The organism is Variovorax sp. GW821-FHT09B01 (assembly GCF_059418345.1).
Window position 1 is genome coordinate 1 of sequence record NZ_JBWKPQ010000035.1, and the last position, 55681, is coordinate 55681.

At 70.4% G+C, this 55681-nt stretch carries 52 protein-coding genes (1 of these 52 cut by a window edge); 25 read left to right on the top strand and 27 right to left on the bottom strand.

The window, feature by feature from the left end:
• The 11 genes from AC07RV_RS42830 to AC07RV_RS42880 all read left to right on the top strand — a co-directional run.
• A partial coding sequence (locus tag AC07RV_RS42830) for an oligopeptide/dipeptide ABC transporter ATP-binding protein (RefSeq protein WP_492716266.1) occupies window positions 1-354 on the top strand: 354 nt, incomplete at its 5' end.
• Window positions 351-1157 carry an ATP-binding cassette domain-containing protein gene (locus tag AC07RV_RS42835; protein WP_444852718.1) on the top strand — a complete coding sequence of 269 codons (807 nt, stop codon included), beginning with the start codon at window positions 351-353 and terminating at the stop codon, window positions 1155-1157. The genes AC07RV_RS42830 and AC07RV_RS42835, both read left to right, overlap by 4 nt.
• 36 nt (window positions 1158-1193) lie before the next feature.
• On the top strand, window positions 1194-2687 hold the full coding sequence (locus AC07RV_RS42840) for an ABC transporter substrate-binding protein (RefSeq protein ID WP_296781345.1): 1494 nt from the start codon (window positions 1194-1196) through the stop codon (window positions 2685-2687).
• 4 nt (window positions 2688-2691) lie between these two features.
• Window positions 2692-4095 carry an amidase gene (locus tag AC07RV_RS42845; RefSeq protein ID WP_296781346.1) on the top strand — a complete coding sequence of 468 codons (1404 nt, stop codon included), beginning with the start codon at window positions 2692-2694 and terminating at the stop codon, window positions 4093-4095.
• Between the two features lie 97 nt (window positions 4096-4192).
• Window positions 4193-5641, top strand: coding sequence for an aldehyde dehydrogenase family protein (locus AC07RV_RS42850; protein ID WP_296781347.1), 1449 nt, complete (start codon window positions 4193-4195; stop codon window positions 5639-5641).
• 18 nt (window positions 5642-5659) lie between these two features.
• Window positions 5660-6565 (top strand): NAD(P)-dependent oxidoreductase, encoded by a 906-nt coding sequence (locus AC07RV_RS42855; RefSeq protein WP_296781348.1) that lies wholly within the window; start codon window positions 5660-5662, stop codon window positions 6563-6565.
• A gap of 248 nt (window positions 6566-6813) precedes the next feature.
• Entirely contained in the window at window positions 6814-7680 is an 867-nt protein-coding gene (locus AC07RV_RS42860; RefSeq protein WP_093353666.1) for a branched-chain amino acid ABC transporter permease, read from the top strand.
• A complete protein-coding gene (locus AC07RV_RS42865; protein ID WP_296728416.1) occupies window positions 7680-8681 on the top strand; it encodes a branched-chain amino acid ABC transporter permease in 1002 nt (333 codons plus the stop codon). The genes AC07RV_RS42860 and AC07RV_RS42865 overlap by 1 nt, the downstream gene beginning before the upstream one ends.
• Window positions 8674-9438: an ABC transporter ATP-binding protein gene (locus AC07RV_RS42870; RefSeq protein ID WP_057594605.1), complete on the top strand. Its 765-nt coding sequence runs from the start codon at window positions 8674-8676 to the stop codon at window positions 9436-9438. The genes AC07RV_RS42865 and AC07RV_RS42870 overlap by 8 nt, the downstream gene beginning before the upstream one ends.
• Entirely contained in the window at window positions 9425-10132 is a 708-nt protein-coding gene (locus AC07RV_RS42875; RefSeq protein WP_057594604.1) for an ABC transporter ATP-binding protein, read from the top strand. Before AC07RV_RS42870 ends, AC07RV_RS42875 begins: the two co-directional genes overlap by 14 nt.
• A 57-nt stretch (window positions 10133-10189) precedes the next feature.
• Window positions 10190-11380, top strand: coding sequence for an ABC transporter substrate-binding protein (locus AC07RV_RS42880; RefSeq protein WP_296781349.1), 1191 nt, complete (start codon window positions 10190-10192; stop codon window positions 11378-11380).
• Here the strand turns inward: AC07RV_RS42880 and AC07RV_RS42885 are convergent.
• Complete coding sequence (locus tag AC07RV_RS42885) at window positions 11361-12269, bottom strand: LysR family transcriptional regulator (protein ID WP_057594602.1); 909 nt, start codon at window positions 12267-12269, stop codon at window positions 11361-11363. The genes AC07RV_RS42880 and AC07RV_RS42885 overlap by 20 nt on opposite strands.
• An 86-nt stretch (window positions 12270-12355) precedes the next feature.
• Between AC07RV_RS42885 and AC07RV_RS42890 the strand changes: the two genes are divergently transcribed.
• Entirely contained in the window at window positions 12356-12604 is a 249-nt protein-coding gene (locus tag AC07RV_RS42890) for a DUF3297 family protein (RefSeq protein WP_057594601.1), read from the top strand.
• Window positions 12605-12617: 13 nt separating this feature from the next.
• Here the strand turns inward: AC07RV_RS42890 and AC07RV_RS42895 are convergent, their stop codons facing one another.
• The 10 genes from AC07RV_RS42895 to AC07RV_RS42940 form a co-directional block, all read right to left on the bottom strand.
• Window positions 12618-13535: a dihydrodipicolinate synthase family protein gene (locus tag AC07RV_RS42895; protein ID WP_261216628.1), complete on the bottom strand. Its 918-nt coding sequence runs from the start codon at window positions 13533-13535 to the stop codon at window positions 12618-12620.
• A 16-nt stretch (window positions 13536-13551) separates the two neighbouring features.
• Window positions 13552-15291 carry an IlvD/Edd family dehydratase gene (locus AC07RV_RS42900; protein ID WP_296781350.1) on the bottom strand — a complete coding sequence of 580 codons (1740 nt, stop codon included), beginning with the start codon at window positions 15289-15291 and terminating at the stop codon, window positions 13552-13554.
• 11 nt (window positions 15292-15302) lie between these two features.
• Complete coding sequence (gene yjfF, locus AC07RV_RS42905) at window positions 15303-16328, bottom strand: galactofuranose ABC transporter, permease protein YjfF (protein ID WP_296781351.1); 1026 nt, start codon at window positions 16326-16328, stop codon at window positions 15303-15305.
• Window positions 16325-17338: an ABC transporter permease gene (locus tag AC07RV_RS42910; RefSeq protein ID WP_366929003.1), complete on the bottom strand. Its 1014-nt coding sequence runs from the start codon at window positions 17336-17338 to the stop codon at window positions 16325-16327. Before AC07RV_RS42910 ends, yjfF begins: the two co-directional genes overlap by 4 nt.
• 325 nt (window positions 17339-17663) lie before the next feature.
• Window positions 17664-19193: a sugar ABC transporter ATP-binding protein gene (locus AC07RV_RS42915; protein ID WP_296741971.1), complete on the bottom strand. Its 1530-nt coding sequence runs from the start codon at window positions 19191-19193 to the stop codon at window positions 17664-17666.
• Between the two features lie 4 nt (window positions 19194-19197).
• Window positions 19198-20406, bottom strand: coding sequence for a multiple monosaccharide ABC transporter permease (gene mmsB / locus AC07RV_RS42920; RefSeq protein WP_296781353.1), 1209 nt, complete (start codon window positions 20404-20406; stop codon window positions 19198-19200).
• Window positions 20393-21919, bottom strand: a complete 1527-nt coding sequence (mmsA, locus tag AC07RV_RS42925; RefSeq protein ID WP_296781371.1) for a multiple monosaccharide ABC transporter ATP-binding protein — start codon at window positions 21917-21919, stop codon at window positions 20393-20395. Before mmsA ends, mmsB begins: the two co-directional genes overlap by 14 nt.
• A gap of 38 nt (window positions 21920-21957) precedes the next feature.
• Window positions 21958-23031 carry a multiple monosaccharide ABC transporter substrate-binding protein gene (gene chvE, locus AC07RV_RS42930; protein ID WP_203204487.1) on the bottom strand — a complete coding sequence of 358 codons (1074 nt, stop codon included), beginning with the start codon at window positions 23029-23031 and terminating at the stop codon, window positions 21958-21960.
• Window positions 23032-23040: 9 nt separating this feature from the next.
• Entirely contained in the window at window positions 23041-24006 is a 966-nt protein-coding gene (locus AC07RV_RS42935; protein ID WP_203204486.1) for an ABC transporter substrate-binding protein, read from the bottom strand.
• Between the two features lie 63 nt (window positions 24007-24069).
• Window positions 24070-25536 (bottom strand): aldehyde dehydrogenase family protein, encoded by a 1467-nt coding sequence (locus AC07RV_RS42940; protein WP_296781354.1) that lies wholly within the window; start codon window positions 25534-25536, stop codon window positions 24070-24072.
• A 150-nt stretch (window positions 25537-25686) separates the two neighbouring features.
• Between AC07RV_RS42940 and AC07RV_RS42945 the strand changes: the two genes are divergently transcribed.
• Window positions 25687-26646, top strand: coding sequence for a LysR family transcriptional regulator (locus AC07RV_RS42945; RefSeq protein WP_093353629.1), 960 nt, complete (start codon window positions 25687-25689; stop codon window positions 26644-26646).
• Window positions 26647-26664: 18 nt separating this feature from the next.
• On the opposite strand, the gene AC07RV_RS42950 is transcribed toward AC07RV_RS42945, so the two are convergent.
• Window positions 26665-27441, bottom strand: a complete 777-nt coding sequence (locus tag AC07RV_RS42950; RefSeq protein ID WP_296781355.1) for an SDR family NAD(P)-dependent oxidoreductase — start codon at window positions 27439-27441, stop codon at window positions 26665-26667.
• A gap of 151 nt (window positions 27442-27592) precedes the next feature.
• On the opposite strand from AC07RV_RS42950, the gene AC07RV_RS42955 reads away from it, so the two are divergent.
• The 3 genes from AC07RV_RS42955 to AC07RV_RS42965 all read left to right on the top strand — a co-directional run bounded on the left by AC07RV_RS42955 (window position 27593) and on the right by AC07RV_RS42965 (window position 30344).
• A complete protein-coding gene (locus AC07RV_RS42955) occupies window positions 27593-28531 on the top strand; it encodes an SMP-30/gluconolactonase/LRE family protein (protein WP_296781356.1) in 939 nt (312 codons plus the stop codon).
• An 88-nt stretch (window positions 28532-28619) separates the two neighbouring features.
• A complete protein-coding gene (locus AC07RV_RS42960; RefSeq protein WP_208514071.1) occupies window positions 28620-29588 on the top strand; it encodes a helix-turn-helix transcriptional regulator in 969 nt (322 codons plus the stop codon).
• Window positions 29589-29657: 69 nt separating this feature from the next.
• Window positions 29658-30344: a Crp/Fnr family transcriptional regulator gene (locus tag AC07RV_RS42965; RefSeq protein ID WP_296781357.1), complete on the top strand. Its 687-nt coding sequence runs from the start codon at window positions 29658-29660 to the stop codon at window positions 30342-30344.
• 18 nt (window positions 30345-30362) lie between these two features.
• On the opposite strand, the gene AC07RV_RS42970 is transcribed toward AC07RV_RS42965, so the two are convergent.
• The 4 genes from AC07RV_RS42970 to AC07RV_RS42985 form a co-directional block, all read right to left on the bottom strand.
• Window positions 30363-31433 carry an aldose epimerase family protein gene (locus AC07RV_RS42970; protein WP_296781358.1) on the bottom strand — a complete coding sequence of 357 codons (1071 nt, stop codon included), beginning with the start codon at window positions 31431-31433 and terminating at the stop codon, window positions 30363-30365.
• A gap of 37 nt (window positions 31434-31470) precedes the next feature.
• Window positions 31471-32424, bottom strand: coding sequence for an alpha/beta hydrolase family protein (locus AC07RV_RS42975; protein ID WP_296781359.1), 954 nt, complete (start codon window positions 32422-32424; stop codon window positions 31471-31473).
• On the bottom strand, window positions 32421-37274 hold the full coding sequence (locus AC07RV_RS42980; protein WP_296781360.1) for a CapA family protein: 4854 nt from the start codon (window positions 37272-37274) through the stop codon (window positions 32421-32423). Before AC07RV_RS42980 ends, AC07RV_RS42975 begins: the two co-directional genes overlap by 4 nt.
• A 115-nt stretch (window positions 37275-37389) precedes the next feature.
• Window positions 37390-38271, bottom strand: coding sequence for a LysR family transcriptional regulator (locus AC07RV_RS42985; protein ID WP_296781361.1), 882 nt, complete (start codon window positions 38269-38271; stop codon window positions 37390-37392).
• A 139-nt stretch (window positions 38272-38410) separates the two neighbouring features.
• Between AC07RV_RS42985 and AC07RV_RS42990 the strand changes: the two genes are divergently transcribed.
• Together AC07RV_RS42990 and AC07RV_RS42995 are read left to right on the top strand one after the other, a co-directional pair.
• Window positions 38411-39403: a DMT family transporter gene (locus tag AC07RV_RS42990; protein WP_296781362.1), complete on the top strand. Its 993-nt coding sequence runs from the start codon at window positions 38411-38413 to the stop codon at window positions 39401-39403.
• A 29-nt stretch (window positions 39404-39432) separates the two neighbouring features.
• Window positions 39433-40527 carry an NADH:flavin oxidoreductase/NADH oxidase gene (locus tag AC07RV_RS42995; RefSeq protein ID WP_296781372.1) on the top strand — a complete coding sequence of 365 codons (1095 nt, stop codon included), beginning with the start codon at window positions 39433-39435 and terminating at the stop codon, window positions 40525-40527.
• A 6-nt stretch (window positions 40528-40533) separates the two neighbouring features.
• On the opposite strand, the gene AC07RV_RS43000 is transcribed toward AC07RV_RS42995, so the two are convergent.
• The 6 genes from AC07RV_RS43000 to glmS form a co-directional block, all read right to left on the bottom strand.
• Complete coding sequence (locus AC07RV_RS43000) at window positions 40534-41319, bottom strand: class I SAM-dependent methyltransferase (protein ID WP_296781363.1); 786 nt, start codon at window positions 41317-41319, stop codon at window positions 40534-40536.
• A 25-nt stretch (window positions 41320-41344) separates the two neighbouring features.
• Window positions 41345-41875, bottom strand: coding sequence for a GNAT family N-acetyltransferase (locus AC07RV_RS43005; protein ID WP_296781364.1), 531 nt, complete (start codon window positions 41873-41875; stop codon window positions 41345-41347).
• Between the two features lie 11 nt (window positions 41876-41886).
• Window positions 41887-42480, bottom strand: a complete 594-nt coding sequence (locus AC07RV_RS43010) for a helix-turn-helix domain-containing protein (protein ID WP_296781365.1) — start codon at window positions 42478-42480, stop codon at window positions 41887-41889.
• A gap of 34 nt (window positions 42481-42514) precedes the next feature.
• Entirely contained in the window at window positions 42515-43030 is a 516-nt protein-coding gene (gene mug, locus AC07RV_RS43015) for a G/U mismatch-specific DNA glycosylase (protein ID WP_296781366.1), read from the bottom strand.
• Window positions 43031-43088: 58 nt separating this feature from the next.
• A complete protein-coding gene (locus tag AC07RV_RS43020) occupies window positions 43089-43454 on the bottom strand; it encodes a hypothetical protein (protein ID WP_296781367.1) in 366 nt (121 codons plus the stop codon).
• 189 nt (window positions 43455-43643) lie between these two features.
• Entirely contained in the window at window positions 43644-45527 is a 1884-nt protein-coding gene (gene glmS / locus AC07RV_RS43025; RefSeq protein ID WP_296781368.1) for a glutamine--fructose-6-phosphate transaminase (isomerizing), read from the bottom strand.
• 158 nt (window positions 45528-45685) lie between these two features.
• On the opposite strand from glmS, the gene AC07RV_RS43030 reads away from it, so the two are divergent.
• Complete coding sequence (locus tag AC07RV_RS43030; protein ID WP_296781369.1) at window positions 45686-46177, top strand: Lrp/AsnC family transcriptional regulator; 492 nt, start codon at window positions 45686-45688, stop codon at window positions 46175-46177.
• A gap of 6 nt (window positions 46178-46183) precedes the next feature.
• Here AC07RV_RS43030 and glmU read toward each other — a convergent pair whose 3' ends face one another.
• Entirely contained in the window at window positions 46184-47611 is a 1428-nt protein-coding gene (gene glmU / locus AC07RV_RS43035) for a bifunctional UDP-N-acetylglucosamine diphosphorylase/glucosamine-1-phosphate N-acetyltransferase GlmU (RefSeq protein ID WP_444814032.1), read from the bottom strand.
• Here glmU and AC07RV_RS43040 point away from each other — a divergent pair.
• On the top strand, window positions 47610-48497 hold the full coding sequence (locus AC07RV_RS43040) for a DUF6279 family lipoprotein (RefSeq protein WP_281077050.1): 888 nt from the start codon (window positions 47610-47612) through the stop codon (window positions 48495-48497). The genes glmU and AC07RV_RS43040 overlap by 2 nt on opposite strands.
• Before the next feature lie 18 nt (window positions 48498-48515).
• Here the strand turns inward: AC07RV_RS43040 and AC07RV_RS43045 are convergent, their stop codons facing one another.
• Window positions 48516-49217 carry a Crp/Fnr family transcriptional regulator gene (locus AC07RV_RS43045; protein ID WP_057596567.1) on the bottom strand — a complete coding sequence of 234 codons (702 nt, stop codon included), beginning with the start codon at window positions 49215-49217 and terminating at the stop codon, window positions 48516-48518.
• A gap of 168 nt (window positions 49218-49385) precedes the next feature.
• Here AC07RV_RS43045 and AC07RV_RS43050 point away from each other — a divergent pair, with 168 nt between their 5' ends.
• Window positions 49386-49817 carry a BLUF domain-containing protein gene (locus tag AC07RV_RS43050; RefSeq protein WP_208507773.1) on the top strand — a complete coding sequence of 144 codons (432 nt, stop codon included), beginning with the start codon at window positions 49386-49388 and terminating at the stop codon, window positions 49815-49817.
• A gap of 122 nt (window positions 49818-49939) precedes the next feature.
• Here AC07RV_RS43050 and AC07RV_RS43055 read toward each other — a convergent pair whose 3' ends face one another.
• Window positions 49940-50263 (bottom strand): DUF2917 domain-containing protein, encoded by a 324-nt coding sequence (locus AC07RV_RS43055; protein ID WP_093353579.1) that lies wholly within the window; start codon window positions 50261-50263, stop codon window positions 49940-49942.
• A gap of 178 nt (window positions 50264-50441) precedes the next feature.
• On the opposite strand from AC07RV_RS43055, the gene AC07RV_RS43060 reads away from it, so the two are divergent.
• Complete coding sequence (locus AC07RV_RS43060) at window positions 50442-51425, top strand: LysR substrate-binding domain-containing protein (RefSeq protein WP_208507774.1); 984 nt, start codon at window positions 50442-50444, stop codon at window positions 51423-51425.
• Window positions 51426-51483: 58 nt separating this feature from the next.
• Here the strand turns inward: AC07RV_RS43060 and AC07RV_RS43065 are convergent, their stop codons facing one another.
• Entirely contained in the window at window positions 51484-52101 is a 618-nt protein-coding gene (locus tag AC07RV_RS43065) for a 5-formyltetrahydrofolate cyclo-ligase (protein WP_057596551.1), read from the bottom strand.
• A gap of 36 nt (window positions 52102-52137) precedes the next feature.
• Between AC07RV_RS43065 and AC07RV_RS43070 the strand changes: the two genes are divergently transcribed.
• From AC07RV_RS43070 to AC07RV_RS43080, 3 genes are all read left to right on the top strand, one after another.
• Window positions 52138-54144, top strand: coding sequence for a lytic transglycosylase domain-containing protein (locus AC07RV_RS43070; RefSeq protein WP_256222983.1), 2007 nt, complete (start codon window positions 52138-52140; stop codon window positions 54142-54144).
• Window position 54145: 1 nt separating this feature from the next.
• Window positions 54146-54733 carry an MgtC/SapB family protein gene (locus tag AC07RV_RS43075; RefSeq protein WP_296775561.1) on the top strand — a complete coding sequence of 196 codons (588 nt, stop codon included), beginning with the start codon at window positions 54146-54148 and terminating at the stop codon, window positions 54731-54733.
• Between the two features lie 114 nt (window positions 54734-54847).
• On the top strand, window positions 54848-55531 hold the full coding sequence (locus AC07RV_RS43080; protein ID WP_296775558.1) for a glutathione S-transferase family protein: 684 nt from the start codon (window positions 54848-54850) through the stop codon (window positions 55529-55531).
• Between the two features lie 54 nt (window positions 55532-55585).
• On the opposite strand, the gene AC07RV_RS43085 is transcribed toward AC07RV_RS43080, so the two are convergent.
• A protein-coding gene (locus tag AC07RV_RS43085; RefSeq protein ID WP_093353568.1) for an OmpW/AlkL family protein crosses the window boundary here: on the bottom strand, window positions 55586-55681 show its 3' end. The gene runs 630 nt beyond the window's last position; 96 of the gene's 726 nt are visible here — the last part of the coding sequence; its start codon lies beyond the right edge, outside the window; its stop codon occupies window positions 55586-55588.

Genomic DNA, 55681 nt, shown 5'->3' on the forward strand with positions numbered 1-55681 from the left:
CACGACCTGGGCGTGATCGCCAACAGCGTGCAGCGCATGCTCGTGATGTATGGCGGCAGCGTGGTGGAGAGCGGGCCCACGCGCGCGCTCTTCGCGAACCGCGCGCATCCGTACACCAAGGGGCTGTTCGCGGCGCGGCCGGTGATCGGGGCGCCGAAGGGCCAGCGGCTGGCCACCATCCGGGGCAGCGTGCCCGAGCTGGTGGACCTGCCCGCGGGCTGTCCGTTCGCGGGGCGCTGCAGCTACACGGTCGATGCCTGCCAATCGACGCGGCCGCCCGCGGTGATGCTGCCAGATGACCATGCGGTGCGCTGCATCCGACTCGACGAGATCGAAGCGGAGGCCGTGGCATGACGCAAGCGAAGACGCCGCTGCTGCAAGTCACCGACCTCGTACGCCACTACGCGCTGCCGCGCGAGAAGCTGCTGGGCCCGCCGCCCACGGTCAAGGCCCTCAATGGCGTGAGCTTCGAGGTGCAAGCCGGGCGCAGCGTGGGGATCGTCGGGGAGTCCGGTTCGGGCAAGTCGACCATCGCACGCCTCGTGATGGCGCTGGACAAGCCCACCTCGGGCAGCGTGAAGCTCGAAGGGCGTGAGTTGCATGCCCTCTCAAGAGACGAGTTGCGCACCGCCCGGCGCGACTTCCAGATGGTCTTCCAGGACCCCTACGGCTCCCTCGACCCGCGCCAGACGGTCGCACGCATCGTGGCCGAGCCGCTCGAAGCGCTGGCGCAGATATCGAAGAAGGAACAACGCGAGCGCGCCGCCGAGTCCCTCGCCGCCGTGGGCCTGCGCCCCACCGACCTCGACAAGTACCCGCACGAGTTCTCGGGCGGCCAGCGCCAGCGCATCGCGATCGCGCGCGCCCTCATCACCCGCCCCAAGCTCATCGTCGCCGACGAGCCCGTGAGCGCCCTGGACGTCTCCGTGCAGGCCCAGGTGCTCAACCTCATGCAGGACCTGCAGCAGCAGTTCGGCATCAGCTACCTGCTCATCAGCCATGACCTCGCCGTCGTCAACCACCTGTGCGATGAAGTCTGCGTGGTCTTCAAGGGGCAGATCGTCGAGCGCGGGACGCCGCAGGCGCTCTTCGCCAACGCGCAGCATCCCTACACGCGCACGCTGCTCGGCGCGGTGCTGCAGGCACCGGCCCACTGATTTTTTTCTGTTGTCTTTTCCAGGAGCTATCGAAGTATGTTGAAGCGACGCACCCTCATGACGTCCGCCATGGCCGCGGCCATCCCGGGCGTCTTCCTGCCGCAGGCGCGCGCGCAGGCCGGCAAGAACACGCTGACCATCGGCATGCCGCTCGAACCGCCGGGCCTGGACCCGACCACGGGCGCGGCCTCTGCCATCGCCGAGATCACGCAGTACAACATCTTCGAGACGCTGACCAAGGTCAACGCCGACGGCTCGGTCACGCCGATGCTGGCCGAGAGCTGGACCTCGTCGCCCGACATGAAGACCTTCGTCTTCAAGCTCAAGCGCGGCGTCAAGTTCCAGAACGGCGAACCCTTCAACGCGGCGGTCGTGAAGTTCTCCTTCGACCGCGCGGGCAACGCCAAGAGCACCAACAAGGACAAGCGCTTCTTCAGCGAGATCGGCACCGTGGTGCTCGACGAGCACACGGTGGGCGTGAACAGCACGCTGCCCAATCCCGACCTGCCCTTCATGCTGGGCCAGTCCACCGCCTGCCTGGTCGAGCCCAAGAGCGCCGACACCAATGCCACGCAGCCCGTGGGCACCGGCCCCTACAAGCTCGGCAGCTGGCAGCGCGGCGCCTCGTGCACGCTGGTCAAGTCCACCACCTACCGCGATCCGGCGCAGGCCAAGATCGAGCGCTTCGTGTTCCGCTTCATGTCGGACACCGCGGCCCAGACCGCCGCGCTGCTGTCGGGCGACATCGACATCTTCCCGCGCGCGGGCACGCGCTCGGTGAGCCAGTTCAAGGGCAACAACCGCTTCCAGGTGATCGAGGTCGGCACGCGCGGCAAGGTGATCCTCACCATCAACAACCGCAAGAAGCCGCTCGACGACGTGCGCGTGCGCCGCGCGATCCTGGCGGCGATCGACCGCAACGCGATCGTGCAGGGCGCGGCCGACGGTTTCGGCAAGCCCATCGGCAGCCACTACGCGCTGGGCGCGCCGGGCTCCGTCGACACCACCGCGATGAATCCCTTCGACGTCGAGAAGGCGAAGAAGCTCTTGGCCGAGGCCGGCGTGAGGACGCCGCTCGAGCTGCGCCTGCAGCTGCCGCCGCCGTCGTACGCGCGCCAGGGCGGCGAGGTGATCGCCGCGCAGCTCGCGCAGATCGGCATCAACGTGAAGATCCAGAACGTGGAATGGGCCCAGTGGCTCAGCGGCACCTTCGGCGGCGCGCACGACTTCGACCTCACGATGGTCGCGCACGTCGAGCCCTTCGACCTCGTGAAGTACACCGAGCCCGACTACTACTGGGGCTACGACTCGAAGAAGTTCCGCGACCTGTACGTCGCGATCCAGAACGAGGAGAACAAGAAGCGCCGCGCCGACCTGCTGGGCGACGCGCAGAAGATGCTCGCGACCGACGCGGTCAACGGCTTCCTCTACCAGGCCGTGTTCCCGACCATCGCGCGCAAGGAAGTCAAGGGCCTGTGGCCCAGCATGCCGATCGTGGTGAACGACCTCGCGGCCATCTCGTGGAGCTGATGCGATGACGAAGAAGAACCTGTACGACCTCGGCGCGGCCGAGCTAGTCGCCGCCTACGCGCGCCGCGAACTCTCGCCGGTCGAGGTGGCGCGCTCGGTCAATGCGCGCATCGAGGCGCTCGAGCCCAGGCTCTGCGCCACCTGGCTGTTCCGCCCCGAGCTCGCGCTCGAGCAGGCGCGCGCCTCCGAGGCGCGCTGGCTCGCCGGCACGCAGCGCGGCGCGCTCGACGGCGTGCCCGTGACCATCAAGGACAACCTCGCGACCGCGGGCGACCCGATGCCGCTGGGCACCGCCGCCTATCCGCTGGTGCCGATGGCGCAGGACTCGCCACCCGCCGCGCGCCTCAAGGAGGACGGCACGGTGCTCGTGGCCAAGACCACCATGCCCGACGTGGGCATGCTGTCCTCGGGCCTGTCGACCTTCCACCATCTGTCGCGCAATCCCTGGGACCTGTCGCGCACGCCGGGCGGCTCGAGCGCCGGCGCCGGCTCGGCCGCCGCGGCCGGCTACGGCCCGCTGCACGTGGGCACCGACATCGGCGGCTCGCTGCGCCTGCCCGCGAGCTGGTGCGGCATCTACTCGCTCAAGCCCAGCTTCGGCCGCATCCCGCTGAGCACGCCCTACATGGGCCGCTGCGCCGGCCCGATGACGCGCACCGTGGAGGATTCGGCGCTGATGATGGCCTCGATGGCCCAGCCCGACGCGCGCGACTACTCCGAGCTGCCGCCCGGCGCGATCGACTGGGCCGCCTTCGCGGTCGAGCCCGATTTCATCAAGGGCAAACGCGTGGGCCTGCTGATGGAGGCAGGCTGCGGCCTGCCGCTCGATCCGCAGATCGCCGAGGCGGTGCGCCGCGCCGCGAAGCGCATCGAGGACGCCGGCGCGCACGTCGAGCCGATGCAGCCCTTCATGACGCCGAAAATGCTGCAGGGCATGGACCACTTCTGGCGCATGCGCTCGCTGAGCGACCTGCGCACGATGAGCGCCGAGCAGCGCGCGAAGATGCTGCCCTACATCCTGACCTGGGCCGAGAGCGCGGCCGGGTTCTCGGGCGAGCACATCTACGAGGCCTACAGCCAGTTCATCGCCACGCGCGCCGCGGCGGTGGCCGCCACGGTCGGCTTCGACTTCGTGATCTCGCCGGTGTCGCCCAACATGCCCGCGCCCGCGGAACATGCCTCGCCCACCAACGACCCGCTGCGCTCGCTCGAGCACATCGGCTTCACCGTGCCCTACAACATGTCGGAGCAGCCGGCAGCCTCGATCAACTGCGGCTACTCCGCCGAGGGCCTGCCGATCGGGCTGCAGATCATCGGCCGGCGCTTCGACGACCTCGGCGTGCTGCAGTTCAGCCGCGCCTTCGAGCAGATCCGCGAGCCGCAGAAGCCCTGGCCCGAACTCGGCTGAAGCGCTTGTCCGACACTGGGCGGCGCGCGAGCCTCTCGCGCACCGCCCCCGATTTTTCGCGGCGCCCCGCCGGCGCCGCCCGCAAGGAGACACCCCCATGAACCCCACCCACTTCATCGACGGCCGGCGCGTGCCCTCGGAAGGCAACGCCACCATCGACGTGATCGACCCCAGCGACGGCGAGCGCTTCGGCCAGCTCGCGCGCGGCACCGCGGGCGACATCGATGTCGCCGTGAAGGCCGCGCGCCGCGCGGTCGGCGAGAACTTCGACGGCCCCTGGGGCGCGCTGAGCGCGCTCGAGCGCGGCCGGCTGCTGGCCAAGCTCGGCGCGGCCGTCATCGCCCACCACGAGGAACTGGCCCAGCTCGAGGCGCGCGACACCGGCAAGGCGCTGCGCGTGGCGCGCAACGACGCCACCGCGCTCGCGCGCTACATGGAGTACTACGCCGGCGCCTGCGACAAGCTGCACGGCGACACCCTGCCCTACGAGCGCGGCTACACCGTGCTCACGGTGCGCGTGCCGCACGGCGTGACCGGCCACATCATTCCCTGGAACTACCCGATGCAGATCGCGGGCCGCAGCGTGGGCGCCGCGCTGGCCGCGGGCAACGCCTGCGTGGTCAAGCCGGCCGAGGACGCGAGCCTCTCGCTGCTGCGCCTGGCCGAGCTGGCGGCCGAGGTCGGCTTTCCGGCCGGCACGCTCAACGTGGTCACGGGCTACGGCAAGGAAGCCGGCGCGGCGCTGTGCGCGCACCCGGGCATCGACCACATCTCCTTCACCGGCTCCACCGTCACCGGCCGCAGCGTGGGCCTGGCGGCCGCCGAGCGCCACTGCCCCGTGACGCTGGAACTGGGCGGCAAGTCGCCGCAGATCGTGTTCGCCGACGCCGACCTCGACGCGGCCGAGCCGGTGCTGGTCAACGCCATCATCCAGAACGCCGGCCAGACCTGCTCGGCGGGCAGCCGGGTGCTGGTCGAGCAGTCGATCTACGAAGAGGTGGTGCAGCGGCTCGCGAAGCGCTTCTCGGCCGTGCGCGCCGGCCCGCCGGCCGACGACCTCGACATGGGCCCGCTGATCAACGAGAAGCAGTTCCGCCAGGTGCGCGACATGGTCGCCACCGCCGAGGCGCAAGGCCTGAAGGTGGCCGCGCGCGGCAGCGTGGCACCCAATGCCTCGGCCCAGGGCTTCTACCAGGAGGCCGTGCTGTTCCGCGACGTGCCCGGCGACAGCGACATCGCGCAGCGCGAGATCTTCGGCCCGGTGCTGGCGCTCACGCCCTTCGCCGACGAGGCCGAGGCCGTGCGCCTGGCCAACGGCACCGACTTCGGCCTGGTGGCCGGCATCTGGACGCGCGACGGCGCGCGCCAGCTGCGCATGGCGCACAAGATGCACTGCGGCCAGGTCTTCATCAACAATTACGGCGCGGCCGGCGGCGTGGAACTGCCCTTCGGCGGCGTGAAGTCCTCGGGCTTCGGCCGCGAGAAGGGCTTCGAGGCCCTGCTCGGCTTCACCACCCTCAAGACCATCGCGATCAAGCACGGATAAGCAAGGCGGAACCAAACCATGGCATTGAACGAACAAGAGAAGGCGGCCGCTCCCAAGCGCCGCGTGGGCCTCGTGGGCGTGGGCCTGATGGGCAGCGGCATCGCGCAGAACATCGTGGGCCACGGCCATGCGCTCACGGTGCTCGAGCACCCGGGCAACCAGCCGATCGACGCCCTGCTCGCGGCCGGCGCGCGCTCGACGCCCGACGTGGCGAAGCTCGCGGCCGAGGTCGACGTGCTGATCCTCTGCGTGACCGGCACGCCGCAGGTCGAGGCCGTGATGCTCGGCGAGAAGGGCGCGCTCTCCGCGCTGCGTCCCGGCACCGTGGTGGTCGACTGCTCGACCGCCGTGCCCGAATCCACCTCGCGCGTGGCGCGCGCCGTCGAGACCAAGGGCGGCCATTTCCTCGACGCCCCGATGACCCGCACCGCGAAGGAAGCGGCCGAGGGCCGGCTCAACCTGCTGGTGGGCGGCGACGCCGAGGTGCTGGCCTCCTGCCTGCCGCTGCTGCGTGCCTTCGCCGAGAACGTCACGCACGTGGGCGGCATCGGCGCCGGCCATGCGATGAAGCTGCTGCACAACTTCGTCTCGCTGGGCACCGTGGCGCTGCTGTGCGAGGCCGCGGCCTGCGCCGAGCGCGCGGGCGTCAAGCCCGATGTCTTCGTCGACGTGCTGGCCAAGGGCGGCGGCAACGGCGTCGCGCTCGAGCGCGTCAAGCCCAAGCTCCTGACCGGCAGCACCGATTCGCTCAAGTTCTCGATGGCCAATGCCAAGAAGGACCTGGGCTACTACAACGACATGGCCGAGCAATCCGCGGCCGCGCACGGCATCGCGCAGGCGGTCGACGCGCTGCTCACGCGCGGCGTCGACACCTTCGGCGGCGACCGCATGGTGCTGGACCTGGTCGAGGCTCTCAAGCGCTGAACGCGGTGCCGGAAACGCCCCCGCGCGGGCGTTTCCTGCGCAGATCCGCGCGACGCCCGCATGACCGCCGGGCCCCGCGCATTCCCATACCCGTTTTTCGAAGTCGCTGAAGCGACAAGGCAAGTTCGGGCAAACCTCAGTCGACGCGGCCACACCGCGCTTCCACAATCCTCCGCTGGACCCCGGCGACACCGACCTCCAGAGCCGGTGCGCGGGTGAATGCCATTGCGGCAACTGCGAGGATCGACGTGGAACTGTTCTTTCAGCAACTGCTCAACGGCCTGACCGTGGGCGGCGTCTACAGCCTGGTGGCCCTGGGCCTCACGCTGGTCTACGGCATCCTGCACGTGCCGAACTTCGCGCACGGCGCCTTCTACATGGCCGGGGCCTTCGCGGGCTACTACCTGATGGCGCGGCTGGGCCTCAACTACTGGATCGCGATGGCCGGCGCGGCGGTGGTGGTCGCCGTCATCGCGATGCTGGCCGAGCGGCTGGTGTTCCATCCGCTGCGCAACGCGCCCGAGCTGCACGACATGATCGCCGCCATCGGCATCCTGCTGTTCATCGAGGCCGGCGCGCAGGCCATCTTCGGCGCCGACTTCCACCGCATGCCCACGCCCTACGGCCAGATCGTCGAGGTGTTCGGGCTCACGGCGCCGCTGCAGCGCCTGCTGATCATCGCGGGCGCCTTCGGGCTGATGGTGCTGCTGCACCTGTTCCTCAACCACACGGTGCTGGGCTCGACCATCATCGCGATGGCGCAGAACCGCGACGGCGCGGCACTGGTGGGGATCGACGCCACGCGCGTCACGCTCCTGGTGTTCGCGATCTCGGGCGCGCTGGCGGCGGTGGCGGCGGTGCTCTATGCGCCGATCAACCTGGTCTACCCGAGCATGGGCAACCTGGTGATCACCAAGGCCTTCGTGATCATCATCCTCGGCGGCATGGGCAGCTTCCCGGGCGCCATCGTCGGGGGCCTGATCATCGGCATGGCCGAGAGCTTCGGCGGCTTCTACTTCTCGACCGACTACAAGGACATCATCGCCTTCGTGCTGCTGGTGGTGATCCTGTCGCTGCGCCCGCAGGGCCTGTTCACGCCGAAGGGAGCCCGCTGATGGGATCGCTGCTGCAAGGCAAGGCCGGCTGGGCCGTGCTCGCGCTGATCGCGCTGGCCTTTCCGCTGTTCGCGCCCAACAACTACCTGATCTCGGTGGCGACGCAGGCCTTCATCATGGCCATCGCCGCGCTGGGCCTGAACCTGATCACCGGCTACACGGGCCAGTTCAACCTCGCGCACGGCGCCTTCATGGCCGTGGGCGCCTACACGGTGGGCATCCTCACGGTCGACCACCAGGTGCCGTTCTGGATCGCGTTCGCGCTCGCGGGCGTGGTCACGGGCGTGCTGGGCTTCTTCATCGGCATCCTGTCGCTGCGCCTGAAGGGCCACTACTTCTCGATCTTCACGCTGTGCGTGAGCTACATCATGTTCCTGCTGATCGAGAAGTGGGAGAGCCTCACGCACGGTCCGGTGGGCATCATGGGCATCCCCTCGCCCACGGGCATCGGGCCGCTGCAGTTCGGCACGCCGCTGTCGCAGTACTACCTGGTGCTGGCCTTCCTCGCGCTGGGCATCTGGGTCATGGCGCGCATCGTGCGCTCGCTGCTGGGCCGCAGCTTCATGGCGGTGCGCAACAGCGACGAGCTGGCCGAGGCGCTGGGCACCGACCTGATGCGCACCAAGACGCTGTCGTTCGTGCTGTCGGTGATCTACGCCGGCTTCGCGGGCGCGCTCTACGCGGGCCAGGTGCGCTTCCTCGGCCCCGACCTCGCGAGCGAGGCCGTGACCTTCGACCTCGTGATGTTCGTGCTGGTGGGCGGCATCGGCACCCTGCTCGGGCCGCTGGTGGGCACCTTCCTCGTCACCGGCCTCACGCAGAGCCTGCAGTTCCTGCAGGACTACCGCATGGTGGTGTTCGGCCCGGTGCTGATCGCGCTGATCATCTTCCTGCCCGACGGCATCGTCGGCACCTGGCTCAAGCGCCGCGCGCGCCGTGCCGATGCGCGGCGGGCCGCGGCCTCCGCAGCCACCGTGCAGGAGGTGCGGCGCCATGCTTGAGATCGAGGGCCTCACCAAGCAGTTCTTCGGCCTGACCGCGGTCGACAGCGTGAGCACGCGCTTCGAGCGCGGCCAGATCAGCGCCATCATCGGCCCCAACGGCGCCGGCAAGACCACCTTCTTCAACCTGGTGGCGGGCACGCACAAGCCGAGCGCGGGCCGCATCGCCTTCGAGGGCCGCGACGTCACCGGCATGCGCCCCGACCACGTGGCGCGGCTGGGCATCGCGCGCACCTTCCAGACCACGCACCTGTTCGACAACGCCACCGTGCTCGACAACCTGATCGTGGGCCACCGGCTGCGCACGCACTCGGGCCTGTGGGACGTGCTCATCGGCAGCCGCCGCCTGCGCGAGGAAGAGAAGCTGTGCCGCGACAAGGCGCAGGAGGCGCTGGACTTCGTGGGCCTCTCGCACATCGCCCACCGCATCGCGGCCGACATCACGCAGGAGGAGCGCAAGCGCGTGGCCTTCGCGCTCGCGCTGGCGACCGACCCGCAGCTGCTCCTGCTCGACGAACCCGCGGGTGGCGTGAACCCCGAGGAGACCGTGGGCCTAGCGGCGCTGATCCGCAAGCTGGTGGCGCACGGCAAGACCGTGTGCCTGATCGAGCACAAGATGGACATGATCATGCAGCTGGCCGACAAGATCGTCGTGCTCAACAACGGCGCCAAGATCGCCGAGGGCACGCCCGCCGAGATCCGCCGCGATCCGCAGGTGATCGAGGCCTACCTGGGGACCGACCATGCTGCGGTTTGAGGGCGTCGATCTCCACTACGGCAGCTTTCGCGCGCTCAGCGGCGTGAGCCTGCATGCCGACCCGGGCGAGCTGGTGGTGCTGCTGGGCGCCAACGGCGCGGGCAAGACCTCGATCTTCATGGCCGCCAGCGGCATCCGCCGCCCGAGCGCGGGCCGCATCCGCCTGGGCGACGGCGACATCACGGGCCAGCGCCCGGCGCAGATCGTGGCCTCGGGCCTGGTGCACTGCCCCGAGGGCCGCAAGCTGTTCCCGATGATGACGGTGCGCAAGAACCTCACGCTGGGTGCCTACGTGCACCGCGGCGACAAGGCCGGCATCCAGCGCTCGCTCGACGAGGTGTTCTCGCTGTTCCCGATCCTCGCGGCCAAGCAGAACGATCCCGCGGGGTCGCTGTCGGGCGGCCAGCAGCAGATGGTGGCGATCGGCCGCGCGATGCTCGGGCGGCCCAGGGTGCTGCTGCTCGACGAGCCTTCGCTGGGCCTGGCGCCGCTGATCGTGAAGCAGGTGTTCGAGGTGATCCAGCGCATCAACCAGCAGGGCACCACGGTGCTGCTGGCCGAGCAGAACGCCTACTCGGCACTGGCCATCGCGCACCGCGCCTACGTCATCGAGCGCGGCCGCATCGCGCTCGAGGGCGACCGCGAGTCGCTGCTGCACAACGAGGCGGTGCGCGCCGCCTACATCGGCGCCTGAGCCGCGCGCCGGCCCCACGCTTTTTTTCCTCGCCCCCCAACTACAGGAGACAACGCCATGACATCCACCACGCCCCTTCGCACCCGCCGCCGCCTTGCCGCGCTGCCCGTGGCCGCCGCGCTGGCCGCCGCCTTCGGTGCCGGTGCCGCCTTCGCGCAGGACACGGTGAAGATCGGCTTCACCGGCCCCCTGAGCGGCGGCGCCGCGCTCTACGGCAAGAACGTGGTCAACGGCATGGAGATGGCGATCAAGGAAGTGAATGCCGCGGGCCTCGAGGTCGGCGGCAAGAAGTACAAGTTCGAACTGGTCGCGCTCGACGACAAGTACTCGCCGGCCGACGCCGCCATCAACGCGCGCCGGCTGGTGCAGCAGCACCAGTCGCCGGCGGTGTTCGTGCCGCACTCGGGCGGCATCTACGCGATGCAGGCCTTCAACGAGCAGGAGAAGTTCATCGTGATGGCGTACTCGAGCACGCCGAAGATCACCGAGACCGGCAACAAGCTCACCATCCGCATCCCGCCGACCTTCAACTCCTACATCGAGCCCTTCACGCGCTACGAGATGAACAAGTTCGGCAAGCGCGTCGGCATGCTGCCGGGCGACCACGAGTACGCGAAGAACTGGAGCCAGCTGTTCGGCCCGGCCTGGGAGAAGGCCGGCGGCACCATCGCCTCGAACAACCCCATGTCGTACAACCGCTCGGCCGACTTCTACAGCGGCGTGAGCCGCGTGCTGGCCGAGAAGCCCGACGTGCTGTTCGTCGGCGGCCCCTCGGAGCCCACCGCGCTGGTGGCCAAGCAGGCGCGCGAGCTCGGCTTCAAGGGCGGCTTCCTGGTGATGGACCAGGCCAAGTTCGACGAGATGGCCAAGGTCACGGGCGGCCTCGGCGCGCTCGAGGGCTCGATCGGCGTGCTGCCGGTGTCCTACGACGAGCGCGTGGGCCCGAAGAGCTTCGCCGAGGCCTACCGCAAGGCCTACGGCGCCGACAAGGACGCGACCACCGAGTCTTCCTACAACTACACGCTGGTGCACGCGCTGGCCGCCGCGATGAAGCTCGCGGGCACCACCAGCGACGCGGCGGCGATCCGCGCCAAGCTCGGCGACGCGCTCAAGGCACTGCCCGAGAAGATCAATGCCGGCAGCTTCAAGGGCGTGGACAGCGTGGGCGGCACCATCGTCGACCCGCTGGTGGCCACGGTGGAAGGCGGCAAGATCAAGCCGGTGAACCTCAGCGACCTGATGAAGTGACGGGCGCGACGCTGCGCGCCAGCAGGTGGTCCACCAGCCGGCGCTGCGGAAAGCCCAGCGTCTCCTGCCGCGTGCAGATGTACATGCGGCGCGAGGCCCAGGCATCGGTGAGATTCAGGAAGCGCAGCCCCATCTCCTTGCGGTAGGTGGCGGCCGCGCCCTCGGGCAGGATGCCCACGCCCATGCCGGCCTCGATCATCCGGCACACGGCCTCGAAGCTCTTGACCTGCACGCGCAGCCGCAGCACCTTGCGCGCCAGCGCGGCCGCGTCCTCGATGGTGCGCGCGATCGCGGAGTCGCTCTCGAGGCCGACGAAGTCGAAATCGAGCAGCTGCTCGAACGAGACCTCGCGGCCGCGGTGCGGATGCCGCCGGTGCACCACGGCCACCAGCCGGTCCATGCGGTAGGGGATGAAGTTGAGGCTGGCGTCGGAGGTCTCGCCGGTGATCACGCCGACGTCGGCCTGGCGCTCGCGGATGGCCTGCACGATCCACACGCTGCGGTGCTCCTCCACGTCGACGCGGATCTCGGGATAGGCGCGCCGGAAGCTCGCCACGTCGTCGGGCAGGAACTGCCCCATCGCCGAGGCATTGGCCTGCAGCCGCACGCGGCCGGTGGCGCCCTGCGCGTAGTCGGAGAGGTCGGCGCGCATGCGGTCGACGTCGCGCAGGATCAGCCGCGCATGCACCGCGAGCGATTCGCCCGCGCCGGTGACGGTCACGCCGCGCGAGCTGCGCTGGAACAGGGTCACGCCGAACTGGCTCTCGAGCATCGCGATGCGCCGGCTCGCGGCCGACAGCACCATGTGGCTTTCGGCGGCGGCCTTCGAGAGGCTGCCGCATTCGACGGCGCGCAGGAACAGCGCAAGGGAATCCAGGTCGGGTCTCATGGGGGCGGGGGTCGGTCGGCCACTATCATTGCACGCCGCCGCGCGCCCACTGCCGCGGCCGGCCCCTTCGACCGACAATCCTTGCCATGACCGACGCCACCGAACGCCCGCCCCTGCCCGACCGCCTCTCGACCGACGCGCGCAGCCCCTTCCACCTGCCCACGGCCTTCGAGCACGAGATCGGCATCCGCTTCAACGGCAAGGAACGCCTCGACGTCGAGGAATACTGCATCAGCGAAGGCTGGATCAAGGTGCCGGCCGGCAAGACGGTGGACCGCAAGGGCCATCCGCTGCTGCTCAAGCTCAAGGGTACGGTCGAGGTCTACTACCGCTGAGCGCGGCAGCCCTTCAGCGCCCCCAGCGCAGCACCAGCGGATCGAGCCGCCGCGCGGTCTCGATCAGTCCCGCGCGCGTGTCGGGATGCAGCGCCGGCAGCGGATGCCGCGGCGCCTCGCAGGCGATGACGCCACCCTCCTTCATCAGCGCCTTGCAGGCCAGCAGGCCGGCCTGGCGGTTCTCGTAGTTGATCAGCGGCAGCCACTGCTGGTAGCGCGCGAAGGCCTCCTCGCGCCGGCCCTCGCGGTGCGCCACCAGGATCGGGCGCAGGCCGTCGGGATAGCCGCCGCCGGTCATCGAGCCGGTGGCGCCGGCATCGAGGTCGGGCATCAGCGTGATCGCCTCCTCGCCGTCCCACGGGCCTTCGACGGCGTCGCCGCCCAGGCGGATCAGCTCGCGCAGCTTGGCGGCCGCGCCCGCGGTCTCGATCTTGAAGTAGGCCAGGTGCTCGATCTCGCGCGCCATGCGCGCGAGGAACGGCGCCGACAGCACCGTGCCGCTGGCCGGCGCGTCCTGCACCATGATCGGAATGCCCACGGCGTCCGACAGCCGCGCGTAGAACGCGAAGATCTGTTCCTCGGGCACGCGGAAGGTGGCGCCGTGGTACGGCGGCATCACCATCAGCATCGCGGCGCCCATGTCCTGCGCGCGCCGGCTGCGCTCGGCGCACACCCGGGTGCTGTAGTGGGTGGTGGTCACGATCACCGGCACGCGGCCCTTCACGTGCTCGAGCACGGTGCGCGTGAGCACTTCGCGCTCCTCGTCCGACAGCACGAACTGCTCGGAGAAGTTGGCCAGGATGCACAGGCCGTCGGAGCCGGCGTCGATCATGAAGTCGACGCAGCGCTTCTGGCTCTCGAGGTCGAGCGCGCCCTGCTCGTCGAAGGTGGTGGGCACCACCGGGAAGATGCCGCGGTATCGGGGGGTCATGGAATGGCTCGGGCTTTCAATGGGAATGACGCGGCACGGCCGCGCCGCGGCAGCCGACCAGGAAATCGAAGTCGCAGCCCTCGTCGGCCTGCAGCACGTGGTTCACGTAGAGCTTCTGGTAGCCGCCGCCGCGCGTGCTCATGGGCTGCGCGTCGGAAGGCCCGAGCGCGGCCAGCCGCGCGGCCAGTTCCTCGTCGCCGATGTCCAGGTGCAGCCGGCCGGCATCGCAGTCGAGTTCGATCCAGTCGCCGTCGCGCACCGCCGCCAGCGGCCCGCCGTCGGCCGCCTCGGGCGCGACGTGCAGCACCACGGTGCCGTAGGCGGTGCCGCTCATGCGCGCGTCGGAGATGCGCACCATGTCCTTGATGCCCTGGCGCAGCAGCTTGGGCGGCAGGCCCATGTTGCCGACCTCGGCCATGCCGGGATAGCCCTTGGGGCCGCAGTTCTTCAGCACGAGGACGGAGCTGGCGTCGACCTCGAGCGACTCGTCGACGATGCGCTCCTTGTAGTGCTCGAGGTTCTCGAACACCACCGCGCGGCCGCGGTGCTTGAGCAACTCGGGCGTGGCCGCCGAGGGCTTGAGCACGGCGCCGCGCGGCGAGAGGTTGCCGCGCAGGATGCGGATGCCGCCGTCGGCGATCAGCGGCTTGTCGAGCGGGCGGATCACCTCGTCGTCGAGGCTGGGCGCGTCGCGCACGTTGTCCCACAGCGAGCGGCCGTTGACGGTGAGCGCGCCCGGGTGCGGCAGCAGGCCGTTCTCGCCGAGCCGGCGCAGCACCGCGGGCAGGCCGCCCGCGTAGTAGAACTCCTCCATCATGAAGCGGCCCGAGGGCATCAGGTCGACGATGGTCGGCGTATGGCTGCCGATGCGGGTCCAGTCCTCGAGCTCGAGTTCGACGCCGATGCGCCCCGCGATCGCCTTCAGGTGGATCACGGCATTGGTCGAGCCGCCGATGGCCGCATTGACGCGGATGGCATTCTCGAAGGCTTCGCGCGTGAGCACCTTCGAGAGCGTCAGGCCCTCCTTCGCCATCTCGACCGCGCGCATGCCCGACATCTGCGCCAGCACGTAGCGCCGCGCGTCGACCGCGGGAATGGCCGCGTTGTGCGGCAGCGAGGTGCCCAGCGCCTCGGCCATGCAGGCCATGGTGGAGGCCGTGCCCATGGTGTTGCAGGTGCCGGCCGAGCGCGACATGCCGCCTTCGGCCGAGAGGAACTGGTGCAGGTCGATCTCGCCGGCCTTGAGCGACTCGTGCAGCTGCCACACGGCCGTGCCCGAACCGATGTTGCGGCCGTCGAGCTTGCCGTTGAGCATCGGCCCGCCCGTGACCACGATGGCCGGGATGTCGCAGCTCGCGGCGCCCATCAGCAGCGCGGGCGTGGTCTTGTCGCAGCCGGTCAGCAGCACCACGGCGTCGACCGGGTTGCCGCGGATGGCTTCCTCGACGTCCATGCTCGCGAGGTTGCGCGTGAGCATGGCGGTGGGCCGCAGGTTCGATTCGCCGTTGGAGAACACCGGGAACTCGACCGGGAAGCCGCCGGCCTCCGAGATGCCGCGCTTGACGTGCTCGGCGATCTTGCGGAAGTGGGCGTTGCAGGGCGTGAGCTCCGACCAGGTGTTGCAGATGCCGACGATCGGCCGGCCGTCGAACTCGTGGTCGGGGATGCCCTGGTTCTTCATCCAGCTGCGGTACATGAAGCCGTTCTTGTCGGCCGTGCCGAACCATTCGGCGGAGCGCAATTTCTTGGGGGTCATGGGGAGGTCGATCAGCGGCGCGGGGCGCGCGAGGTGAAGAAGCGTTGCAGCAGGCAGAACACGAACAGCAGCGCGCCGACGACGATGCGCGTCCACCACGAGCTCAGCGTGCCGTCGAAGGAGATCAGGGTCTGGATGATCCCGAGCATCAGCACGCCGAACAGCGTGCCGGCGACATAGCCCACGCCACCGGTGAGCAGCGTGCCGCCGATGACCACCGCCGCGATGGCGTCGAGCTCGAGGCCCACGGCATGCAGGCCGTAGCCCGAGAGCATGTAGAAGGTGAAGATGACGCCGGCCAGCGCCGAGCAGAAGCCCGAGAGGGTGTAGACACCGATCAGCGTGCGACGCACCGGCAGGCCCATCAGCATGGCCGAATGCTCGCTGCCGCCGATGGCATAGACGGCGCGGCCGAAGGGCGTGCAGTGGGCGATGAAGACCGCGGCCAGCAGCACGCCGACGGCGATCGCCGCGCTCAGCGAGATCGAGGCCTCGCCCCAGATCGGAATGCGGATCTGCGAGACCTCGGTGTAGAACTCGTTCGTGATGCTGATCGAGTCGATGCTGATCAGGTAGCACAGGCCGCGTGCGAGGAACATGCCGGCCAGCGTGACGATGAAGGGCTGCAGCCGGTAGCGTTCGATCAGGAGGCCCATGAAGGCGCCGAAGGCGGTGCCCATGGCGAGCACGAGCGGAATCACCACCGCCGGGCTCCAGCCGTGCTTCTCGACCAGCGCGGCCGACACCATGGTGGTGAGCGCGATCACCGAGCCCACCGAGAGATCGATGCCGCCCGAGAGGATCACGAAGGTCATGCCGACGGCGACGACGATCAGGAAGGCGTTGTCGATCAGCAGGTTGAGGAAGACCTGGGCCGAGAAGAAGCCGTCGTAGAACACCGAGCCCAGCGTGGCGACGAGCACGAACAAGGAGATGGTCGCGGCCAGCGGCAGGTACTTGGGATTGAGCCTCCTGCTCCCTCTGCCGCTTGCGGGAGAGGGCCGGGGTGAGGGTGCGGTTTCGATCACCGCGCTCATGCCTTGGCTCCGTCATGCGCCGGCCGCTGCACCAGCGTCCGTATCTCCGCCCTGAACTCGGGCGACTGCAGCAGCATCACCGCGAACACCACGCCGGCCTTCACCACGAGGTTGATCTCGGGCGGCACGCCGAGCGAATAGATCGCATAGGTCAAGGTCTGAATGATCAGCGCGCCGATCACGCTGCCCACGAGGCTGAAGCGCCCGCCGGTCAGCGCGGTGCCGCCGAGGGTCACGGCGAGGATCGCGTCGAGCTCGATCAGCTGGCCGGCGTTGTTGCCGTCCGCGCTCTTGACGTTGGAGCTGATCAAGAGGCCCGCCACGCCCGCGCAGGCACCGCAGAAGGCATAGGCCCCGACGATCAGCCGCCGCGCCTGCACGCCCGCCACGCGCGCGGCCGTCGGGTTGATGCCCACGGCCTGGATGAACAGGCCCAGCGCGGTGCGCGTGATGGCGAGATACAGCAGCACGAACACGGTGGCCACGATGAACAGCGAGAACGGCAAACCCAGCAGGTAGCCGCTGCCGAGGAAGAAGAAGGGCTTGTAGTAGATGGTGATGATCTGACCGTCGGCGATCAGTTGCGCGATGCCGCGCCCGGCCACCATGAGGATCAGCGTGGCGATGATCGGCTGCATGCCGACCTTGGCCACCAGCAGGCCGTTCCACAGGCCGCACAGCAACGCGATGCCGATGGCGGCCACGATGGCCAGGCTCATGGGAAAACGGCTCACGTCGCTGGCCACCGAGCCGCCGATCATCCAGGCCGCGAGCGCCGCCGCGATGGCCACGACGGCACCGACCGAGATGTCGATGCCGCGCGTGGCGATGACCAGGGTCATGCCCAGCGACACCAGCACCAGGGGGGCGGCGCGGTTGAGGATGTCGATGAGGCTTCCGTAGAGATGGCCCTCTCTCCATTCGAGGTGGAGGAAGCTGGGGTTGAAGGCTGTGTTGACGGCCAGCAGGAGGAACAGCGTGACCAGGGGCCAGGTCAGGCGGTGGTGCATGGCTTTGTGCACTCGGCTTTTTGTTGTTGTCATTGGGGGGGTCTCTGCTGGAGGGTTGGGGCGCGTGCACAGGACAGCGGGTACTTCCCTCCGCGAATGTCCCCCGCCTTCGGCTCCTCCTTTATTTCGCTGCGGGAAGCACCCACTGCCCTGTGCACGAGGAGCGCAGCGGTGGTGCGGCCGGTTCTACGGCCGTGTCCAGGCGCGCGTCGATGGGGTACTCCCCGCAGCGAAATAAAGGAGGAGGCCGAAGGCCGGGGGACATTCGCGGAGGGGAGTACCCCGTCGGCGCGTGCCCGCCCCGAACAAGACATCGAACGAGCTTTCATGCCGCAGCAATCATGTCGTACACCTCGTCCTCGGTGGCCCCGCCCGGCAACTCTCCCACCTTCTTCCGGTCACGCAGAACCACGATGCGATGCGCAACCCGCACCACTTCGCTCATCTCGGAAGAAATGAAGATCACCGCCATCCCCGCACGCGCGAGCCGCAGGATCTCTTCCATGATTTCCTGCTTGGCCGCCACGTCGATGCCGCGCGTGGGCTCGTCGAGGATCAGGATGCGTGGCTCGGTCGCGAGCCAGCGCGCGATCATGGCCTTCTGCTGGTTGCCGCCCGAGAGCAGGCCGATGGGGGTTTCGACACTCGCCGTCTTGATGCCCAGCGAGGCCACGAAGCGCTCGGCCATCGCCGTCTGTTCGGCATGCGAGAGGAACTTGCGCGTGCCCAGGCGCGCCTGCAGCGCGAGCGCGATGTTCTCGCGCACCGACAGCTCGGCCACGATGCCGTCGGTCTTGCGTTCCTCGGGGCACAGCGCCAGGCCCTCGCGGATCGCATCGGCCGGGTTCGAGAAGCTCAGCGTGCGGCCCTCGATCTTCAGCACCCCGCGATCAGGCGTCTCGAGCCCGAACAGCAGCCGCGCCAGTTCCGTGCGGCCCGCGCCCAGCAGGCCCGCGATGCCGACCACTTCGCCCGCACGCACGCGCAGGTCGGTCGGTTGCAGCTGGCCGGCCTGTGCCAGCCCCTCGATCTGCAGCAGCGCGGGGGCCGCCTCGTCGAAGGCCGGCAATGCCGCGGGCCGCGCCGACTGCGCCGCCAGCTCGCGCCCGAGCATCGCCGCGATCAGCGCCTGCGGTCCCAGGTCCGCCGCCTTCCATTCGCCCACCCAGTGGCCGTTGCGCAGCACCGTGATGCGATCGGACACCGCGTACATCTGGTTGAGGAAGTGCGTCACGAAGACGATCGCCATGCCCTCCGCGCGCAGCCGCCGCAGCACCTCGAACAGCTTCTCGACCTCGTCGTCGTCCAGGCTCGAGGTCGGCTCGTCGAGGATCAGCACCTTCGACGACACGCCGAGCGCGCGCGCGATCGCCACCATCTGCTGCACCGCCACCGAATAGCTCGACAGCAAGCGCGTCACGTCGATCTCGAGCCCGATGCGCGCGAGCAGTTCTTCCGCGCGGCGGTTCACCGCGCGCCAGTCGATGCGAAAGCCCTGCAGCGCGCCGCGGCGCGGATAACGGCCCGCGAACACGTTCTCGGCCACCGACAGGTTGGGGCACAGGTTCACTTCCTGGTAGACCGTGCTGATCCCGAGCTTCTGCGCATCGAGCGGCGAGGCCGGATGGATCGCCTGCCCGTCGAGGAACATCTCGCCGCCGCTCGAGGGCAGTACGCCCGTCAGCACCTTGATCAGGGTCGACTTGCCCGCGCCGTTCTGCCCCATCAGCGCATGCACCTCGCCCGGGTACAGCTTGAGCTGCACGTCGTCGAGCACGGCGATGCCGCCGAACTGCTTGCGGATGCCGCGCAGCGCGAGCACGGGCAGGGGCGCGGAGGTCGCGGAGTCGGCCATGGCGCTACTTGTTCTTGTTGTAGACATCGATGAACACCGCCGCCAGCAGCACCAGCCCCTTGATCACCTGCTGGTAGTCGATGCCGATGCCGAGGATCGACATGCCGTTGTTCATCACGCCCATGATGAAGGCGCCGATCACCGCGCCCATCACCTTGCCCACGCCGCCCGAGGCCGAGGCGCCGCCGATGAAGCAGGCCGCGATCACGTCGAGCTCGAAGCCCAGGCCGGCCTTGGGCGTGGCGGTGTTGAGCCGGGCCGCGAACACCAGGCCCGCGAGCGCGGCAAGCGCGCCCATGTTCACGAAGGTCAGGAAGGCCAGGCGCTGCGTCTTCACGCCCGACAGCCGCGCTGCCTTCTCGTTGCCGCCCAGCGCATAGATGCGCCGGCCGATGGTGGTGCGGTTGGTGACGAAGTCGTAGGCCACGATCAGCACCGCCATCACGATCAGCACGTTGGGCAGGCCCTTGTAGGTGGCCAGCAGGTAGCTGAAGAACAGGATGATGGCCGCGAAGAACAGGTTCTTCACGAGGAAGAAGGCATAGGGCTCCTGCGCCATGCCGTGCGCCGCGAGCTTGGCGCGGCCGCGCAGCTTGAAGAACACCAGCGCCGCGGCCGCCAGCGCGCCCACGACCAGCGAGGTGGTGCGCAGCGCCGCGCCGCCGATCGGGTCGGGAATGAAGCCCGAGCTCAGGCGCTGGAAGGCCTCGGGAAACGGCCCCACCGACTGGCCCGCGAGCAGCGCCAGCGTGAGCCCCTTGAACACCAGCATGCCCGCGAGCGTGACGATGAACGAGGGGATCTTGCGGAAGGCCACGAACCAGCCCTGCGCCGCGCCGATGAGCGCACCCGCGAGGATGCTCACGATCGCGGTCGGCACGAAATGCCATTCGTACTCCACCATCAGCACCGCCGCCAGCGCGCCGATGAAGCCGCAGACCGAGCCCACCGACAGGTCGATGTGGCCGGCCACGATCACCAGCAGCATGCCCAGCGCCATGATCACCACGTAGCTGTTCTGCAGCAGCAGGTTCGTGAGGTTCAGCGGCCGCAGCAGGGTACCGTCGGTCAGCACCTGGAACAGCACCATGATCGCGACCAGCGAGATCAGCATGCCGTATTCGCGCAGGTTGTTCTTGAGGAAGCCCGCGTGCAGGCCCCTGGCCTCGGCGGCCACGGCGGCGGTCGCCACCTGCGCTTCAGGCTGCGACATGGACCGTGCTCCCCGCGCGCACGATGGCGTGCATGATGCGTTCCTGCGTGGCCTCGGCGGCCGTGAATTCGGCGACGAAGCGCCCCTCGTTCATCACGTAAATGCGGTCGCACATGCCGAGCAGCTCGGGCAGTTCGGAAGAGATCATGAGAATGCCTTTGCCCTCGCGCGCGAGCCGGTCGATGATGGTGTAGATCTCGTACTTGGCGCCCACGTCGATGCCGCGCGTGGGCTCGTCGAGGATCAGCAGCTCGGGCTGGGTGAACAGCCACTTGCTCAGCACCACCTTCTGCTGGTTGCCGCCCGAGAGGTTGACCACCGGTTGCTCGATGCCCGCGCAGCGGATGTTGAGCACCTTGCGGTACTCGTTCGCCACCTGGAACTCGCGGCCCGGGTCGATCACCAGGCCGTCGGCCACCGCGTCGAGGTTCGCGAGGCTCACGTTCTTGCGGATCTCCTCCTCGAGCACCAGGCCCAGGCCCTTGCGGTCCTCGGTCACGTAGGCGATGCCGTGGTCGATGGCCTTGCGCACCGTGCTCACGTCCACCGTCTTGCCGTGCATCAGCACCTCGCCGCTGATGCGCTGGCCGTAGGAGCGGCCGAACACGCTCATCGCGAGCTCGGTGCGGCCCGCGCCCATCAGGCCCGCGATGCCGACGATCTCGCCCTGGCGCACGCGCAGGCTCACGCCGTGGATCTGCTCGCGGTCGGCATGCTGCGCATGGTGCACGCGCCAGTCGCGCAGCTCGAACACCGTCTCGCCGATCTTCGGCTCGCGCGGCGGATAGCGGTGCGCCATGTCGCGCCCCACCATGCCGCGCACGATGCGGTCCTCGCTGATCGGCTGGGCGCGGCAGTCCATGGTCTCGACCGTGGCGCCGTCGCGCAGCACCGTGATCGCATCGGCCACCTTGGCGATCTCGTTGAGCTTGTGCGAGATCAGGATCGAGGCGATGCCCTGGCGCTTGAGTTCGAGCAGCAGGCGCAGCAGCGCGTCGCTGTCGGTCTCGTTGAGGCTCGCGGTGGGCTCGTCGAGGATCAGCAGGCGCACCTCCTTCGCGAGCGCCTTGGCGATCTCCACCAACTGCTGCTTGCCCACGCCGAGGTCGGTCACCAGCGTGGTCGGCGCTTCCTTCAGGCCGACCTTGGCGAGCAGCTCGCGCGTCCTCGCATAGGCCGCGAACCAGTCGATCACGCCGCCGCGCGCGATCTCGTTGCCGAGGAAGATGTTCTCGGCGATAGACAGCAGCGGCACCAGCGCGAGTTCCTGGTGGATGATGATGATGCCGAGCTTCTCGCTGTCGGCGATGCCCCGGAAGCGGCGCGGCTCGCCCTCGAACAGGATCTCGCCGTCGTACGAGTCGCAGGGGTAGACGCCACTGAGCACCTTCATCAGCGTGGACTTGCCCGCGCCGTTCTCGCCCACCACCGCATGGATCTCGCCCGCGCGCACCGCGAGGTTGACGTTGCTCAGCGCCTTCACGCCCGGGAAGGTCTTGGTGATCCCGCGCATCTCGAGGATCGTGCCGCCGCCGTGCGCGTCGCGCTCGTTCACTTGACCTGGCTTTCCTTGTAGTAGCCACTGTCGACCAGCACCTGCTTCCAGTTGCTGCCGTCGACGCTGACCGGCTTGAGCAGGTAGGAGGGCACGACCTTGACGCCGTTGTTGTAGGTCTTGGTGTCGTTGACCTCGGGCGTCTTGCCCGAGAGCATGGCGTCGACCATCGCCACCGTGACCTTGGCGAGTTCGCGCGTGTCCTTGAACACGGTCGAGCTCTGCTCCTTGCGCAGGATCGACTTCACCGAGGGGATCTCGGCGTCCTGGCCCGACACCACCGGCATGGCCTGCGAGCCCGAGCCGTAGCCCACGCCCTTGAGCGAGGACAGGATGCCGATCGACAGCCCGTCGTAGGGCGAGAGCACCGCGTCGACGCGCTCCTTGGTGTAGAAGGCCGACAGCAGGTTGTCCATGCGCGCCTGCGCCACCGCGCCGTCCCAGCGCAGGGTGCCGACCTTGTCCATGCCCATCTGTTTGCTGCGCACCACCAGCTTGCCGCTCTTGATGTAGGGCTCGAGCACCGACATCGCGCCGTTGTAGAAGAAGAAGGCGTTGTTGTCGTCGGGCGAGCCGCCGAACAGCTCGATGTTGAACGGTCCCTTGCCGGCCTTGAGGTCGAGCGCCTTCTCGATCGACTGCGCCTGCAGCACGCCGACCTGGAAGTTGTCGAAGGTGGCGTAGTAGTCGACGTTCTTCGAGCCCTTGATGAGCCGGTCGTAGGCGATCACCTTCACGCCCTTGTCGGCCGCCTTTTGCAGCACGTCGGACAGCGTGGTGCCGTCGATGGCCGCGATCACCAGCACCTTCGATCCCTTGGTCACCATGTTCTCCACTTGGGCGAGCTGGTTCGGGATGTCGTCGTCCGCATATTGCAGATCGGTCTTGTAGCCCTTCTCCTTGAAGTACTTGACCATGTTGGCGCCGTCGGCGATCCAGCGCGCCGAGGACTTGGTGGGCATCGAGATCGCGATCAGGCCCTTGTCCTGCGCCTGGGCCAGCGGCGCGATGCCGGCAGCTGCGAGCGCGAGGCCCGCGACGGCCGCCTTGAGGAAGTTGCTGCGCTTCATGGGTCGTCCTCAGTACTTGCGGCTCGGGAATTCCTTGGCGGCCACTTCCATCGGGAAGATGCCCTCCTCGGTCACGATGCGCTTGGGCAGCGTCTTGCCGGCCTTGATGTCCTTCACCGCCTGCATCAGCTGCGGGCCCAGCAGCGGGCTGCATTCGACCGAGACGTTGAGCTTGCCGGCGATCATGGCCTCGAAGGCGCCCTTCACGCCGTCGATGGAGATGATCACGATGTCCTTCGCGGGCTTGAGGCCGGCCTCCTCGATGGCCTGGATGGCGCCGATCGCCATGTCGTCGTTGTGCGCGTAGAGCACGTTGATCTTCTTGCCCTCGGCCTTGAGGAAGGCTTCCATCACCTCCTTGCCCTTGGCGCGCGTGAAGTCGCCGGTCTGCGAGCGCACGATCTTGAACTTCGGGTCGGCCTTGATGATTTCCTCGAAGCCCTTCTTGCGGTCGATGGCGGGCGCCGAGCCCACCGTGCCCTGCAGCTCGACGATGTTGACCTCGCCCTTCTGGTCCTTCATCTTCTCGACCAGCCAGCGGCCGGCCTTGCGGCCCTCCTCGACGAAGTCCGAGCCCATGAAGGTCACGTAGAGCGTGTCGTCCTTGCTGTTGACGGAGCGGTCGGTCAGCACCACCGGGATCTTGGCGGCCTTGGCCTCGCGCAGCACCGTGTCCCAGCCCGACTCGACCACGGGCGAGAAGGCGATCACGTCGACCTTCTGCGCGATGTACGAGCGGATCGCCTTGATCTGGTTCTCCTGCTTCTGCTGCGCGTCGGAGAACTTGAGCTCGATGCCGGCCTCCTTGGCCGAGGCCTTGATCGACTCGGTGTTGGCGGTGCGCCATTCGCTCTCGGCGCCGACCTGCGCGAAGCCCAGCACGAGCTTCTTCTGCGCGAGGACGGAAGCCGGCAGCAGACCGCCGAGGGCGGCGGCGGCGAGCGCGGCGTTGAGGGTGCGGCGGTTCATGGTCATGGGTCGTCTCCTGTTGTGGATGGGGGCTGCTGGTCGGAAACCTTAGGGGGACCTGGGTGCGGATCAGGCCAGCATGTAGCCGGTCTTGACCTGCGTGTAGAACTCGGCGGCATGGCGTCCCTGCTCGCGCGGGCCGTAGCCCGAGCCCTTGCGGCCGCCGAAGGGCACGTGGAAGTCCACGCCCGCGGTCGGCAGGTTGACCATGGTCATGCCGACCTCGGCATGGCGCCTGAAATGCATCGCGTGCTTCAGCGAGTTGGTGCAGATGCCGGCGCACAGGCCGAACGGCGTGTCGTTGCACAGCGCGAGCGCATGCTCGTAGTCGGTGGCGCGCAGCACGCAGGCCAGCGGGCCGAAGATCTCCTCGCGCGCGATGCGGTGGCCGGGCTCGGCCAGGAACAGCGCCGGGCTCATGTAGTGGCCGGCGGTGGCGCGCTCCAGCGCTTCGCCGCCCCAGACATGCTCGGCCCCCTCGGCGCGCGCGATGTCGACCCAGGCGAGATGCCCCGCGAGCCGTTCGGCGTCGGCCACCGGGCCGACCTCCACGCCGCGCTCGAGCGCATGGCCCACGCGCAGCGCCTTGAGCCGCTCGCGCAGCCGCGCCACGAAGGCGTCGTGCACCGCGGCCTCGACGATCAGCCGGCTCGAGGCGGTGCAACGCTGGCCGGCCGAGAAGTAGGCGCCCTGCACCGCGCAGTCGACCGCGCGCTCGAGGTCGGCATCGGCCAGCACCACCAGCGCGTTCTTGCCGCCCATCTCGAGCTGCACCCGGGCCCGGCGCGCGGTGGCGCCGCGCAGCACGCGCTCGCCGACGGCGGCCGAGCCGGTGAAGCTCAGCGCGTCGACGTGCGGGCTGTCGACCAGCGCGTGGCCGACCTCGCGGCCGCTGCCCATCACGAGGTTGAACACGCCCGCGGGCAGCGCGGCGCGGCTGATGATCTCGGCCAGTGCCCAGCCGCAGGCCGGCACCCGCTCGGCCGGCTTGAACACCACGCTGTTGCCGTGCGCGAGCGCGGGCGCGATCTTCCAGGCCGGCACCGCGAAGGGCGCGTTCCAGGGCGCGATCAGGCCGACCACGCCGAGCGGCTCGCGCGTGACGTCGACCTGCACGCCCGCGCGCGCCGAGGCGAGGCTCTCGCCGCCGCCGGCGCCCGAGCCGCCACGGAAGGCCTCGCCCGCGAAGAACTTGAACACCTGGCCCGCGCGCGCCACCTCGGCCACGGCCTCGGGCAGCACCTTGCCCTCCTCGCGCGCCAGCAGCAGGCCCAGCTCGTCCTTGCGCGCCAGCAGCTCGGCGCCGATGCGGTCGAGCACGTCGGCGCGGCGCTGCGGCGTGCTGTGGCTCCAGTGGGGGAAGGCGTCGGAGGCGGCGCGGATCGCCGCGTCGGTCTGGCGGCGGTCGGCCCGTGCGTACTCGGCCACCACTTCGCTGGTGTCCGAGGGATTGGTGCTCACACCGGTGGTCGCGCTGGTTTCCCAGCGGCCGTTGATGTACTGCCGCACGTTCTGATGGATCTCGCCGTGGAACACCGTGGCGCCGACCTTGTCTCTGTTGTTGTTGGGGGGGGATTGGCGGCAGTCTAGGAATGAAACGGATATCGATCCAATCATTTTTTCGACAAAATGAATATCGATCGAGACATTCTGGAAAACCCGGGCGAACCGAGGTTCTCACCCTTCATGACGAACTACACCCATTGGTTTATCCGCGCGCGGCTCAAGACGCGCCAGCTGCTGCTGCTGGTGGCGCTGGCCGAGGAAGGCAACATCCACCGCGCCGCGCAGGTGCTCAACATGACGCAGCCGGCGGCCTCCAAGCTGCTCAAGGACCTGGAGGACGTGCTCGAGGTGCCGCTGTTCGAGCGGCTGCCGCGCGGCATGCGGCCGACCTGGTACGGCGAGACCATGATCCGCCACGCGCGGGTGGCGCTCGCGAGCCTGAACCAGGCGCACGACGAGCTCACCGCGCTCAAGGCCGGCCGCTTCGGCCAGGTGAGCGTGGGCGCGATCACGGCGCCGGGCCTCACGCTGCTGCCGCCCGCGGTGGCGATGGTCAAGCGCGAGCAGCCCCACCTGCGGATCTCGCTCGAGATCGAGACCAGCCCGGTGCTGATCGAGCGGCTCGAGCAGGGCAAGCTCGACATCCTGGTGGCGCGGCTGTTCGCCGAGCACGACAAGTCGCAGTTGCGCTACGAGGCGCTGACCGAGGAGCCGGTGTGCGCGCTGGTGCGCCCCGGCCATCCGCTGCTGGGCGTGAGCGGCCTCACGCTGCGCGACGTGGTCGGCGAGGGCTGGATCGTGCCGCCGGCCGGCAGCGTGCTGCGGCACCGCTTCGAGCTGATGTTCCAGGAGGAGGGGCTGCAGCCGCCGATCAACACCATCGAGAGTTCGGCGCTGCTGTTCATCACGCGCATGCTGCAGCAGAGCGACATGGTGGCGGTGCTGGCGACCGACGTGGCGCGCTACTACGCCGCGCACGGCATCGTGTCGCTGCTGCCGCTGGACATGCCCTGCCACATGGACGCCTTCGGCATCATCACGCGCACCGACCGGCTGCTGTCGCCGGCGGCCAAGGTGATGATGAAGGCGCTGAAGACGGCGAGCCTGAGCGTCTACGGACGCAAGCTCGAGATCGACTGACGGGCCGCCGGCCCGGCTTCAGGTCCAGCCGGCGTCGACGGTGAACTCCTGCGCCGTGCACATCCGCGCATCGTCCGAGGCCAGGAACAGCACCATGCGCGCGATGTCCTCGGGCATCAGCTTGTCGGGCAGGCACTGGTTGCGCTTCAGGGCCTGCTCGCCCTCGGCGTCGAGCCACAGCGCGACCTGGCGCTCGGTCATCACCCAGCCGGGCGAGACGGTGTTGATGCGGATGCGGTCGCGGCCCAGCTCCACCGCGAGGCCGCGCGTGAGGCCGTTGACCGAGGACTTGGCGATCGCGTAGCAGGGATAGCCCGAGCCCTTGGTCTGCCAGCCGGTGGAGCCGAGGTTGACGATCGAGCCCGCGCCCAGGCGCTTCATGCCCGGCACCACCGACTGGATCGCGAACAGCGCGGGGCGCTCGTTGATCGCCATGCGGTTGTCGTAGTAGTCGGGCGTGACCGACTCGAGCGTGTGGCGGTCGTCGCTCGCGACGTTGTTGACCAGCACGGCGAAGTCGCCGAGTTCTGCCGCCGCATCGGCGATGGCGGCCTGCAGCGCGCCGATGTCGCGCACGTCGCAGGCGCGCCACCAGGGCGCCGCGTGGCCGGCCTGCGCGATGCGTTGCGCGAGCTCGGCGCTGGCGGCTTCGGCGATGTCGACGAAGGCCACCCTGGCGCCCTGCGCGGCGAAGGCCGACACGATGGCCGCGCCGATGCCGCTGCCGCCGCCCGTGACGAACACGGTGCGGCCCGAGAGGCTGGGGTGGATGGCGAGGGAGGAGGAAGCGGTCAAGGAGGTCTCCGGACGGGGTGGTCTTGATGCATTGCAAATTGCATATCAATGCATACAGTTATTTTCGATTTCCGTTATCAATATGCCTTGATACGATCCGCGGCGTCAAGAAGACCCCGCCATCCGGCACACAAGAAAGAAGGCACGCGCCATGACCGCCGCAGAGACAAGCCCCCTCCCCCCGCCGACGATCCTCGGCACGCCCGAATGCATCTGGGATGCCGGCGCCAACCTCGGCGAAGGCACGCTGTGGTCGCCGCGCGAGCAGGCGCTCTACTGGATCGACATCCTCACGCCACGGCTGTTCCGCTTCCACCCCGCGAGCGGCGAGCGCCGGACCTGGCGCTTCGCCGAGGAGATCACGGCCATCGCCGAGCGCGCCGCCGCCCCGGGCCTGGTGATCACGCTGCGCCGCGGCTTCGCCTTCTTCGATCCCGCGACGGCGCCCGAGGGCGAGACCGCCGCGCCCGCCTACCTGCACCAGCCCGAGCCCGAGCGCGCGGGCAACCGCTTCAACGACGGCAAGTGCGATGCGCGCGGCCGCTTCTGGGGCGGCAGCATGGACTTCGACTGCCAGGCACCCACCGGCGCGCTCTACCGCTACGACGGCGACGGCCGCTGCAGCCGGCACGACGACGGCTTCGAGGTCACGAACGGCCCGACCTGGTCGGCCGATGGCCGCACCCTGTACTTCAACAACACGGTGCTCAACCACCTCTACGCCTACGACTTCGACATGGAGGCCGGCACGGTGGCGAACCGCCGCCTCTGGCACCGCTTCCCCGCCATCGACGGCCTGCCCGACGGCATGACCACCGACGCGGCCGGCCGGCTGTGGATCGCGCACTGGGACGGCGCCTGCGTGAGCTGCCATGACCCGGTGAGCGCGCGGGAACTCGCGCGCATCGCGCTGCCCGCGGGCAACGTCACCGACTGCGCCTTCGGCGGGCCCGACCTGCGCACGCTCTACATCTCGACCGCGCGCAACGGCCGCACCGAAGCGCAGCTCGCGTCGGAGCCGCTGGCCGGCGGCCTGTTCGCGGTGCGCGTCGACGGCCCGGGTGTACCGGCGAGCCTGTTCGCAGGCTGACCCGACCCTGCTGGCCCCACGGACACGGGGGATTGCGATGCCGGCGCCGCCGAGTCGCCGGACAATCCTCCGCTTCGCTCCGACGGCCATGCTGCACTTCACGACCGACGACCTCCGCCCGCAGGACCGCTTCGACCACTGGTGCGAGGTGCGCGGCCGGCACCTGTTCGGCGTCACGATCGAGCTGCCGCGCGAGCGGCGCACGGCCTTCGAAGGGCACTTCCTCTCCACGCCGGTCGGCGACGCGAACGCCTGCGCCAGCGTCTCCGAGCTGCGCGCCTCCTCCTACCGCGTGAGCCGCACGCGCGCCGACATCGCGCGCGTCGCGGGCCAGAGCCTGTGCATCGGCCTGCAGGTGCGCGGCCCGGGCTGGGTCAGCAGCGGCCGCGACGAAGGCCGGCTGGTGCGCGAGGGCGACCTCGTGGTCCACCATGCCGACCTGCCGTTCGAGGCCACGCCGATGCGCGGCGACGGCTTCGATTTCCGCTCGCTGCGCATACCGCTCGCGCCCGGCATGCTGCTGGGCGCGCGCGCCGACGACCTGTTCGCGGCGCCGCTCACGCGCACGGCCGCCTTCGCGCGGCCGCTGATGGCGCTGTTCCGCGCGCTGACCACGCGGCCGGGAGAACTCGCGAACGCCGGGGCCGAGGTGGTGCATGCCGTGCGGCTGACGCTGCTGGCGCGCGGCCGCCTCGCGCCGGGCCTGCCCGAGAGCCGCGCCGCGCTGCGCTCGGGCCTGCTGCACGCGGCGCGCGAGATCCTGCAGCGCGACCTGCGGCTGCCCGAGCTCTCGCCTTCGAGCGTCGCGCGCGAGCTGGGCATCTCGCTGCGCCAGGTGCACGTGCTGTTCGAGCCCACCGGCCGTTCGTTCGCGCGCACGCTCACGGCGCTGCGGCTCGCCGACGCCTCGCGGCTGCTGGGCGCGGCGCCGGGCCGCTCGATCACCGACATCGCCTACCTCTGCGGCTTCGACAGCCTCGCGACCTTCTACCGCGCCTTCCGCGCCGCCTATGCCATGACGCCGCGCGACGCGCGGGCGCTGGCCGACGGCCCCTGATCGTTTCGCCGCGGGGCGCCTGCGCGCAATGAGAAGACGCGGCGGCCGCGCGCGCCAATCATCGCGGCCATGTACCTGCATCCCCTCACGGCCGGCCTTCCGATGGCGGAACGGGAATGGCTGACCCGCCACAGCGAGCTGCGCTACTTCCGGCGCAACGAGACCGTGCTCGAGGCCGGCGAAGACACCGACCGCGTCTACTGCGTGGCGAGCGGGCTGCTGCGCGTGGTGGCGCGCGGCCGCACGCCGGGCGCCGACTTCACGAGCGAGTTCATCCGCGCCGACGACTTCTTCCTCGACCTCGGGCTGCCGGAGGACCGCTACCGCTCGACGCAGGCGCTGGTCGCGGCGCTGCCCTCGTCGGTGCACCTGGTGTCGGTGGCCGCGCTGCGCGAGCTGTGCGCGCGCCGGCCCGAGATCGCGCTGCGCCTGCTGGGCCTGGTGGCGAAGCGGCTGGCCCTGCTGCGCGGACGGCTGCGGCGCGTCTCCACGCTGTCCTCGGGCGCGCTGGTGGGCCACGTGCTGCACCAGCTCACGCAGCTGGCGCCGGTGCACGCGGGCGGCTTCGACAAGCGCATCTCGCAATCGATGATCGCCTCGTACTCGGGACTGTCGCGCGAGGTGGTCAACAAGACCATGCGCGCCATGGAGCAGCGCGGCCTGCTGCGGCGCGATGCGCAGGCCGTGCACGTGCCCGAGGATTTCGCGCTGACGGATTTCGGCGCGCTGCCCGACGACCGGCTGTCGACGGCCTGAGCCCGGCGCCGAGCTTCCTCAGGCGATGCCGAAGCGATGCTCGGTGACGCTGCGGAACACCTCGCCGGGCCGCAGCACCGTGGAGGGAAATTCCGGCCGGTTCGGCGAATCGGGGAAGTGCTGCGTCTCCAGGCACAGGCCGTCGCCCTGGCGGATCGCCGCGCCGCCGCTGCCCAGCAGGCTGCCGTCGAGGAAGTTGCCCGAATAGAACTGCACGCCGGGCTCGGTGGTGTGCACCTCCATCGTGCGGCCCGAGGGCTCGTGCGACAGCCGCGCGGCCAGCGCGAGGCCGTCGCGTTCCTGCGCGCGGTCGAGCACCCAGTTGTGGTCGTAGCCGCGCGCGATCAGCATCTGCGCATGGCCGTCGCGGATGCGATCGCCGATGGCCAGCGGCTGCCGGAAATCGAAGGGCGTGCCCTCCACCTCGGCCAGCCCGGTGGGGATCAGCGTGGCATCGACCGGGCAGTAGCGGCTGGCCGGCAGCGTGAGCCGGTGCGCCATCACGCTGCCCTGGCCCGCGAGGTTGAAGTAGTCGTGGTGGCTCAGGTTCAGCACGGTCGGCCGGTCGGTCTCGGCGCGGTAGCCGATGCGCCAGGTGTTGGCCGTGGTGCTCAGTTCGTAGCGCACCGCGAGCCGCAGCTCGCCCGGATAGCCCTCGTCGCCATGCGCGCTGACATGGCGCAGCTCGATGCCGATGCGCCCGGGCTCGCCCGGCAGCGCGTAGATGCTCCAGAAGCGCTTCCCGAAGCCCTGCGTTCCGCCGTGCAGCGAGTTCGGCCCGTCGTTGAGCGCGAGCTGGTGCGCCTGGCCGTCGAGCTCGAAGCGCCCGGCGGCGATGCGGTTGGCGAAGCGCCCGACGATGGTGCCGAAGTGCGGATGCGGCCCGAGGTAGGCCGCGAGGTCGGGCAGGCCCAGCACCACGTTGGCGGCGCGGCCCTGGCGGTCGGGCACCAGCAGCGCGGTGACGATGCCGCCGAGGTTGATCGCCTGCAGCCGCAGGCCGAGGCCGTTGTCGAGCGTGTACTCGATGACGGGCCGGCCGTCGGGCATGCGGCCGTAGCTGCGCTGGGAGATCCTCGGTTCGCTCATGGAATGACGTCGGGTGTGGATGGAACGGGCCCGGCCCTCAGCGCTCGGTGCCGCGCGGCCCCGGGTACATGGCTTCGCGCGCGCAGGCCGCGGCGGCGTTCGGCCCGGCGCGGTCCTTGAGGTCGTGGAAGTCGGGCGGCTCCGCGGCCGCGGTGCGGATCTCCACGCGATGGCCGGCGCGCTGCAGTGCCTCGGCGAAGCGCTCCTGCAGCGCGAAGGGCGTGTTCTCGTCCTCGCGGTTGCCGATCAGCACGATGCGGCGCGCGGGATCGGCCACCACGCCGTCGACATGGTCGAGCGGGTCGTAGAAGCGCGTGCTGCCGGTGGTGTCGGTGCGGCCGTCGCGCGAACGCCCGAGCAGGCGCGCACGCTCGAGCAGGCCGTAGGCGCCCGAGGTCAGCACCGCGCAGGCCACGCGCGTGCGGCCCAGCGTGAGCAGCGCGGCACCCGCGGTGGCGCCGCCGCTGTGGCCGAGGATGACCAGGCGCTGGATCCGGTGGCGCTGCATCAGCGCGTCGAGCGCGGCATCGAGCGCATGGAACTCCACCGGCTGGCGGCGCTGGCGGTGGTTGCCCGAGGAGCCGTAGGTGCCGGGCCGCGCGACGAAGATCCAGGGCACGCCGGCGCGGTCGCGGTTGCGCTGCGCGTCGGTGGTGCGCAGCGCCTCGGTGTTGCCCGAGATGCGCGCGGGCGGCTGGTCCATCACGGCGTCGCGGTCGCCCGAGAACTGCACGATGGCGACGCGCGCGCCCTCGATGTCGCTGCTCGCGAAATAGCGGATGCAGGCCGGCCCCTCGACCGGCTGCACCCAGAGGAAGCCGAAGCGGTCCTCGGGACAGTTCTCGCGCACCGCGGGCTGGTTCCAGTGCAGCACCTCGTCGCCGATGACGCGGATCGCGGGCGGCCGGATCTCGGCGCGCTGCGCGCAGGCCGCCTGCACCAGCGCCACGGCGAGCGCGCACAGCAGCACGGAGGTCGAGCGCAGGTTCATAGCTTCTGCAGCAGCTCGGGGATGTCGCCGAAGTCGGAGCGGTCGCGGTCGCCCTTCACCAGCAGCAGGTCGCCGTCGCGCAGGAAGGCGCCGAGGTAGCCGGCGGCATCGGCCGCGCTCTCGAAATGCGGCCCCAGCATCGAGGCCGGCATCTCCTCGCGCAGCCAGCGCATCTCCTGGCCGTGCGTCACCACGTGCTCGATGCCCGAGTCCAGCAGCGGCGCCGCGAGGCTGCGGTGCATGGCCTCGGCCGCATGGTCGAGGTTGACGATGCGGCCCAGCATGGCGATGCGGCGCGCGACCGGCGCGGCGCCACTCCCGCCACCGCCCGCGCGGCCGTAGTCGCGCACGAAGGCCATCGCATTGCGCATCGACATCACCTCGGCGTTCCAGCTGTCGTCGATCAGCGTGGCCTGCACGCCGCCTTCGGTGCGCAGCGCCTGCACGTGCATCACCGAGGCCGGCAGCCGCACGCCGGGCATGCGCGCGCAGGCGGCCTCGGGGTCGAAGCCCATCGCGACCAGCGCCGCGAACGAGAGCGTGGAGTTGCGCACCAGCCCCTCGCTCGCGACCGGGAACAGGTAGGAATGGGTGCGCCCGCGCAGCGCGATGTGCACGCGGCAGCCATGGCCCTCGGGCTCGGTGCCGAGCACGCGCACGTCGGCCTGCGGCCCGCGCCCCACCACCCAGACCGCGCCCGCGGTGCGCGCGGCGGCCTGCACCATCTGCAGCAGACAGGGGATGTGGTCGGGCACGATCGCCACGCCGCCGGGCTCCAGGCCGAGGAAGATGCGCGACTTGTACTCGGCCGTCTGCTCCACGCTCACGGCCTGCCGGGTCTGCGACAGGCCGATCTCGGTGACGATCGCCACGTGCGGGCGCGCCATCAGCGAGATCGGGCCGCGGTCCATCCACAGCGAGCTCTGCGCCATCTCGAGGATGCAGACGTCGACGTCGGGCCCGAGGCTGGCCAGCATCGCCGGCACGCCGACGCGCGAGTTGTAGTTGTCGATGGTGGTGTGCACGCGCGCCTGCGCGGGCAGCAGGTCGCGCAGGATCGCGATGGTGGAGGACTTGCCCACGGTGCCGGTCACGCCGACCAGCAGGCCACGGTAGCGCTCGCGCGCGGCGGCGCCCAGGCGCAGCATGGCGCGGATCGGGTCCTCGACCTGCAGCAGCGGGAAGTCCGGAGCCAGGCCCTCGACCGGGTGCTGCACGATCGCGCCCGCGAGCTGGTCCTGCAGGCCGGGCAGCAGCAGGTGGCGGTCCCAGTTGACCGTGCTGCGCGGCCGGCTGTAGCGCTCGTGCGCGGCCAGCGTCTGGTAGTCGGAGGCGACGAACAGCGCGGGCGCCGGCAGCAGCTCCATGTGCTTCGGGCCGCGCACCACCGAGCGCGCGAGCCAATCGGGCGGCGGCTCGACCAGCCACTGGCCGCGCGTGATGCGCTGCAGCGCCTCGGCGGTCCACACCGGCTCGGGCGTGGCCGAGGCGCCGGGGCGCAGCGCGAACAGCACGGGCGCGGGTCGCTCGGGCAGCGGCAGCGCCACCTGCGAGGCGCGCAGCCCGCACCACACGGGCAGGCGCTGCGCCGGCCATTCGGGCGCGGGCACGGTCTCCTCGGTCTCCTCGCCCAGACGCGCGGGGCGGGCACTGCCGACCACCCGCACCTCGATCTGCAGCACGTCGCTGCGCAGCAGGCTGCTCGCGGGCGGCCGCAGTCCGTAGCGGTCGCGGTGGATGCGCCCCGGCTGCCAGCGGCTGGTGGGCCACATCCAGTCGCAGGGGTCGTGGTCCATGCTCTCGCCCCAGGGCGGCATGTGGGTGCTGCGCATCGGCATGGCGCGGAACTGCACGCGCAGGTCGTCGGCCACCGGTTCGACCGCGCGCCAGAACGACTCGACCCACAGCATGCGGCGGCCCGAGATCTGCGTGGGCGCGCAGCGGATGCCGAGCAGCTCGAGCGGGCCGAAGCGGATCGGCGCGATGTGGCGCGAATCGGGCGGCAGCACGTCGACCAGCCATTCGGGCCGCGGCGCGAGCAGCGGCGCGACGCGCGCGAAGGCCGGCTCGGGCAGCGCGGGCACGTCGGCGGCGAGCCGCGAGGCGCGCTCGGGCGGTGCCAGCGCCAGGGTGCAGCGGCCCTCGGGCAGCACCGTCATGCGGGTGCCGAGCGCCTCGCACTGGCGCGCGAAACGCGTGGCCGCGCCGCGCGCGCGCTCGTTCGCATACTGGCGCGAACGGCCGAAGCCCACGCCGATCGGCGTGAAGCTCAACTGCTCGACGCCGCGCGGGCTCAGCGCGAGCGTGAACACGCCCGCGTCGACGAAGTCGTCGCGCACCGCTTCGAACAGCAGGTCGCCCGCGTCGTGCACGATCGGCCGGCCGCGGTAGACCTCGATGCCCTGCAGCACGTGCGCCGAGGTGCCGAGCACCGCATCGGCGCCGGCATCGACGATCGCATGGCCGGCCGCGATCTCGGCCTCGGAGGGCTCGGTCTCGAGGTTGTCGCCCCAGTGCACCGCCACCAGCACCACGTCGGCCGATTCGCGCGCCTTCTCGATGCGCGGCGCGAGCAGCGCGGTCCAGGCCGCGGGCTCGTCGAGCGGCAGGTAGGCGGCGCCGGGCCGGTCGGGGCCGGCCGCGAACTGGGGCTGGGTGGCGTCGAGCGAGAACAGCGCGACGCGCACGCCGCCGGCCATCGCGAAGGCCGGGCGCAGCGCGGCCTCGAGGTCGCGGCCGGTGCCGGCCCAGGCGATGCCCGCGGCCTGCAGGTGCCACTGCTGCTCCATCAGCGCGCCCGGGCCGTAGTCGCCGCTGTGGTTGTTGGCGGTGGCGACGATGCCGATGCGCGCGGTGGTCAGCACGTCCAGCATCTCGGGCCGTGCGCGGAAGTAGTAGGAACCGGCCTCGCCCTTCTCCACGCCCTGCTCGCCGGTGGTGGCGACCACGCATTCGAGGTTGACGATGCGCAGATCGGCCTCGCGCAGCGCGGGGATTCCGCTGAGCATGCGACGCGCGCCGCCCAGCTCGAGGCGCCGGTAGTGCAGGCGGCGGCCGAGGTTCACGTCGCCGCCAAAGGCGACGGTGCCGGTGCGCGCCGCGGGCGTGTCGGCCGGCACCGGCAAGGCAGCGGCCTGCGGCGCGAACGACGGCGCGGGCAGCTCGCCGCCCTCGCGCGCCTTCAGCAGCCGGTGGTAGGCGACATAGCCCGACAAGTAGTGCTCCACGTCGTCGATGCGCACGCGGAAGCTGTGGTGCTTGATGAAGAACGAGCCCGCGATGCGGTCGGGATGGCGGAAGAACATCGCGAGCTCGGGCCAGAAGTGGCCGTTCGCGAGGTAGCGCGCGCGGTGCTCGAGCGCGCGCTCGAACTTGTCGCGGTCCAGGCCCTCGAGCAGGTGGCGCAGCTCGGGATCGGCCTCGATGCGCAGCACCATCTCGCGCGCGGCCATCATCAGCTCGAGCAGGGTCGGGAAGGTGGTGATGCGCTCGCGCACGAAGTCGAGGTAGTCGGCCACGTTGCGCAGCCCGAACTCGTAATAGCGCAGCGCGGGCCGGTGGCGCGTGAGCTCGTTGACGCAGTAGCCGAGCCAGTGGTCGTGCGCGCGCCAGTGCTCGGCGGCGATGAAGTGGTCGAAGGCCTTCTCGACCATCGCGAGCCAGCGCGGATCGCGCGTGAGGCCGTACAGCCGCATCAGGCCGAACGCGGCCTCGCCGTCGTAGTAGATGACGCGGAAGGCCTCCTTCACCGCGAGGCTGGGCCGGTGCAGCACGTGCACGAAGCGGCCGGTCTCGGGGTCCTGCATGTGGCGGATGCCGAGCGCGAGCAGCTCGAGCAGCGGCAGGAAGCGGCGGTCGCCGGTCAGTTCGGTGTACTTGACGAAGGCCAGCAGGCAGACCGCGTTGCCGCCGAGCTTGACCTCGTGCGCCACGTCGACCAGGAAGGCCGCGCGGCTGCCGTCGGGCAGCACCGCGGGCCGGATCAGCGAGCCCGCGAGAAAGGCCAGCGAACGGTCGATGGCCTCCTTCTGCGCCGCGTCGCGCGTGAGCTCCCAGGCCTCGAGCAGCGCATAGGTCGAGCTCGCATGGCGCAGCGTGTTGTAGGTCGGGATGGCGCGGTCGAAGCAGGGGAACCAGCCGTAGTGGAACTCGCCCGTGGGCTTGACCTGCGCCGCCAGGTAGCGGCTCGCGTCCTCGACCATGCGGCGCACCGGCGCGGCGCTCCAGTCGTCGAGGCGGCGCAGGTGGGCCTCCTGCCCCTCGGGGACGATCGGCCAGGCGCCCTCGGCATCGACGTAGACGGCGCGCGTGGTGAAGCACCACACGGGCACGGCGTCGTCGTCGGGAAAGTCGAGCTCCTTGCCGAAGCGGCGCCGGGTGTGCAGCCGCAGGTTGCCGGGGTTGGGCTGGCAGTGGTCCACGCTGCCGTCGTAGAAGACCGCGCTGCCGTTGGCCTCGGGCGCGAGCAGCGCGAACTCGAAGCGGCTGTCGAAGGACACGCCCTGCTGGAAGTAGTTGCGCCGCGTCTTCGCGAGCAGTTCCTTGAACTCGCCCCAGTGCATCGGCAGCACGTGCTCGACCAGTTCCGCGCGCAGCCGCTGCGGCGGCCGCTCGCCGCGCTGCGCGGCATCGGCCAGCGCCTCGGCCGCTTCCTCCCAGGCCTGCGCGGCATCGGCGCCGCGGCCCGAGACCACGCGCGCGCGGCTGCCGCCCTCGCCGATCGCGAGGAAGACCACGCTGCCGGTGACCGGCGTGGCCGGCGGCAGCGCGGGCAGCACGCCCTCGGGACCCGCCAGTGCCTGCCTGGCGCGGTTCAGGAGTTCGGCGAGAGAAAGGGTCGATTCGGGCATGCGAGAAAGGAGGAAGACCCCGCCAGCGGCAGGCCGCGCGCATCGTACCCGCGTGCCGGCGTTTCGCGCTGACCGGAGGCTGACAGGGGCCGCCTTGCCACAGGGGCGGATGGCCTCAGACGCCCCAGGCCTCGAACACCGCCTGCCGCACCACCTCGACCGCCGGCGCCCGCGCACCCGCGGCCGGTTCGATCCAGCACAGCCAGGTGTGGGCGCGCCAGCCGGGCCAGATCGCGAGCTCGCCGTGGCGCTCGCCCTGCTCGGCCTGGTCGAGCCGCATCAGCCCCGCGCCCATGCCGCTCGCGACCATGCTGCGCACCGCGCTCTCGCTGTCGGCGGTGCGGCCCTGGCGGTACTCGCGGCCGGCGCCGGCGAACAGCCGATCGAGGTGCGCGCGCAGCACGCAGGTGGGCGGCGTGCCGACCCAGGGCTGCTCGGTGAGCGCCTCGAGCGACAGGCCCGGATGGGCGTCGGCCATCGGCAGCGGCAGCACGACCACCAGGTCGACCGGGGCCAGCCGGTGCAGCGCCAGGCCTTCGCGCGAAGCCACGTCGCTCAGCGTGTAGGCACAGTCGAGTTCGCCGCGCTCGACCGCCGAGGCGGTCTCGTACGACAGGCCCTGGCGCAGTTGCAGCGTGACCTGCGGATGGCGCTCGGCCAGCTTCACGAGCACGTCGCCGAGCCGCAGCGAGACCGGGTCGACCACGGTGCCGAAGCGCACCACGCCCTGCGCGGCGCCGCGCAGTTGCTCGGCGGCCGAGCGCATGCGCAGTGCCGAGGCCAGCGTGCGCTCGGCCTCCTCGAGCAGGCTGTGGCCCGCGGGCGTGGGCGTCATGCCGCGCGGCGTGCGCTCGAACAGGCGCACGCCGAGCTCGTCCTCGAGCGCCTTGAGCTGCGCGCTCACGGCGGGCGCGCTGGTGAACACGCGCTCGGCGGCGCGCGTGAGGCTGCCCTCGCGGGCAATGGCGACGAAGGTCTTCAGCTGGTAGAGCTCCATGGCGGCCGATTGTGAGCGCGCGGCGGCGCGCGGTCCCTTCGTTTTTTCGGAGGGCCCGCTCCAAAGAAGCGAATGGCATTCGCGCGGCCCCGCCCCGATCCTCGGACACATCGACTCCTTCATCGTTCGAAAGCCCTCCATGTCCCGATCCCAACGCCTGTACGGCATCGCCGCATTGCTCTTCGCCACCTCCGGCTGGGGCTCCCTGTTCCTCGTCAGCAAGGGCGTGCTCCACCACGTCGAACCCGTGTGGTTCACGCTGATCCGCTACAGCCTGTCGGCGCTGCTGTTCGCGTTGCTGGTGCTGCCGCGCGGCGCCGCGCCCTGGCGCAGGCTGCGCCACCATGCGGGTGCGCTGGCGCTGCGCGGCGCGGCCGGCTTCGGGGTGTTCAGCGTGCTGCTGCTGATCGGCCTCGCGCACTCGGTGCCCTCGCACGGCGCGGTGATCATCGCCACCACGCCGATGACCACGCAGCTCGTGCGCTGGCTGCTCGACGGCGTGCGCCCCACGCGCGCCGCGCTGCTCGCCACCGCGCTGGCGCTCGCGGGCGTGGCGATCGTCTCGGGTCTCATCGGCGGTCATGGCGGCCACGGCGGCGCGGGCAACGCCACGCTGTTCGGCGATGCCATCGCCTTCGTCGGCACCTTGGGCTGGGTCTGGTACACGCGCGGCGCGGCGCGCTTTCCCGAACTCGACGCACTCGAGTACAGCGCGCTCACGGTGCTGGCCGCGTGGCCGGTGCTGCTGGCGGCCGCGGTCGGTGCCGCGCTGCTCGGCTGGTCGGCGGCACCCAGCCTGGAAGGGCTGCGGCTCTCGTGGCGGGCGCTGCTGTTCGTCGGCGTGGTGCCCTCGGCCGCCTCGGTGCTGGCCTTCAACTACGGCGTGCGCACGCTCGGCGCGGTCACCGGCACCGCCTTTCTCAACTTCGTGCCGGTGTCGGCGCTGCTGATGAGCGCGGCGCTCGGCACCCTGCCCACGGCGAACGAGCTGCTGGGCATGGCGATGGTGGTGGCGGCGCTCCTGATCCATACCGCCCTGAACCGCAAGGCCAACGCCCTGCCCGCGGCAAGGATCGTGCCGCCCCCGCAGAATCCCTGCACCTACCGCACCCCTGGAGCCACGACACCGTGAGCAGCGACACCCCCCGCCTCTTCGAGCCGATGCGGCTCGGCCCGCTTTCGCTCGACAACCGCATCCTGATCGCGCCGATGTGCCAGTACTCGGCGAGCGAGGGCACGCCGGGCGACTGGCACCTGATCCATCTCGGCCATCTCGCGCTGTCGGGCGCGGGCCTGCTGATCCTCGAGGCCACCGCGGTCGAGGCCGAGGGCCGCATCACGCCGGGCGACCTCGGTCTCTATTCGGACGCCAACGAGGCGGGCCTGGCGCGCGTGCTCGCCGCCGTGCGCGCCCATTCGACGATGCCCGTGGCAATGCAGCTCGGGCACGCCGGGCGCAAGGCCTCGAGCCGCGCGCCCTGGGAAGGCGGCGCGCAGATCCGTCCCGGCGAGCCCGGCGGCTGGAAGGCCTTCGCGCCCTCGGCCGTGCCGCACGCACCCGGCGAGGACGTGCCGCTCGCGCTCGACGCCGAGGGCCTGGCGCGCGTGCGCGAGGCCTTCGTGGCCGCCGCCCGCCGCGCCGCGCGCCTCGGCATCGAGGGCATCGAGATCCATGCCGCGCATGGCTACCTGCTGCACCAGTTCCTGTCGCCGCTGGCCAACCACCGCGACGACGCCTACGGCGGCAGCCTCGAGAACCGGCTGCGCTTTCCGCTCGAGGTGTTCGACGCGGTGCGCGCCGTCTTCCCGGCCGGGCGGCCCGTGTGGGTGCGCGTGTCGGCGGTCGACTGGGTGGAAGGCGGCTGGGACCTCGAAGGCACCGTGGCTTTCGCCAAGGCACTCGAGGCGCGCGGCTGCGCGGCCATCCATGTCTCGAGCGGCGGCGTGTCGCCGAAGCAGGCGATCGCGCTGGGCGCGGGCTACCAGGTGCCGTTCGCCGAACGCGTGAAGGCCGAGGTCGGCATCCCGGTGATCGCGGTCGGCCTGATCACCGAGGCGCGGCAGGCCGAGGCCATCCTCGCCGAGGGCAAGGCCGATGCCATCTCGCTGGCGCGCGCGATCCTCTACGACCCGCGCTGGCCCTGGCACGCGGCCGCCGAGCTCGGCGCGCAGGTGAAGGCGCCCGTGCAGTACTGGCGCTCGCAGCCGCGCGAGTTCAAGGACCTGTTCGAGAACGCGAAGTTCGGGGCGCGCTGAACGCCTTCAGCGCAGCGCCTCGATCCAGAACAAGGTCTGCCGCACCGCGATCGCCTCGCCCGCCTGCTGCCGGCGATGCAATTGCGCGAGCGCATCGCGCGTGCCCTCGATCGTGAAGTCAGGGCAGACATAGGGCACGTTCTTCAGGTACCAGGCGAAGGCGCCCACGTCGGCGAAGCGCAGCAGCTCGGCGCCCGCCTCGGCGCGCAGGATCTCGAAGCCCGCGCGCTCGAGCTGGCGCCGCGCGATGTCGAGCTGCCACTCGGGCGGTGGCTCGGCCGGTGCCAGGCCCGCGAGCCGGTAGTGGTCGGCGTTGAAGTCCGAGGCCACCTGCTGCGTGAGGAAGTGCCCGCCGCGCGCGAGCACGCGCGCCACCTCGGCCGGCACGAAGGACTCGTGACGGTTGACCACCAGGTGGAACTCGCCGTCGGCGAAGGGCAGCGGTGCGTCGTCGTGCGCATCGCCATCGTGCTGCGCGCCGTTGTCGAGCGCGCCCTCCACCGCCACCACCTCGATGCCCAGCGGCGCGAGCCGCTCGCGCGCCACCGCGACGTTGGGCGCCCAGCCCTCGGTGGCGACGGTGCGCGCGGGCCGCAGCGGCAGCCGGCCGAGCCACTCGCCGCCACCCGTGCCCATGTCGAGCAGGTCGGGCGACTGGCGCGCGCGGTGGACCACCGCCCGTTCGAAATCCCAGGGCACGGCGGTGGTCGCGATGCGGCCATCGCAGGACAGGTCCCAGCCGACCAGCGGCTTGCGCGCAGCCTCGGCCAGCAGTCGATCGAATTCGGTCATCGCGCCAGTCTGCCGCATGACGGCCTCAGGGCGCGAGCGTGCGATAGAAGTAGGTGGTGTCGCAGAAGCCGCCGCGCGGCAGCAGCGCATAGCCGGGGATGGTGCCGCTGCGCTGCCAGCCCGAGCGTTCGTAGAGCCGCTCGGCCTCGGGGCTCGAGGTGTCGAGCACCAGCAGCGTCTTGCCGCTGTCGCGCGCGGCCTGCTCGGCCGCCTGCATCAGCAGCGCGCCGAGCCCCTGGCGCCGCCCGCGCCGGTGCACCAGCATCTTCGCGAGGTCGGCGCGGTGCGGCTGGTTGTCGGGCTGGTCGAGCACGAGCTGCACCGTGCCGACGATGCCCTGCGCGTCCTCCACCACCATCAGCGCGCGCTCCCCGCGCGCCACGCCGTCGGCCACCTTGCGCCAGAAGGCCAGCGCCTGCTCGAGCGACAGCGGATGCATGAAGCTCACCGAGGCATCGCCGTCGACGCAGTCGATCAGCAGCTCGGCCAGCGATTGCAGTTGCGCCGCGTCCACCGCCTGCAGGCGGCGCACCGGGTGGAGGCTCGTGGGGTTCATGGCGTTCGTTCTCACTTCCAGACATCGGGATGGGGGCTCACGATCGCGACCGCATAGCGGGCGGTTTCGCGCGTGGGATTGAAGTAGGCGACGGGCCGGTCGAGCACCATCGCGAGGCAGTCGCCGGCGTCGAGCCGGTGGCGCTCCTCGCCCACGGTGATCTCGATCGTTCCCTCGAGCATCCAGACCTGCTGGTGCACCTGCGACTCGCGCGCGCCCGATTCGTAGGCCACGCGCGCCTTGGGCGGGAACAGCACCTCGACGATCTGCAGCGGCGAGGCGATGCCGCCGGGCGACACGTTGCGCCGCAGGTAGCCCGACGAGGGATCGCGCCATTGCGGCTGGTCGGCGCGGCGCGCCACCGGATCGGCGCGCGGGCGCGGCTCGTCGAACAGCGCGGCCAGCATCGTGCCGAGGCCGGTCGCGAGCTTCTCGAGCACCACCGCCGTGGGGCTGCTCTCGCCGCGCTCGATCAGCGAGATCATCGAACGGCTGACCCCGCTCTGCGCGGCCAGCGCCTCGAGCGAGAGGCCGCGCGCGACGCGCAGTTCGCGCACGCGGCGGGCGATGCGGTCGTTGAGGGGGGCGGGAGCTTCTTCTTTCATGCTGGATTTATTTTCCAACATGATGGAATGCCGGTCAAGCCGGCGATGCGGCCTCGCGCAGTGCCTTGTAGGCGGCCACCAGGTCATCGAGCGAGAACGCGCGATTGAGTCCGCTGGGATTGGGCAGGATCCAGGTCTCGATGCCGGCGAAGGGTTCGGGCTGGCGGCCCCATTCGATCTGCGGGCGCCCCGTCATGCCCGCATAAGCGGCCTTGCCGAGGAACGCCAGGCGGCGCGGACCGCAGGCGGCGATCTTGCGGGTGAAAGCCTCGGTGGCGGCCGCGAATTCATGCGCGGCCAATTGGCTCGCGCGCGCCGTCGGCCGGTCGACGGCCGTGGTCAGGCCGTAGCCGCGTTGCAGCAGCAGCGGCGCCTCGGCGGGCTGCATCAGCTTCGGCGTGAAGCCGGCCAGGTGCAGCACGCGCCAGAAGCGGTTGCCCCGGCCTTCGAAGTGCAGGCCGGAGGCGGCCGCGCGCTGGCCCGGGTTGATGCCGCAGAAGACGATGGCGAGGCCGGGGGCGAGGAGGTCGGGCAGAGCTTGGGAAGCCATGCGGGTCGATTGTGTCGTCTCGCGACGAGAGGCGCCCGCGTGCCTGCGCGGCTTTGTTCTAGGCTTTCGACGCCCCCGCCTGCGCGCCGGGCCCGGCCTGATCGGCATGGGCAGGGCCCTCGGGCGGTTGCCCGCGAACGGCAGGCAGGGTGCCATGCCGCAGCCATGCATCGAGCTCACCCTGCGAGATGCCCATCCAGCCGGCCGTCGATGCACCCAGGCCGTCGACCGCCTGCTGGTACGCGAGCTTGAAGGCACCCTGCGCCTCGGCCTCGCTGCCGAAATGCCCGTCCCTGTGCCAGAGCCCGACAGGAACGACCTGACCCGGTTTCGCTCCCGCCTCGACGAGCCTGCGGTGATCCCTCTGCGTGAAGCCCTTCGATCGGCGACTTGCCGGAAGATCCTTGGGGGTGCTCAAAGCCATGGCGCTCTCTGGTGGGGGTTGAACCTGCCCCACGGCCAGGCAGCCCGCACCGCAGGAGTTGGTCTTCGACCAACGCCATCTACGCAGTGGAAACGGCTTCGGATTCAGCCTGGCGATGGCGCGTCCTTGCGTTGTCGCCCGCCCATCGACCGCTCATGCCAGGCGAGCCGAGGCCCGCCCTCCCCTTCATCACTCCACCGTCACGCTCTTCGCCAGGTTGCGCGGCTTGTCCACGTCCGTGCCGCGCGCGCAGGCCGTGTGATAGGCCAGCAGCTGCAGCGGCACCACATGCAGCAGCGGCGACAGCGCGCCGTAGTGCTCGGGCATGTGGATCACGTGCAGGCCTTCGCTGCTCTTGATCTTCGAGTCGCCGTCGGCCAGCACGTAGAGCACGCCGCCGCGCGCGCGCACTTCCTGCAGGTTGCTCTTGAGCTTCTCGAGCAGGGCGTCGTTGGGCGCCACGGCGACCACCGGCATCTCGCTGGTCACCAGCGCGAGCGGGCCGTGCTTGAGCTCGCCGGCGGCATAGGCCTCGGCGTGGATGTAGGTGATCTCCTTGAGCTTGAGCGCGCCCTCGAGCGCGATCGGGTAGTGCAGGCCGCGGCCCAGGAACAGCGCGTTGTCCTTGCGCGCGAAGTCCTCGGCCCAGTTGATGATCTGCGGCTCGAGCGCGAGCACCGACTGCAGCGCGACCGGCAGGTGGCGCATCTCCTTCAGGTAGCGCGCCTCGTCTTCCGCGCTCAGCAGGCCCTTCGACTGCGCGATCGCCAGCGTGAGCAGGAACAGGCCCGCGAGCTGGGTGGTGAAGGCCTTGGTCGAGGCCACGCCGATCTCGACGCCGGCGCGCGTGATGTAGGCCAGCTTGCACTCGCGCACCATGGCGCTGGTGGCGACGTTGCAGATGGTCAGGGTCTGCTCCATGCCGAGCGAGCGCGCATGCTTGAGCGCGGCCAGGGTGTCGGCGGTCTCGCCCGACTGGCTGATGGTGACGACCAGGGTGCGCGGGTCGGGCACCGAGTCGCGGTAGCGGTACTCGCTCGCGATCTCGACCTGGGTCGAGATCTTCGCGATGCCCTCGAGCCAGTACTTGGCGGTGCAGCCGCTGTAGTAGCTGGTGCCGCAGGCCAGGATCAGGATGCGGTCGATCTCCTTGAACACGCGGTGCGCGCTGGCGCCGCTCTGCTTGCCGTCCTGGCCGATGCCGTCGAACAGCTCGGGCACGATGCCTTCCACGCCCTCGAGCGTGTCGCCGATGGCGCGCGGCTGCTCGAAGATCTCCTTCTGCATGTAGTGGCGGTAGGGGCCGAGCTCGGCCGCGCCGCTGTGGGCCTGCACGGTGCGCACGGGGCGCTGCACCGGCTTGTGGGCGCGGTCGACGATCCAGTACTTGCCGGGCTGCAGGTCGACCACGTCGCCTTCCTCGAGGTACACGATCTGGTCGGTGACGCCGGCCAGCGCCATCGCGTCGCTGGCCAGGAAGTTCTCGGCACCGTCCTTGCCGGCGCCCAGGATCAGCGGCGAACCGGCGCGCGCGCCGACCACGCGCTGCGGCTCGTCGCGGCTGATCACGGCGATGGCGTAGGCGCCCGTGAGCTGGCGCACGGCGCCCTTCACGGCCTCGAACAGGTCGCCGTCGTAGAGGCTGTCGACCAGGTGGGCGATGACCTCGGTGTCGGTCTGGCTCTCGAACACGTAGCCCTTGGCTTCGAGGCTGGCACGCAGCGCCTCGTGGTTCTCGATGATGCCGTTGTGCACCAGCGCGATGCGGCCGGGCCGCGCTTCCTGCGCGCCGGCGCCCGGGCCGTGGCTGAAGTGCGGGTGCGCGTTGTGCACCGCGGGCGCGCCGTGCGTGGCCCAGCGGGTGTGGGCGATGCCGGTCAGGCCCTCGAGCTTGTCCTCGGCCACCTGGGTCTGGAGGTCGGCCACGCGCGAGGTGGTGCGCGCGCGCGTCAGGCCGCCCGCATGCACGGCCACGCCGCAGGAGTCATAGCCGCGGTACTCGAGCCGCTGCAGGCCCTGGACCAGGACCGGGACGATGTTTCGATGGGAAGCCGCGCCGACGATGCCGCACATGGTTGTCTTGCCTTTGGAAAGGAATGAAGGAGAACGAAAAGAATTGCTGCGAATGGTAGGGAGGGTGAAAAGAAATTTGCCGTCTAAATTCCCATGGATTTGGACTTTTCTTTCACGCATTCAGGTCGATGAATTTTTATTCCATAATTTCACGAATCATGGAATCCATTGCACTAGACGCCATCGACCTGAAGCTGCTCGACGCCCTGCAGCGCGACGCCTCGGCCACCAACCAGAAGCTGGCGGCGGCCGTGGGCATCTCGCCGCCGACCTGCCTGCGGCGGGTCCAGCGGCTGTGGCAGGAGGGATTGATCGAGCGCCAGGTGGCGCTGCTGTCGCCCGACCGGCTGGCCGCGGTACTCGGCCACGGGCTGCAGGCGGTGGTGGAGATCTCGCTCGACCGGCAGGACGCCGAGTCGCTCGATGCCTTCGAGGCGCGCGTGATCGCGGACGACGCGGTGCAGCAGTGCTGGCGCGTGTCGCCGGGACCGGATTTCGTGCTGGTGGTGGCCGCACGGGACATGCCCGGCTACGGCGCGCTGGTGCAGCGGCTGTTCACCGCCGACGCCAACGTGCGCAACGTCAAGGCCTTCTTCAGCCTCAAGCGCGCGAAGTTCGAGCCGCGGGTGCCGCTGGCGCCCGCGGGCTGAGGCCCGTCAGGCCTTCGGCTTCTTCTGCGGCCGCTGCCAGTTCGGCAGGCTGATCTGCTTGCCGCGCGCCACGGTCAGCGCGCCGGCCGGCGTGGTCTTGGTGACGGTGGAGCCGCCGCCCACGGTGCCGCCCGCGCCGATGGTGACCGGCGCCACCAGCACGCAGTTGCTGCCGATGTGCACGTCGTCCTCGAGCACGGTGCGGTGCTTGTTGGCGCCGTCGTAGTTGGCCGTGATGCTGCCCGCGCCGTAGTTGACGCGCGCGCCCACGGTGGCGTCGCCCAGGTAGGCCAGGTGGTTGGCCTTGGCGCCGGCGGCCATGGTGGAGTTCTTGACCTCGACGAAGTTGCCGATGTGCACCTCGGTGCCGAGCTGGGCGCCGGGGCGCAGCCGTGCGAAGGGGCCGATCAGCGCGCGCTCGCCGACCGTCACGCCGGCCTTCTCGCCGTCGATGTGGGTGAAGGGATGGATCACGGCGCCGGCCTCGATGCGGGCATTGGCGATGACGCAGTTGGCGCCGATGCGCACGCCCTCGCCGAGCGAAACCTGGCCCTCGAACAGGCAGTTGACGTCGATCTCGACGTCGCCGCCGCATTCGAGCGTGCCGCGCAGGTCGAAGCGCGCCGGGTCGGCCAGCCGCACGCCCTGGGTCATCAGGGCCTCGGCCTGGCGGCGCTGGAAGGCGCGCTCGAGCTCGGCCAGCTGCACCGGGCTGTTGATGCCGGCCACCTGCAGGCCGTCGGTCGTGATGTGGGCCACCACCGGCACGCCGTCGGCCGCGGCGTGCTTGACGATGTCGGGCAGGTAGTACTCGGACTGCGCATTGCGGTTGTCCAGGCGCTCGAGCCAGCCCTTGAGCTGTTTCGCGGGCACGGCCATCACGCCGCTGTTGACTTCGCGCACCGCGCGCTGCGCCTCGCTGGCGTCCTTGTGCTCGACGATGGCGGTCACCTCGCCGCCCGCGGCGTTGCGGATGATGCGGCCGTAGCCGGTGGGGTCGTCCAGCTCGATGGTCAGCAGCGCCAGCCGCTCGCCGCCGCTGGCGGCGATCAGGGTGCGCAAGGTGTCCTCGGCGATCAGCGGTACGTCACCCGAGAGGATCACCACCGTGCCGTCGTCGGGCAAGAGCGGCGTGGCCTGCTGCACCGCGTGGCCGGTGCCCAGCTGTGGCTCCTGGCGCGCGAAGCGCAGCGAGGCCGCCTCGGGCGAGGCGGCCATGGCGGCCTCGACCTGTTCGGCGCCGTGGCCGGTGACGATCACCACGTGCCGGGCGCCGATGCGCGCGGCGGTGCCGGTCACGTGCGACAACAGTGCGCGGCCGGCCAAACGATGCAACACTTTGGGAAGCCTGCTCTTCATGCGCGTGCCCTTGCCGGCCGCCATGATCACGACGTCGACCGGTCCCTGGTTGCCCTGCTTCGGAATCTGATTCATGCCTTTTTCTACCCGGATGCGTTGTTTCAAGCTGGCGCGGATTATCGGCGTGATGGCGCTGGTGGCCGTCCTGGGGGCTTGCAGCGCCATCAAGCTGGCCTACAACAACCTGCCCGAGCTCAGCTACTGGTGGCTCGACGGCTACCTCGATTTCGACGGTTCGCAGACGCCCAAGGTGCGCGACGAGCTCGCGCAGCTGCTCGACTGGCACCGGCGCAACGAGCTGCCGAAGATCGCGGCGCTGCTGCAGGAGGCCGAGACGCTGGCGCCCGGCGAGGTGACGCCGGCCCAGGCCTGCGCCATGACCGACCGCATCCGCGACCGGCTGCTGGCGGTCAGCGAGCGCGCCGAGCCCGCGGGCACCGAGTTGCTGCTGAGCCTCAGCGAGGCCCAGCTGCAGCAGCTCGAGCGCAAGTACGCGAAGAACAACGCCGACTACCGCAAGGACTGGCTCGACCGCTCGCCGGCCCGGGTGCAGGAGAAGCGCTACGACCAGTTCCTCGACCGCTTCGAGGACTTCTACGGCCGGCTTTCGCCCGAGCAGCGCGAGCTGCTGCGCCAGCAGGTGGCGCAGTCGGTGTTCGACCCGAAGCTGCAGGACGTGGAGCGCCGCAAGCGCCAGCAGGAAGCGCTGGTGCTGCTGCGCGGCTTCGTCGCGAACCGCACGCCGCCCACCGAGGCGCGCGCCGCGCTGCATGCCTACCTGCAGCGCATCGCCGATCCGCCCCCGGGGCCCTGGCGCGAGCAGCAGCAGGCGCTGCTGCAGGAAGGCTGCCGCAACCTGGCCGCGCTGCACAACGGCACCAGCGCGGCGCAGCGCGCGCAGGCGGTCAAGCGGCTGCAGGCCTACCAGAACGACCTGCGGCAGCTGGTGGCCGGCGGCTGAGCCGGCGCCGCCCCCGGATCAGATCAGCGGCGTGGGCCGCAGCGGGCGCTCGAAGTAGTCGCCCAGCGCCTCGAGCGCGCGCGGCTCGAGGATGCGTAGCCAGCGGTCGTCGAGCTTGTAGAGCCCGAGCTGCGACAGCCGGCGCAGCGTCTTGTTGGTGTGGACCAGCGACAGCCCGAGCGCATCGGCGATGTGCTGCTGGTTGAGCGGGAACTCGACCCAGCCGTCGCGCACCATGCCCACGCGCTCGGCGCGGCGGTACAGGTGCATCAGCAGCATCGCCACGCGCTCGACGGCGCTGCGCCGGCCGGTGGTCACGAGGTTGTCGTCGATCATCTTTTCCTCGCGCGCGGCCAGCCAGGTGATGTCGTAGCCGAGCTTGGGCTCGGCATGGAACAGCTCCCAGAGCCGGTCGCGCGCGAACACGCACAGCGAGACCTCGGTCAGGGCCTCGACGCCGTGGGTCTGGCCGTCGGCGAACTCGTCCTGCAGCCCGACGAAGTCGCCGGGCAGCAGCACGTTGAGGATCTGCCGCCGGCCGTCGCTCAGGGTCTTGTAGCGGAAGGCCCAGCCCGAATAGAGCGTGAACAGCTGCGGGCTGCGCCGGTGTTCCTCGATGATCGAGCCGCCGGCCTCGACGCGGCGCGCGCCGATGCGGAACGATTCGATGGTGCGCAACTGGTCGGCGGACACCGGCAGGAAGGCCGGCAGCTGACGCAGCGCGCAACGGCTGCAGGGGTGGGGCCCGTTCTCCGGGGCGGCGGGTGTGGGGTACTGGTCGGGCACCACCGACTATAGGCATCGAGGGGGGTGGGACCGGTATGTCTTTTTACATTTCGTGATGTCGGACGGCTGCCTACACTGCGCTCGCTTTTCCCATCCCGGCCCATGATTCCCGACGAACAGACGCAAGCTCCCGCGCCCGCCCCGGCGCTCTCCGAGATCCTCTACTGCAGCGAGCTTGCGCCCGACCTGCCGCCCGACACGGTGGCCAACATCGTCGCGCGCGCCCGCGCACGCAACGGCGAACTCGGCATCACCGGGCTGCTGGTCTTCGACGGCCAGCGCTTCTGCCAGCACATCGAGGGACCGCCCGACGCCCTGCGCTCGCTGATGGACCGCATCGCGCGCGACCCGCGCCATGTCGACGTGCGCGTGGCCTGGCAGGGCGAACTGGCCGCGCGCCGCTACAGCGGCTTCCGGCTCGGGCTGGCCGAGAGCGAGGGACCCGACCTGATGGCCGGCGTGCATGCGCTCGACGGCGAGGTCGCGCTCAAGCATTTCCTGGCGCTGCGCCGAAGTTTCGACATCAACGGCTGAAAACGGCCGCGCCAAAGGAAAAGGGCCGGACGATGCGCGAAGCGCCGTCCGGCCCCTTGGTATGACGGGCGCGGCCTTCGCCGCCGCCCGGTGGCCCAGGATCGATCAGGAAACCCGCGGGATCAAGCGGCGTCCCACGTGTACGTGGCGCCGTAGCCGTCCCAGGCTTCCATCACGATGCGCTGGCCGGCCGCCACGGTGAGCGACTCACCGGGGGCGAGCACCAGGTCCTCGCTCGGGTTCTCGAGCGTGGCATCGGGCGTGATCCAGACCCGGCCCTGGCGCACGCGCAGCACGCTGTCGCCGCGCGCCTTCAGGCTCATCGCCTCGCCGGGCGCGATTTGCCAGGCACCGCGGCGCACGGCCGGCGGAATCGCGGCGGCGGTGTTGCGGTTGGGCAGCGACAGGGTGGACAGCGTAGAGGTGGTGCAGACGGCAGTGGACATGATGGGCTCCTAGGTGTTTGCCGAATCGCGAATCAATGGGTGCTTGGGAAAGGAGGCAGCAATGGCGCGGTTCGGGAATGAATGATCGTTTCCCGGCCGTTGGCAGTCCAATGAAAAGGAGGTAGCCTACTGATTCCGGTTTCGCATCAATCCCGAAGCAGGCGCCGGCCCCCGATCCATGCAGCATTCGCAAACCCACCTGCGCTCCCGCCCGATCTCCGCCGGCCACCTGCGCGCCTTCGAGGCGGTCGCGCGGCACCTGAACTTCCGTGCCGCGGCCGAGGAAATGGCCCTGACCCAGTCGGCCGTGAGCCGCCAGATCCAGTCGCTCGAGGAGGAAGTGGGCGTGCCGCTGTTCCTGCGCCACACGCGCGCGGTCGAGCTGACCAGCGCGGGCGCCCAGCTGCTGCTGGCGGTGCAGCAGGCACTGCCGCGCGTCGACACCGCGGTGCGGCAGATCCGCCAGAGCGCCGGGCGCAAGAGCGTCTCGCTGACCACCTTCGCCTCGTTCGCCTCGATGTGGCTGATCCCGCGGCTCGAGGCCTTCCAGCGCGACAACCCCGAGATCGACATCCGGATCGACGCCAGCGACCTCGCGGTCGACCTCGAGGTGGCCGACGTCGACATCGCGCTGCGCTACGGCCCGCGCGAGGCCATGCCCCCGCAGGCCGTGCGGTTGTTCGGCGAAAACCTCACGCCGGTGGCGAGCCCCTGGCTCATCAAGAGCAGCCCGCCGATCAAGAAGCCCGAGGACATCGCGCGCTTCACGCTGATCGAGGCCGGCGACGCCCACCGCACCCACCTCGAATGGCTGACCTGGCGGCGCTGGTTCGAGCTGCACGGCCTGGAACGCGCCCAGCCCAAGCGCTGGCTCTATTTCAACTACGCCTACCAGATGGTGCAGGCCGCGCTCACCGGCCAGGGCGTGGTGCTGGCGCGCAGTTCGTTGATTGCCGAGAGCCTGGCCAACGGCGACCTGATCGAGGTGCTGCCGCAGCACCGCATGGACTCGCCGATGTCCTATTGGCTGATCGCCGGCCCGCGCAGCGCGCTGCGGCCCGAGATCAAGGCCTTCTGGGACTGGCTGCTCGCGCAGGCCGGCACCACGCGCGAGACCATCGGCGAGGTGCCCGATCCGGACACCGTCGACGACCTGGACTGACGAGAAAAAGGGCGCCGCGGCTCGAAGCCGGGCGCCCGTATGCGCAGGAAGCAGCCGCTCAGCCGATCGGCCAGACCACCCCGTTGTCGTTGAGGATCGCGTCGAGCGGCAGGTCGTGCGCCTCGGGCTCGAAGTCCTCGAGGAAGCCGTTCGCGAAGCCCAGGCCGACCGTGAAGGGCCGCGGCTCGAGGGCGGCCAGCGTGCGGTCGTAGAAGCCGCCGCCGTAGCCGAGCCGGTAGCCGCCCGCGCTGTAGCCCACGCAGGGCACGAACAGCAGGGTCGGCACGATCAGCTCGGTGTCCTTGGGCTTGGGAATGCCGTAGGCGTCCTCTTCCATCTGGCAGCCCGGGTACCAGGCGTGGAAGGTCAGGGTCTTGTGGACCTTGTCGATCACGGGCAGGCCGATGCGGCGGCGCTGCGGCTCGTCGATCAGTTCGCCGTCCTCCTTCCACCGATGCAGCGCGGGCAGCGGATCGAACTCGCCCTTGATCGGCCAGTAGGCGCCGATCACGGTGTCGGGCCGGCCGACCAGCCAGATGCGCATCACGCGCTGCAGCAGGTCCGCGCGTGTCAGCCGGTCCGGCATCCCCAGACGTTGTTCGATCAACGCCTTGCGCAGCTGATCCTTGAGAAAACTCGCCGTCGCCGACGTGGCGGCATCCTTTGACTTGTCCATAATCTCCCGATGCAGTTTCCAAGCATTTTGGCATCCATGTGCCGCCGCCCGCGCAGCGTCGCGCCGGCACTGGTTCTTTCGGCCCTCGCGGCCTGCGCGCTGACCCTCTTCGCGCCCGCCGCGGCGCTGGCGCAGAACAACAGCAACGACGAGGTGCTGCTGCAGATGAAGCAGGCCTTCCAGCGCGGCGACAAGGCCCGGCTGGCGGCGCTGCTGCCGCAGGCCCGCGGCCACGTGCTCGAACCCTGGGCCGCCTACTGGGAACTCAAGGCGCGGCTGCAGGAAGCCGGCGCGAACGAGGTGCAGGACTTCTTCGCGCGCTATCCCGGCACCTACCAGGAAGACCGGCTGCGCAACGACTGGCTGCTGCTCACGGGCCAGCGCCGCGACTGGGACAACTTCTCGGCCGCCATCGCGGGCTTCCGCATGGGCGACGATGCTCAGGTGCGCTGCTACGCGATCCTGGTCGACGCGCTGCGCAGCGGCAGCGCCACCCAGGCCCAGGCCGACGAGATCCGGCGCAACTGGTTCGCCCAGCGCGACAGCGACGACGGCTGCCTCACGGCCGCCGACCGCATGATCGCCGCGCGCCTGCTGTCGCCCAACGACGCCTGGAAGAAGGCGCGCCTGGCCATCGAGGCCAACCGGCCGCAGGCCGCGCGCGGCGCCGTCACGCTGGCCTCGCCCGATGCACTGCCGCTGTTCGAGGAGGTCAACGCGAGCGCGGCCAAGTTCCTCGTCACGCGCGGGCCCGTGGCCGCCAAGTCGCGCCGCGAGCTGGTCACGCTGGCGCTGATCAAGATCGCGATGGCCGATCCCGAGCAGGCCGCCTCGCAGCTCGACGCCAAGTGGAGCGCGATGCTCTCGGCCGAGGAGCGCAACTGGATCTGGGGCACCATCGGCCGCCAGTCGGCGATCAAGCTCTGGCCGCAGGCCGTGAGCTACTTCGGCAACGTCACCAAGAACGCCGACCTGTCGGACGACATGCTCGGCTGGCGCGTGCGCGCGGCGCTGCGCGCCGGCCAGTGGAAGGACGTGGCGCCCGCCATCAACGCCATGAGCGAGGCCAGCCAGCAGGACCCGACCTGGACCTACTGGAAGGCGCGCGCGCTGGTCAATGCCGGCGGCGACGAGCGCCGCGCCCAGGCGCGCGAGCTCTACCAGGGCATCGCGGGTACGCGCGGCTTCTACGAGATGCTGGCGCTCGAGGAGCTGGGCCAGCGCGTGATGGCCGCCACCCGGCCCGCGCCGCTCACGCCCGAGGAACGCAACGCCGCGCGCCTGAACCCCTCGCTCAACCGCGGCCTCTACGCGATCGCGATCGGCCTGCGCCCCGAGGGCACGCGCGAATGGAACTACGCCACCAACCTGCACGACCGGGGCGGCATGGACGACCGCGCGCTGCTGGCCGCGGCCGACTTCGCCTGCCAGCGCGAGGTCTGGGATCGCTGCATCAACACCAGCGAGCGCACCAAGGGCGTGATCGACGTCGAGCAGCGCTTCCCGATGCCCTTCCACGACACCGTGCTGCGCAAGAGCCAGGACATCGGCCTCGACCCGGCCTACGTCTACGGCCTGATCCGCCAGGAGAGCCGCTTCATCATGGACGCGCGCTCGGGCGTCGGCGCCTCGGGCCTGATGCAGGTGATGCCCGCCACCGCGCGCTGGACCGCGCGCAAGATCGGCATGACCGACTTCACGCCGGGCCAGATCAACGACCGCGAGACCAACATCACCATCGGCACCAACTACCTGAAGCTCGCGCTCGACGACTTCGACGACTCGATGGCGCTGGCCGCCGCGGCCTACAACGCCGGCCCGGGCCGCCCGCGCAGCTGGCGCAACGGCCCGGTGCTCGATGCCGCGATCTGGGCCGAGAACGTGCCGTTCAACGAAACCCGCGACTACGTGAAGAAGGTGCTGGCCAACACCACCAACTACGCCGCGATCATCACCGGCCGGCCGCAGTCGCTGAAGGAACGCCTGGGCCGGGTCGGCCCGCGCGACGCCGCGATGCCCGAACCGAACAAGGACCTGCCCTGAGATGAGCTGGCGCGACGAGGTCCTCGACACCATCGCCGCCGAGTTCTCGGACGTGGGCGACCTCGCCCAGCTCACGCGCATCCTGGTGCGGCTGCTGCTCGCATCGCTGCTGGGCTTCGTGCTCGGCTTCGAGCGCGAGCAGCAGGGCAAGGCGGCCGGCGTGCGCACCCACATGCTGGTGGCCATCGGCTCGGCCCTGTTCGTGCTCGTGCCGCAGCAGACCGGCATCGTGCCGGCCGACATGAGCCGCGTGATCCAGGGCCTGGTGGCCGGCGTCGGCTTCCTCTGCGCGGGCACCATCCTCAAGCAGGGCAAGGACGAGCACCACGTGCAGGGCCTCACCACCGCCGCGGGGCTGTGGATGACGGCCGCGATCGGCATGGCCTGCGGCCTGGGCCGCGAGGCCACGGCGGTCATCAGCGCGCTGCTGGCGCTGGTGGTGCTGCAGTTCGTGCCGCGGCTCGTGAGCCTGATCGAGCGCACGATCGGGCCGCCCAAGGGCAAGGAGGCACCGGGCCGCGCCACGCCGCGCGTCATCGCCTCGAGCAGCGAGCCCCCGCTGCGCACCGACGACACCGACCGGCGATAGCCGCCGGCGCGCGGGCCGCGCCGGTCATCAATGCGCGCCGCAAACGGTATCAATCGCGCGGCGCCCGCGCCCTAGCATCGAAGGCTTTGCCACGAAACCAACCGGAGGAAATCCATGCTCAAGCTCTACATCGGCAACAAGAACTACTCGTCGTGGTCCATGCGTCCCTGGGTGCTGCTCAAGCAGGCCGGCATTCCCTTCGAGGAAGTGATGGTGCGCTTCGACGCCTTCGAGGCCGGCTCCAACTTCAAGGCCGTGGTCGGCGCGGTCAACCCCACGGCGCGCGTGCCGGTGCTGATCGACGGCGACCTCACGGTCTGGGATTCGCTCGCCATCGCCGAGTACCTGGCCGAGCAGTTCCCCGACAAGGCGCTGTGGCCGCGCGACAAGGCCGCGCGGGCCCGCGCGCGCAGCGTCAGCGCCGAGATGCACTCGGGCTTCGGCAACCTGCGCAACCACTTCCCGATGAACATCGAGGCCTCGCTGGCCGAGGTGGGCGCGCGCGTGCTGAAGGAACAGCCCGGCGTGGTCGAGGACCTGGAGCGCATCGCGACCATGTGGAGCGAGCTGCTCGACACCCATGGCGGCCCGATGCTGTTCGGCGAGTTCGGCATCGCCGATGCCTTCTACGCGCCGGTGTGCATGCGCATCCGCAGCTACGGGCTGCCGGTGCCGCCCGCGGCGCAGGCCTACATCGAGCGCGTGGCGGCCCTGCCGGGCGTCGCCGCGTGGATCGAGCAGGCGCTCGCGGAGCAGGATTTCGTGGCCTTCGACGAGCCCTACCGGACCTCGCGCTGATCGTCGTTCGCTGTCGTCGATCGGCGCGAGCCGGCCAGGCCGCGTCGTGTCCGGTCAGAAGCGGTAGGTGGCCGCCACGTAGGTCACGATCGGATTGAGCTTCAGGCGCGCTTCGCTGGTCGCGATCGGCAGGCCCGTGATCGAGGTCGT

Excerpts from the sequence above, each read along its gene's own strand:
- AC07RV_RS42835 (WP_444852718.1), top strand. The coding sequence starts at position 351 with ATGACGCAAGCGAAGACGCCGCTGCTGCAAGTCACCGACCTCGTACGC.
- AC07RV_RS42840 (WP_296781345.1), top strand. The coding sequence starts at position 1,194 with ATGTTGAAGCGACGCACCCTCATGACGTCCGCCATGGCCGCGGCCATC.
- AC07RV_RS42845 (WP_296781346.1), top strand. The coding sequence starts at position 2,692 with ATGACGAAGAAGAACCTGTACGACCTCGGCGCGGCCGAGCTAGTCGCC.
- AC07RV_RS42850 (WP_296781347.1), top strand. The coding sequence starts at position 4,193 with ATGAACCCCACCCACTTCATCGACGGCCGGCGCGTGCCCTCGGAAGGC.
- AC07RV_RS42855 (WP_296781348.1), top strand. The coding sequence starts at position 5,660 with ATGGCATTGAACGAACAAGAGAAGGCGGCCGCTCCCAAGCGCCGCGTG.
- AC07RV_RS42865 (WP_296728416.1), top strand. The coding sequence starts at position 7,680 with ATGGGATCGCTGCTGCAAGGCAAGGCCGGCTGGGCCGTGCTCGCGCTG.
- AC07RV_RS42870 (WP_057594605.1), top strand. The coding sequence starts at position 8,674 with ATGCTTGAGATCGAGGGCCTCACCAAGCAGTTCTTCGGCCTGACCGCG.
- AC07RV_RS42875 (WP_057594604.1), top strand. The coding sequence starts at position 9,425 with ATGCTGCGGTTTGAGGGCGTCGATCTCCACTACGGCAGCTTTCGCGCG.
- AC07RV_RS42880 (WP_296781349.1), top strand. The coding sequence starts at position 10,190 with ATGACATCCACCACGCCCCTTCGCACCCGCCGCCGCCTTGCCGCGCTG.
- AC07RV_RS42885 (WP_057594602.1), bottom strand. The coding sequence starts at position 12,269 with ATGAGACCCGACCTGGATTCCCTTGCGCTGTTCCTGCGCGCCGTCGAA.
- AC07RV_RS42890 (WP_057594601.1), top strand. The coding sequence starts at position 12,356 with ATGACCGACGCCACCGAACGCCCGCCCCTGCCCGACCGCCTCTCGACC.
- AC07RV_RS42895 (WP_261216628.1), bottom strand. The coding sequence starts at position 13,535 with ATGACCCCCCGATACCGCGGCATCTTCCCGGTGGTGCCCACCACCTTC.
- AC07RV_RS42900 (WP_296781350.1), bottom strand. The coding sequence starts at position 15,291 with ATGACCCCCAAGAAATTGCGCTCCGCCGAATGGTTCGGCACGGCCGAC.
- yjfF (WP_296781351.1), bottom strand. The coding sequence starts at position 16,328 with ATGAGCGCGGTGATCGAAACCGCACCCTCACCCCGGCCCTCTCCCGCA.
- AC07RV_RS42910 (WP_366929003.1), bottom strand. The coding sequence starts at position 17,338 with ATGCACCACCGCCTGACCTGGCCCCTGGTCACGCTGTTCCTCCTGCTG.
- AC07RV_RS42915 (WP_296741971.1), bottom strand. The coding sequence starts at position 19,193 with ATGGCCGACTCCGCGACCTCCGCGCCCCTGCCCGTGCTCGCGCTGCGC.
- mmsB (WP_296781353.1), bottom strand. The coding sequence starts at position 20,406 with ATGTCGCAGCCTGAAGCGCAGGTGGCGACCGCCGCCGTGGCCGCCGAG.
- mmsA (WP_296781371.1), bottom strand. The coding sequence starts at position 21,919 with ATGCGCGGGATCACCAAGACCTTCCCGGGCGTGAAGGCGCTGAGCAAC.
- chvE (WP_203204487.1), bottom strand. The coding sequence starts at position 23,031 with ATGAAGCGCAGCAACTTCCTCAAGGCGGCCGTCGCGGGCCTCGCGCTC.
- AC07RV_RS42935 (WP_203204486.1), bottom strand. The coding sequence starts at position 24,006 with ATGACCATGAACCGCCGCACCCTCAACGCCGCGCTCGCCGCCGCCGCC.
- AC07RV_RS42945 (WP_093353629.1), top strand. The coding sequence starts at position 25,687 with ATGACGAACTACACCCATTGGTTTATCCGCGCGCGGCTCAAGACGCGC.
- AC07RV_RS42955 (WP_296781356.1), top strand. The coding sequence starts at position 27,593 with ATGACCGCCGCAGAGACAAGCCCCCTCCCCCCGCCGACGATCCTCGGC.
- AC07RV_RS42960 (WP_208514071.1), top strand. The coding sequence starts at position 28,620 with ATGCTGCACTTCACGACCGACGACCTCCGCCCGCAGGACCGCTTCGAC.
- AC07RV_RS42965 (WP_296781357.1), top strand. The coding sequence starts at position 29,658 with ATGTACCTGCATCCCCTCACGGCCGGCCTTCCGATGGCGGAACGGGAA.
- AC07RV_RS42970 (WP_296781358.1), bottom strand. The coding sequence starts at position 31,433 with ATGAGCGAACCGAGGATCTCCCAGCGCAGCTACGGCCGCATGCCCGAC.
- AC07RV_RS42975 (WP_296781359.1), bottom strand. The coding sequence starts at position 32,424 with ATGAACCTGCGCTCGACCTCCGTGCTGCTGTGCGCGCTCGCCGTGGCG.
- AC07RV_RS42980 (WP_296781360.1), bottom strand. The coding sequence starts at position 37,274 with ATGCCCGAATCGACCCTTTCTCTCGCCGAACTCCTGAACCGCGCCAGG.
- AC07RV_RS42985 (WP_296781361.1), bottom strand. The coding sequence starts at position 38,271 with ATGGAGCTCTACCAGCTGAAGACCTTCGTCGCCATTGCCCGCGAGGGC.
- AC07RV_RS42990 (WP_296781362.1), top strand. The coding sequence starts at position 38,411 with ATGTCCCGATCCCAACGCCTGTACGGCATCGCCGCATTGCTCTTCGCC.
- AC07RV_RS42995 (WP_296781372.1), top strand. The coding sequence starts at position 39,433 with ATGCGGCTCGGCCCGCTTTCGCTCGACAACCGCATCCTGATCGCGCCG.
- AC07RV_RS43000 (WP_296781363.1), bottom strand. The coding sequence starts at position 41,319 with ATGACCGAATTCGATCGACTGCTGGCCGAGGCTGCGCGCAAGCCGCTG.
- AC07RV_RS43005 (WP_296781364.1), bottom strand. The coding sequence starts at position 41,875 with ATGAACCCCACGAGCCTCCACCCGGTGCGCCGCCTGCAGGCGGTGGAC.
- AC07RV_RS43010 (WP_296781365.1), bottom strand. The coding sequence starts at position 42,480 with ATGAAAGAAGAAGCTCCCGCCCCCCTCAACGACCGCATCGCCCGCCGC.
- mug (WP_296781366.1), bottom strand. The coding sequence starts at position 43,030 with ATGGCTTCCCAAGCTCTGCCCGACCTCCTCGCCCCCGGCCTCGCCATC.
- AC07RV_RS43020 (WP_296781367.1), bottom strand. The coding sequence starts at position 43,454 with ATGGCTTTGAGCACCCCCAAGGATCTTCCGGCAAGTCGCCGATCGAAG.
- glmS (WP_296781368.1), bottom strand. The coding sequence starts at position 45,527 with ATGTGCGGCATCGTCGGCGCGGCTTCCCATCGAAACATCGTCCCGGTC.
- AC07RV_RS43030 (WP_296781369.1), top strand. The coding sequence starts at position 45,686 with ATGGAATCCATTGCACTAGACGCCATCGACCTGAAGCTGCTCGACGCC.
- AC07RV_RS43040 (WP_281077050.1), top strand. The coding sequence starts at position 47,610 with ATGCCTTTTTCTACCCGGATGCGTTGTTTCAAGCTGGCGCGGATTATC.
- glmU (WP_444814032.1), bottom strand. The coding sequence starts at position 47,611 with ATGAATCAGATTCCGAAGCAGGGCAACCAGGGACCGGTCGACGTCGTG.
- AC07RV_RS43050 (WP_208507773.1), top strand. The coding sequence starts at position 49,386 with ATGATTCCCGACGAACAGACGCAAGCTCCCGCGCCCGCCCCGGCGCTC.
- AC07RV_RS43055 (WP_093353579.1), bottom strand. The coding sequence starts at position 50,263 with ATGTCCACTGCCGTCTGCACCACCTCTACGCTGTCCACCCTGTCGCTG.
- AC07RV_RS43060 (WP_208507774.1), top strand. The coding sequence starts at position 50,442 with ATGCAGCATTCGCAAACCCACCTGCGCTCCCGCCCGATCTCCGCCGGC.
- AC07RV_RS43065 (WP_057596551.1), bottom strand. The coding sequence starts at position 52,101 with ATGGACAAGTCAAAGGATGCCGCCACGTCGGCGACGGCGAGTTTTCTC.
- AC07RV_RS43070 (WP_256222983.1), top strand. The coding sequence starts at position 52,138 with ATGTGCCGCCGCCCGCGCAGCGTCGCGCCGGCACTGGTTCTTTCGGCC.
- AC07RV_RS43075 (WP_296775561.1), top strand. The coding sequence starts at position 54,146 with ATGAGCTGGCGCGACGAGGTCCTCGACACCATCGCCGCCGAGTTCTCG.
- AC07RV_RS43080 (WP_296775558.1), top strand. The coding sequence starts at position 54,848 with ATGCTCAAGCTCTACATCGGCAACAAGAACTACTCGTCGTGGTCCATG.